Below are 52,659 nucleotides of genomic sequence, written 5' to 3'. Positions count from 1 at the left end.
TCTGTCTATCTGTTGCAGATTGGCGCACTGGAATTGCAGCGGGGTAACTGGGATAAGGCTCGCCGCTATTTCGAACGTGCGGATGCAGTTTTTCCGGGCTATTGGCTGGCGCAGGCCCATGTGGCCCAGATGGACGCGGCGAAAGGCGATCTGGCGGCGGCGGAAAAATCCTATCTTCGCATCATCGAACGAACCGACAATCCCGATGTGATGGCGGCTTTGGTCACACTATATAAGCATCAGGGCCGCATTCGCGAAGCGGCGGCATGGGCGAAGCGAGCCGGGACAATCTGGGACAAGCGCGTCAGCTTGCTTCCAGAAACCTATTATGACCATGCCTTCGATCATGCAATGGATGCTGGCGATGTAAAGCGAGCATTGGCGCTGGCGCAACAGAACTACTCAACTCGCCCTTATGGCGACGCCGCGATCGGATTGGCGCGAGCACTGGTCGCAAATGGCAAACCGGGATTGGCTGTAAGCTTGCTCGAAAAGCAGGAAAAGGCGGGCTGGCGTTCGGTAGAACTATTTGCTGCGATGATGAGCGCTTATGAGGCTGCCGGTCGAGCCCTGAAGGTGAGCGAGGCCAAGGAAAAGGCACTGGAGATTAGCCCGAAAGCATTTGTAGAGGCAGCCAGCTTGCTGGCGTTCGGCAATCATTAGGTGTCCGTTGTCAGAGCACTTGGTATTGAAAGCTGTTTATATAACAGAGCAGCAGTTGGGTCTGGTTGGTTGATATTAGGCGTCAAGCATGCGGCGGCTCTTCTGGATGGCGTGGGGCTTTGAAAAACCATTTACATAGGCAGCATCCTGGTCGGTGCGCTTCGAGGCAGCTAAGACTTCTGCGATTGCGCTGCTGATTTAGCTTACCGTTTCAAGACATCGCTGAAATGGATTACCGGAAAAGGATTACCGTTTCAGCGCAAGGCTTCTGATGTCAGCTTTCGGCTGCCGCCGGGAAGTTATATCCAAGCAGGCTCTGCGGCCTTTTACAGCTATATATGCAAAGTCAGCCGTGGCTTTCATCAGAGCCCGTGGCGGTCATCGATTAATTCCCAGAAGCGATTGAGCTCTGCTTTAATTTCATTGGGCGACATTTCGGCGAATGCTGTTGGTTTGCGGTGCACCGGTTCGTTTAGCTGGCGATCATTTGCGGACTGGGAATGTGTTTCGTGACCTAAGCCGCTAACGGGATAGGCTGTGGTTTTATGATGGAGGCTGCTATTGTTATTCATGGCTCTCTCCTTTGAAAGTGGAGCAACGGCAAATTTGGTTGGCTGGGGCATATTGCCGGTGCGCAAGGCTGCTAGAGTATCGTGGAGCCAGCTTGAGTTTTTCTGAGATTACCGCTGGATTGTTGGAACTCCAGAAGTTTTCAAGGTCGCGCTGCCGCTGCGACGGAAGTGTTAATACTGGCTGATTCCTCTCAGACTTGAAGTCAGCCCGTGAACGTTGTTTCCAGCGTAATGTCGCAGTTAAGCAATTTGGAGATCGGACAGTTCGCCTTGGCTTCCTTCGCCAACTCGGTAAATTTCGCCTCGTCGATGTCCTGGACCGTCCCGGTAAGGGTTAAATTGGAACGGGTGACAGTAAAGCCGTCTCCGTCCTTTTCTAAAGTAACCTTGGCTGTGGTGTTGAGCGTGCCTTGCTGATGCCCTGCCTCGGCCAGCGCAAAGCTGAGCGCCATCGTAAAACAGCTGGCATGGGCAGCGGCGACCAGCTCTTCGGGATTGGTACCTTTCGCATCCTCGAACCGAGTCTGGAAACCATAAGGCTGATTTTCGAGTGCGCCCGACTGAGTGGAGATATGACCTTTGCCATCCTTGCCAAGACCTTCATATTTCGCAGAAGCGGTGTTGGATGTCATATCCTGTTCCTTAAAATTGTGGTTCAAGAGAATTACGCAAGATGAAGACGATCGTTCCGCTACACTATGAATAAATTGCTCAGGTCCACGCGCGAAATTGGGTGTCTTAGAGTCCGAATGATGATTACTTTTTACTAATATCATAGCTTGGCGATGCGGCGCGTCTGGAGTTGACCTATGACTTCTCCGATTGCGCTGCTTTTTGAGTATACCGTTTCAAGACATGACTGAAATGGATTACCTGAACTGGATTACCAGCAAAAGATTGCCGTTTCAGAACAAGGTTTCTCATGTCTCCTTTCGACTGCCGGTTTCAGCACGCTGTGGGGGCTTTCAAATCTATATACGCAAAGTCAGCCGTGGCTAATTATGAGATCAGGGAGTAGCATCTCGGGCGAAAGCGTCAGCGAAATGGCATCGGGTTCCCCTGAAATTGGTGCGCCGCCCCGTTCATGAATGATGAGGTGGGTCATGGCACAAATCGCTCGTTTATGTGAGTATGTTGAAGTTGATTAATCATTCCGGAACGGAAGTGATGAAGGTGGAGCTTAACGGATGAGTGGTAGTTCATATAACGGTTATAGCTGGCGGCAGAGGAACAAGATTCTGACGGCCTATCATCGCGGTGAGGCTGGTCCTGACTTTACGCTGGCAGGGAAACCCTGCGGTTTATGCGGCGATCCTAACAGAGCGCCCGGTGAATGGCCTTCGGAAGATTATTCTGAGCCATTCTCGTTTCAGCCGCCAGAAAGCTATCCTATGTGCAGATCCTGTCACAGCCGGATACATAAAAGGTTCAATGCGCCAGATGAAGAATGGGAACTTTTCCGCCTTCATCTCGAGGCAGGTGGATACGGTAATGAGTTTGTACCGTTATACCCCAAGACAACAAGACGCTCCATGACCGAACAAATACGTAATGGCTCCATACCAAAAGTTGACCCTATCCGGCCTTTGGATGATCGTTTGCAATGGTGGCGCACTTAACCCCGAATCTTTGGAAGCGCCCTGGGCAAGGCCAAGGCCACTAAGAGCTCGCCCCAGCTTCGTCGAGTATGAAAAAGGCATGCTCGAAATTTCTCTGAGCTCTAAAGAACGTCGGATTCTGTCTCTCCATGCTAATTCGGCTTTCCGCTCAATCACCATGAGCAAGATCGCAGTCGAAGTGCTGGATAATAAAAACCCGTCAGCAGCTAACCTTGTATACGGAAAGCTTGCACATAAAATCGCAGATGAACTCAATTGGGTAGCCGCTCTTCGGAGACAAATATCACGGCCTCCTGATTTTTAGCAGCAGCTCCTTCAATGAAATCTACGATGAGTTGAAAATTAGTTAAAATCTGGTTGATATCTACCCTACCATATACTTCGGAATAAAACTTTAATTAATGATTTAAAGAATTGATATAATGTCATATTTATTCAATTCTGATCTTGATATTATAGATGCTTTACAATCGTAAAGCTGCTGACAAGGAGTCAAGGCAAACATTTATTATCGCCAACATGTTGTCGTTGAGTTGGTTTGAGATCATCGTCAAAATCACGTTTATTCAATGTGCACGTCAGGTTGGATATACGTCGTGCGCAGCACAAAAAGCGGATGTTTCAAAACAACCGATCTTCCCATTTACGGTTGATTGCGAGAACCATCTTTGAAGCTATAGTTTATGTTTAATTTACATAAGCTTAGACTAGCTTAACCATATCGAAACAGCCTAACGTTATGGTCGTTGCCATAGAGGGGGTGTAACGGAATGCCATTAGCTGTCCAATCAAAGCCAAATTCAGCGGACAGGACGATCCCGTTAATATTATTGTTCTAATCGAGGAAATCGTTGTGATTGATGGTTTAAGCAGATCGCTTTTACCCCAAATAGTCGCAAATAATTTTATCGCTGGGATTTTTTGGGATGAAAACCAAAGCCTTGCGCTACTGCTCAACATCGCGCTAATGTTGTTCATTTGGCGGGTAGTTTAAATGCTCTCCCGACAGACTAAAGTGGCGGATGATGGACAGATCAAAGTCGATATTTTCTCGGTCAACGATTATGCCACCAGCGCCTCTAATCATTACGGCATTAATAGAAAAATTGACCAAAAATTGCGTGCCGGTAGAAATACGCCTCAAGTGAAACAGCAGATCGTGAAGTGGCCTGCGCGATCTTTCATCTATTTAGCGCGCCGCCTTATAATTTTAGCAGCTTTGGTCAATACCAGTCTTGCCTTCGCGCAAGAGCGGGTTCCGGCGCGGGAGGACAATGGGGTATCCGAGAGAGAGATAGTCGTTATTGGCCAGAGAACCGGCGAAGTGTTTTTCGACGTTCGCCCTATCGACGAAATTGATGAGAGTGAGATCGGGGCCTTTGCCTCTGGAACTATTGCTGAGCTGCTGGGAGCCTTATCGCCTCAGACAAGAGGAAGCTCGAGAGCCGGCCCCGTTGTTCTCGTAAACGGAAAGCGAATAGGAAGCGTTTCTGAAGTTAGCAGTCTACCTCCTGAAGCGCTTGTGAAAATCCAGATATTTCCCGAACAGCTGGCTCAATCCCTCGGAGCATCTGCCGACCAAAGAGTCGTGAACCTCGTGCTCAAGAAAGATTTTCGGGCGATAACAAATCAGATTTTGGCAAAGCTTCCTACTGCAGGTGCGGGAAACGAATATCAGGGTAGTTTCGACCTCGCTCGCATCGAGGGCAGCAGGCGGTGGAATGTTAGTGCTAGATATTCACGCCGCGAGGCTATTTTTGAAAGTGATCGAACCGTCATTGGCGGGAGGGGGGATCGACAGACACTGCTCCCAAAAAGTGACCGGATAAAATTTTCTGGTGCGTGGTCTGATTATGTGTCTGATGATGTCCAGCTTGACGTAAACGCATCAGTAGACGCTGGTCAAAGTACCGGTAGAGTCGCAAACCGATCAAAACAAGCGCTTGGCGATCCGCCTTTTCACCTAACCCGGCGCAAAAGTCGTGGGGCAAGCTTCGCTGTCTCTGGAAACGGTCAATTGGGTAGCTGGGACTGGTTTACTAGCGGATCAATGGACTGGTCATATTCCGCAAATCGCATTGACCGCCGAACCGCCCTAGCGGCCAATCAGTTTTCCCGGACCGAAGGGCGAACTACAAATTTTCGCGGCAACGCGCTGTTAAATGGAACGGTCGCAAATGTGCCTGCTGGTCCAATATCTGCCAGCGTGGAGCTGAGCATTCTCAAAGAGATCACCAGCGGAAATAGCAATCTTGACGGAATGGTTACCCATTCAAAGATAGCACGCACGAGCAGCGGTACCAAAGCAACGCTAGCCATTCCATTAACCAGTTCGAGTTTTTTCGGCAGCATCGGCCGTCTAACGGCCAATTTTGAAGGCGGCGTGGAGACAGTGTCTAACATTTCTTCCCTTACCGACTATGGTTTTGGGCTGCGCTGGGCTCCACATCCTTCAGTACAAATGAGCGCTTTTTGGTCCCGCAACGAGGACGCACCAAGCGCCAGCGATTTAAGTGATCCTCAAACGTTGACACCTGACGTGACTATATTCGACTTCGTACGCGGCGAAAGCACCGTGGTTGATTTTCTCGAGGGCGGTAATCCTAACTTAAATCCTGAAACCTCCAAGTCGTTTCGTCTTTCCCTGTCTATTCGTCCTGAAGATTGGTCCGACTTTTCATTTAATGCATCATTCGTTCGCCGTCGCCTTGATAACGCGGTAACTTCCATCTCGGTTATATCGCCCGAATTGGCTGACGCCTTCCCCGACCGTTTCATCAGAGGCAAGGATGGCCGGCTGGAACGGTTCGATGTGCGGCCGTTGAATATCGGCCGCTCCAGGCGCGAGAGCGCGAACTGGACAATATCCTGGTCCAAGCAACTCAAGGACCAAAAGGTTTCTGAAGCAGCGGCGCTTGAGAAAGAGAGTGAAAAAAATCAGAAACTGAGCAGCGGCGTGCTCATCTTTTCGCTCGACCACCGGGTGCGGTTACGGGACCAACAAGAGCTACTGCTGAATAGTCAGCCAGTCGATTTGTTGAAGGGTGCGACCGGAGGTTCTTCCAAGCATAATCTCGAATTTAGTGCTCGCGCAATTTATCGCGGCTTGGGAATGAACCTCAATGCAAACTGGGCCAGCGGCTACAAAGCCCGATTTGGCTCACAAGCGCTGAATTACTCAACTCTAGCCCGGTTTGACATTAAATTGTTCGCAAATATCAATGAAGTGATCAGGCAAAATGAGCGGACTCGCTGGACGAAAGGTTTGCGAGCGGAGTTAGCCGTAGAGAACCTGTTTAATAGTCGGAGGAGAATCGTCGATCAGAACGGTGATACGCCGCTGGCATTCCAGCCTAGCTATCTTGATCCGCTTGGCCGTACCATTCAATTTTCGATCCGCAAATTATTCTAAAAATGAAGGAAGGGAGGCTCACGGTAAATTTACGCGAGCCTCCTTTTTTATTGATTAGCAATCAACGAATTTCTACCCGCCAAAATGGTCCAGGTTCCCAAAAACGACACTCGAAACGATCGAGCATATCGCGTTGAAAGTCGGACGCCTTTTGGTCCTGCCGCGAAGCAACGCGTGCGTCGGGATCCTTCCGCTGTCTGTTGATTTCATGTGACAGCGCCGACTGGCATTGGCCCTTGTTCCCAAAACCGCCGGGGTTTGCATTGTTTACGGTGCCACCAGGACCTGCGCCCTCGGGATGGGCTGCCATAGCGGCTCCGGGGACAACAAGTGCCGCGGCAACTAATAGGCTTGTATACTTGATATTCATAAGGTTCCTCCTATTTTCATGTGAACCCCAATAAGGGGCTGACAACAGGCCTTATCCAGAAGCCAGATGTCGAAGCGACCCAGCTTCAGACTTTAATCCAGAGCTGTTCTACCAGAATAGTCGACTCGGGAAATCTGACGGATGCAGTTTTTGTAACACATATTTCAATATTTTGTCTAGTCCATGGGATATTCGGTAGTGTCTCAATTTCAAACTGAGACACTACCGATTTTTTGCGTAACAAATAATGGCCTGCGGGTTTCGAAAAAAAATATAAGGTTATTTAAGTTATTGATAGGAAAGAAACCTGTTGGACATGTCGACCGAGTCACAAGTGCGAGAAGATAGATTATGCACAAAATTGGCTTACGAACATTTCTGGTAAGAGGCGCGTATAGTTCTAGCGACGGCCGGGCTCGCAAAAAGCACTCTCGACTTTTGCCCACCAGCCCCCACGCCTTCCTCCAGTCACGATTTGAGCCTCTTATTAAGACGTCTGTTTTTGGGTCGGGAGCGGAACGTCTGCTTAGCCCGCCCCAATTCCCCGAAGCGGACGGAATGCTGACGGCCCAGAAGCGGATATAGTTCCGCCTCTAACAAAAGCAAAATTTCAAGCTGGCGACGACCGCTCAGTTCCATAGAAAAAGGCGGGCCTCTTTTCGAGGTCCCGCCAGATTTTTTCTAGAACAAAGAGCGAAAAAAATGGAGAGCGATACTCTGCTCCCCGGATGTTTGTCTAGTTGACGGCGTCTTTCAAACCCTTGCCGGCTTTGAATTTTGCTTGTGTCGACGCAGGAATCTGCATCGGTTCGCCAGTGCGCGGGTTGCGACCGGTCGAAGCTTTGCGCTTGGAAGTCGAGAATGTACCGAAGCCTACGAGACGAACTTCGCCTCCGCCGGAAAGTGCCTTGGTGATCGAGTCAAATACGGCATCAACCGCTTTACCGGCATCGCTCTTGCTTAGGCCGCTATGATCCGCAACGTTACTGATAAGATCCTGTTTATTCATTATGGGAATCCCCCCTTCTCTAATGGCAATTCGATTGAATCGCATCTTTGTCTGGCGGCAGTAATGCGAAATAATCCCAGTGAGTCAAAGAAAAACCGCCGTTTTCTGCGCCAGACCCCCATTTTTTGCGTCAAACGACAGGAAATGGGACGAACGGTTGCGGAGCCGTGTCGGTTTCAATTATTATCCGGCAGCATTTCACGATTGTTTCAAAAGTGCGACTCGATCATGAAAGTCTATCAATGCCGCGCGGCGGAACCCGTATCATCGGTAACCGGAGCGGTGGCATGGCTGGCCAGTTCGTCGGCATCGCTCCACTCGATCGGCTCCACTTTTTCGGTGAGGGCTTCGGCCAGCACTTCATCGACATGTTTTAGCGGAATGATCTTGAGTTGCGAGGTGATATTGCCCGGGATCTCGACGAGATCCTTTTCATTGTCGGCCGGAATCAGCACCGTGGTTATGCCGCCGCGCAGCGCCGCCAGCAATTTTTCCTTCAGTCCGCCAATTGGCAATATCCGACCACGCAATGTCACTTCGCCGGTCATCGCAACATCGCGCCGCACCGGAATCCCGGTCAGGGTCGAAACGATCGCGGTCACGATCCCGACACCCGCCGACGGGCCATCTTTCGGTACCGCACCCTCGGGCAAATGGATATGGATATCCTTGCGACTGAAGAAACTCGGTTTGATGCCGTAGGAAGGCGCCCGCGCTTTCACGAAGGAGAGCGCCGTCTGAATCGACTCGTTCATCACATCACCAAGCTTGCCGGTGGTCTTGATCTGTCCCTTGCCGGACACGGTCACGGATTCGATCGTCAGCAGTTCGCCGCCCACTTCGGTCCAGGCCAGACCGGTGACAGCACCGACCTGATTTTCTTCCTCACCGACCCCATGACGGTATTTTTGCACCCCGGCATATTCCGAGAGATTGTCGGGGGTGATCTCCACAGTCTTATACTCGCCTTCGAGTATCCGGCGCAGCGCCTTGCGGGCCAGCTTGGCAATCTCGCGTTCCAGCGTCCGCACACCGGCTTCGCGGGTATAATAGCGGATCAGATTGCGTAGCGCGTCCTCGCGCAGGACAAACTCCTCCTTTTTCAGGCCATGGGCATCAATCTGCTTTTCGATCAGATGGCGTTTGGCTATTTCGACTTTCTCGTCTTCGGTATAGCCCTCCAGCCGGATGATCTCCATCCGGTCGAGCAATGGCTGCGGCAGATTGAGCGAGTTGGCAGTGGTCACGAACATCACATCCGACAGATCGATATCGATCTCGAGATAATGATCCTGAAACTTGTCATTCTGCTCCGGGTCCAGCACTTCGAGCAAAGCCGATGCCGGATCGCCTCGGAAATCCTGGCCCAGCTTGTCGATTTCGTCGAGCAGGAACAACGGATTGGAAGTGCCCGCCTTCTTCAGATTGGAGACAATCTTGCCCGGCAGTGATCCGATATAGGTCCGGCGATGCCCGCGGATTTCCGCTTCATCGCGGACGCCGCCAAGCGACTGACGGACGAATTCGCGTCCGGTGGCGCGGGCGATCGAGCGGCCCAGCGAGGTCTTGCCGACGCCGGGGGGGCCGACCAGGCATAATATCGGGCCTTTCAGCTTGTTCGTTCGCGTCTGCACAGCCAGATATTCCAGGATCCGTTCCTTGACTTTTTCGAGCGCGAAATGGTCGTCATCCAGCACCTTTTCGGCCTGTTTGAGGTCTTTCTTGAGCCGCGACTTCTTGCCCCAGGGCAGTCCGAGCAGCACATCAAGATAGTTGCGTGTCACCGTTGCCTCTGCCGACATCGGCTGCATGCCCTTGAGCTTTTTGAGCTCTGCGGTCGCCTTGGCTTTCGCTTCCTTGGAAAGTTTCAGCTCCTTGATCTTCTTGCCCAGTTCGGCGAGCTCGTCGCCCTCGCCGTCTTCGCCGTCGCCCAGTTCCTTCTGGATCGCCTTCATCTGTTCGTTCAGATAATATTCGCGCTGGGTCTTCTCCATCTGGCGCTTGACGCGGCCGCGGATTTTCTTCTCGACCTGCAAAACACCAAGTTCGCCTTCCATGAAGGCAAAGACCATTTCCAGGCGTTTGGTGGGATCGCTCTCCATCAGCAGGCTCTGCTTGTCGGAGACTTTCACATTGATGTTCGCGGCGACCGCATCGGCGAGTCGCGAGGCATCCTCGATCTCGCCCAATTGCACGACCGTTTCCGCAGGCATCTTCTTGTTGAGCTTCGAATAATTTTCAAACTGGTCGACCACGGAGCGCATCAGCGCCGAGGTCTGGGCATCATCGTTCAACTGCTCATCGAGCAGTTCGACCGCCGCCAGGACATAGCCGTCCGACTGGTCTTCGAGTGAAAGATGCGTGGCGCGCTGCTTGCCTTCGACCAGCACCCGAACAGTGCCATCGGGCAATTTGAGCAATTGCAACACAGTCGCAACCACCCCGAGATCATAAAGCTGATCGCGCGCCGGATCGTCTTCCGCCGGATCGAGCTGGGCAACGAGGAAGATTTCCTTGTCTGAATCCATCGCCTTTTCAAGCGCAACCACAGATTTGTCGCGACCGACAAACAGCGGCACGATCATATTCGGAAAAACCACGATGTCGCGCAAAGGCAACAATGGCAGCGCCTTGGATTCAGGGGCAGGATTGGCTTCGAATTCGGACATTTTTACTCCAGCATGTTGCGCTGCAACAGCGCTTCTGTCCACTATATGGTGCCTGTTGGAGACACTTCAAGCGGAATGCGTCCGATCCGCGGACCGGCCTAAAAGGGCAGTTTAAAACCTGGGGGTAACTGCATGCCGCTGGTCATCTTGCCCATTTCCTCGCTGCTCACTGAATCAGCTCGGTTCCGGGCGTCGTTGAAAGCTGCTGCAACCAGATCCTCCAGCATCTGCTTTTCGTCGGCCCGCATCAGACTATCATCGATTGTCACCGCCAGCACCCGGCCTTTTGCGGTCGCCTTGACCTTGACCAGTCCGCCGCCAGCTTGCCCCTCGACTTCGATGCTATCCAGCTTTTTCTGCGCTTCTTCCATCTGCGACTGGACCTGCTGTGCTGCCTCCTGGGCGGCCTTCATCATTTCTTCCATTGATTTCATTGTCATGCGCTCCTTGATTCTTTGGGGCGAGGATCCTCGTCCTCAAGCAATATGGCATCGGGAAAGGCTTCAAAGGCCGCTCTCACCAACGGAGCATCGAGGATCGCCTGACGCTCTGCATCCCTGGCCTGCTGCTGTTGTTCGACAAGGCTCGGCTGCGCCTCGCCCTGCCCTTCAGTGATCGTCCAGTCGCAACCCGTCTCCTGCTTCAACGCATCAGCGATTTTTCGGATATCGGAATCGGCGATCGGCCGGGCCGGTTGATAGACGATGGCGGGGGCTTGAAAGGATATCACCCGCATGTCGGCAATCAATATGCTTTCCAGAACTGCCGAGACCCGCCCGACGGTTTTCACCGCATCGGTAAATTGCTCTGGTAGCCCGCCAGCTCGTGGGGCTTCTGCAGGCGCAGGATTGGCTTGCGCGACAGGCTCCGCCAGCGGCACTGTGGTCTGTTGGCTTTGCGGTTCACCAATGGTCGCGGGAACGCTTTTCTCCAGCATTATGGACAGTTTTCCGGGATCCGGTAACTCAGCGGCACAAAGCACCCGGAGCAAGGACATTTCGCAGGCTTCGCGGGGCAGATGGGCCTGCTGGACTTCCTGATAACCCTTGAGCAGCAATTGCCACAGCCGGTGCAGAACCGGATAAGAAAGCTGGTCGGACCAATCGGAAAATTTCTGCCTCGCCTCCTCCGACAAGGTTGGATCACTGGCGCGGCCGACCTTTAACAGGGTAACCTGATGCGACAGCGACAGCAGCCCGTTCATCAGCGCCAGGGGCTCCACACCAATCCTATATTGTTCCGCGATCGCATCCAGCAAGGCGGCGGAATCACCTTCCAGCAATCTGGCGAACAGCCGCCGGACCGCGCTGCGGTCCGAAAGGCCAAGCATATCCCGAATCTGGGCGGCCTTCACCTGTCCGTCGCCATCCATATCGGCATGGGCAATCGACTGATCGAGGATCGAAAGACCGTCGCGGACAGACCCTTCCGCCGCCTGCGCGATCAGATCAAGCGCTTCCTGCTCCGCGGTCACCCCTTCCTTGCCAACGATCATCCCGAAATGATCAGACAGTTGTTCGGCACTGATCCGTTTCAGATCGAAGCGCTGACAACGGGACAGGACGGTGATCGGAACCTTGTTCACCTCGGTCGTTGCGAAGATGAATTTCACATGCGGTGGCGGCTCTTCGAGCGTCTTCAACAGCGCGTTGAACGCATTTTTCGACAGCATGTGGACTTCATCGATAATGTAGATTTTATAGCGCGCCGAAACGCTGGAATAACGCACCGCTTCAATGATCTCGCGGACATCATCGACGCCAGTATGGCTGGCCGCGTCCATCTCGATGACATCGATAAAGCTACCCGTTGCGATACTCCGGCATGGTTCGCAATGGCCGCACGGATCGATTGTCGGCCCGCCCTGCCCGTCTTCGCCAATACAGTTGAGTGCCTTGGCGATCAGCCTGGCGGTGGAGGTTTTTCCGACCCCGCGCACACCGGTCATCAGGAAGGCATGGGCAAGCCGATCGCGCTTGATCGCGTTGCCCAGCGTCTGGACCATCGCATCCTGTCCGATCAGTTCGGAAAATCTGGACGGCCGATATTTGCGCGCTAGCACCCGATAAGGTTGCGCCGCGCCCGGCGCTGGCTGGTCCGGCGCTTCGACGCCGGTGGCGGCAAATATATCTTGTGAATCGGACATGAAGTTTCAGTTTAGGCGAGACAGGCGATCTTGTCGAAGGCTTATCAGTGCCCGACGAGCATTGTGTCAAAATTAACTGCGAGTAGGAGCCGGGCGACCCGCAGAAAAATCGTTGCGGCTGCTTCCTTCCGGACCTGACCGGGTTGGCGACAACTACGTCCACCCGACTCCCGCCGCGCATATGGTGGGACTGTGGCCAAAATGCAAGCCGTTAGATTGCCGGGGATTGCGTTAGCCAATCTGCATATTGTGGCTTTCGATTGGCAAGTGAACGGTCAGGCCATCCAGTTCGGCGGTCAGCGTGATCTGACACGCCAGTCGGCTGGTCCGTCGCGCACCAGCGGCCAAATCGAGCATATCCTCTTCCATTTCGCTCGCGTCGGGCAATTTGTCGAAATCTGCCGTTTCGACAATCACATGACAGGTCGAGCAGGCCATTTGGCCCTCGCAGGTGCCTTCCAGCGGCTGGTCATGAATCTGCGCGACGGTGAGCAGATTATCGCCTTCCGATGCCTCGGCAGAAAGCGTTTGTTCGCCGTCGGAACTGACAAAATGGACCGTGATCTTGGTCATGATAACTGGTTCTCCGCTGCTTGATTGATCAGCTGTGCTGCCTGTTCCACCTCTTCGATGCTGTTATAGCGCCCGAATCCCAGACGGATCGATGATTTTATCTGTGCCGGCTCCAGTCCCAGCGCTGCGAGCACGTGGCTGGGCCGTCCAGAACCGCTGGCGCAGGCCGATCCGGCAGAAAATGCCACGCCCCGGACATCGGACATCAAGCGGGCAATATCAAGACCGTCGCGGCGGATATTCAGATTGCCGGCGTAGCGCTGATGAAGCGACCCGTTCACTGTCCAGTCGCCGAACAGGCTCTGAGCCCTCGTTGCCAGACCAGCGATATGGGTCTTATCCTGCTGATGCCGCTCGGCGCATATTTGTGCCGCAACCCCCAATCCGGCGCAGAGCGCTGGAGAAAGGGTCCCGGACCTGATCCCCTGCTCCTGCCCCCCTCCATGGATCAGCGGTGGCAGATCGATCCCGTCGCGCACCCACAGCGCGCCAATGCCCTTGGGACCGTAGATCTTGTGCCCGGACAGCGCGATCAGATCCGCGTGCTGAGGAATATCGACCCGGCCAAAACCCTGCACCGCATCGCAGAGCATCAGCGCGCCGGCCCGGTGCGCCATGTCCGTGATCTGCTCGACCGGCTGGATTACTCCAATCTCGTTATTGACCAGCATCGCGCCAACCAGCGCCGTTTTCGATCCGAGACAGGATGCCAGTTCTTCCAGATCGACCAACCCGTCCCGGCCGACCGGCAGCAAACGGCTATCAAATCCCTGGGTCCCATACCAGAGAGCGGTGTCGCGCACCGCGGCATGTTCGGTGTCGATAACGGCAATCTGATCGCGCCCCTGGCCAGCCATGGTGCGCGCGGACCCAAACGCCAGATTGATCGCTTCGGTCGCGCTACCAGTGAATATCACTCGCCCGTTCTTCGGCAGGAGACCCGCCACCTGGTCCCGCGCGACTTCAACGGCAGCAGCGGCCCGTCGGCCGATCACATGCGGACTGTGCGGATTGCCGAAATTGTCTTTCAGCCAGGGCAGCATCGCATCGAACACCTCCGGTGCGAGCGGCGTGGTCGCCTGATTATCCAGATAGATGGGTTTCATCATCCGGCCTCAGCTGTGCCTGGATTCTGCAAAAATCGACTGCCACTTGTCGATGAAGGCGTAAATATGCGTCCGGCTGGTGTCGCGGCCGATACTGACCCGGATCACTTCGCGCGCCACTTGCGGGTCGGTACCCATCGCTTCCAGCACATGGCTGGTCTTCAGCGTTCCGGATGAACAGGCACTGCCGGCGGACACTGAAAATCCGGCCATGTCGAATTTGATCAGCTGGGTATTCGCGGCCACGCCGGGCATATGGTAGCTGGCAATCGTGGCAATGCGCGGCGCTGTCTGGGCGATCACCGCACCCCCTTCCTTCCGGATCGCATCATCGAGATGCTGGCGCAGTTCCGCCGCGCGCCCCGCCCAATTGGCGGGCGCTTCCAGCGCCGCGGTCATGCCCATGATATAGGGGAGATTCTGGGTGCCGGACCGGTAGCCCTGTTCCTGCCCGCCATCGGCATGGAGCAGCCGCAGATCCTTGACCAGCAGGGCACCGACACCGGGAGGGCCACCGAATTTATGTCCGGCAACAATGATCAGATCGGCATCTGGCAAGGGCAGTTTCCCGACCGATTGGGAACAATCAGCCAGCAGATAGCTGCCCCGGTCACGCACGACTTTGGCCAGCGTATCCAGATCCTGCATCACCCCGGTTTCATTATTGACCGACTGGATCGCCACCAGCGCCGGCCCCTCGGCACTTTTCAGCAGATGGTTCAGGTTCATCGGCACGACCATGCCGTTCATATCGACCGGAACGGGTTTCGCATCACGCGCAAAACGCAGCACCACATCATGTTCGACCGGCGTGACATATTGAAGCGCGGGCTTTGACTTCGTCAATGCGATCTGGATCGCTTCGCTTGCCCCGCTGGTGAAAATCACATCGCCTTGCCAGCCCAAGGCGTCCTTGAATCGCCGCCGCGCATTTTCCAGCATCGCCTGGGCCGCTCGCCCGTCGCCATGCGGCGAGGACGGGTTGGCCCAATGCTCGAAACCCTCTGCACAGGCCTTTTTCGCGGCATCGAGCATCGGCGCAGTGGCGGCATGATCGAGATAGATGCGTTGGGGGTCGGTCACGATAGGGGCAAAAACTCTCTGGCTAGCGGGATTGAGTTGCGGATTTGTTGACTCTTCCTATATAGGCGCTGCATCCAGCGCAAAAGCTATTCTAAATTCTCGCGCGCTGGATCGTTTAATTTTGATCGAAGAATTGAAAATCCATGCCAGATGTAATTTTTACCGGGCCAGAAGGCCGCCTCGAAGGCCGATTCAGCCCTGGTCCGCGTGACCGGGCACCGGTTGCCATGATCCTTCATCCCCACCCGCAAGCGGGCGGCACGATGAACGACCGGATCACCCAGGCGATGTACAAAACCTTCGTGAAACGCGGCTTTGCTACCTTGCGATTCAATTTTCGCGGCGTGGGCCGTTCCCAGGGCGTGTTCGACAACGGTATCGGCGAATTGTCCGATGCGGCGGCAGCACTCGACTGGGTGCAGAGCTTTCATCCCGAGGCCCAGACCACTTGGATCGCCGGCTACAGCTTTGGCGCATGGATCGGCATGCAGCTGCTAATGCGCCGTCCGGAAATCCGCGGCTTCATCTCCGTCTCTCCGCCAGCCAATATGTATGACTTCAACTTCCTCGCTCCCTGCCCGTCCTCGGGTATCATCGTGCAGGGCGTCAATGATGAAGTCGTCACTCCGAGCGCGGTCCAGAAACTGGTCGACAAGCTGCGGACCCAGAAACATATCACCATCCATCATGACGAGATTCCCCGCGCCAATCATTTCTACGAGAATGAGATGGAATTGTTGATGGGGTCGATCGACAATTATCTCGACATGCGGCTCGCGCCGGATTCACCGATCAAATAAATTCAGTCGCCAGACTGAGGTGAAACCGGCTGATTGCTCTCGGGCACAGGGATTGACCCAATTCCGACATTGGCGAACATCACGGCGGCAGCGACAAGCATCAGCCAGCCCTGCTTTCTGTTGATGCCCTTGCGCAACACGTAGATTCCGCCCGCCAGCAGCGCAGCTCCCGCCAGCATGAGCACGGATAAAATCAGGTTCGACATGAAACGATCGTTATCGGCTGAGCGACAAGCTGACAATCAATTGTTTCCGTGGTTGTCCGGCTTGCTTCTCTCTGGATCCAGTTGGGCATAACCTTGCCGACAGCGGTTCAAGAAGCAGATTGCTCTTGGGGCGGATTTTTGCTAGAACAAATATAGAACATATCGAGCAGAAACGGATTTGTCGGCTTGGAATCGGAACCACCTCTGTTGATCATTGATCCCACGGCGGAAGCCTGTGATCTGGCGCGACTGCCATTTTGCGAGGCCGCGAAGGGCAGAATATCGGTCAACCAGGCAAAATTCACGGATCTGGAGAACGTCGAAGTCATTGTCGATGCCATGCCCTTCCTGCTCTCCCGCCTGACCGCTGCAGAAACCATCCAGCGATTGGCTGCCAGAAAGGACGAACCACATTTGTCTGACGTCCTGTTGCCGATGAATTCTGCCATTGGCGTCGCGCCGAGAGACAATCTGACCAGCGCCAGACATCTGTCGGAGGTTAATCAGCATCTGCTGCTGCTCGGCAGTTGGATCGGCGAAAGCGTGGATGCCACCGCTGCCGCTTGGTTACCCGCTCGCACAATATTGCCATTCGCCGAATTCGATCAGCTGGCCAGGCACTATCTGGAGAATGGCCTGTTCCCGACATCATTCCAGACGTCATTCTCCAAGACAGGCGACGGCTGTTTCGCGACCCTCGGCCTGGATTATTTTGCCGGGCAGGAAATCCGCATGACCGCACCGCCGGACTATAGCCCGTCCGACCTCCGCCAATGCCTGGCCCCCATCATCGATACGATCGCAACGCGTGGCAAGATCAACCGGCCCGCCCGATCAACCGGCTTGAACGAAGGCGAGACACTGATCTGCACGCCTAACGACGACCTGCAATTTGTCGACATCATCATCCAGCGCGGTGCATTGGACAGCATCCCGCCAAACCGATAACGCCAGTCAGGCCGCGGTCGGCGCCGCTTCCCGCACATTCTGGTCGACATGCTCGGCAAATTGCTCGAAATTGTTGATGAACAATTTGACCAGCTTTTGCGCGGTTTCGTCATAGGCGCTGGGGTCGGACCAGGTCGAACGCGGATTGAGAATCTGGCTATCCACGCCGGTTACCGATACCGGCACTTCAAAGCCGAAATTATCATCAACCCGGAATTCACCGTCGTTCAGGCTGCCATCCAGAGCGGCATTGAGCAGGGCCCGGGTTGCCTTGATCGGCATCCGGTTGCCTTCGCCATATTTGCCGCCGGTCCAGCCGGTATTCACCAGCCAGCAACGCACCCCGCCCTTGGCAATCCGTTCCTTCAGCAAATTGCCGTAAACCGACGGATGACGTGGCATGAACGGTGCACCGAAGCAGGTCGAGAAAGTCGCTTCCGGCTCGGTCACGCCGATTTCGGTGCCCGCCACCTTGGCGGTGTAGCCGGAGAGGAAATGATACATCGCCTGCTCGGGCGTCAGGCGCGAGATGGGAGGCAATACGCCGAACGCATCGGCGGTCAGCATGATGATATTCTTTGGCACCGGACCCATATTGTCGGCCGAAGCATTGGGGATGAATTCGATCGGATAGGCGCCGCGGGTATTTTCCGCCTTGCTATTGTCATCCAGATCCAGTTCCCGGCTGTCCATGTCCATCACGACATTTTCCAGCACGGTCCCGAAGCGGCGCGTGGTCGCATAGATTTCCGGCTCGGCTTCTTCCGACAGCCGGATCATCTTGGCATAGCAACCGCCTTCGAAATTGAACACGGCGGTATCCGACCAGCCATGCTCGTCATCACCGATCAGCACGCGGCTGGCATCCGCCGACAATGTGGTCTTGCCGGTCCCTGACAGACCAAAGAAAATCGCGGTATCGCCCTCTGGTCCGATATTCGCCGAGCAATGCATCGGCATAACCGAATCGAGCGGGAGCAGATAGTTGAGCAGCCCGAAAACGGATTTCTTCATCTCGCCAGCATAAGCGGTTCCGCCGATCAGGATCAGTTTTTCGGTCAGATTGACCGCGATGACCGTTTCGCTACGAGTGCCGTGGCGCGCCGGATCGGACTTGAAACTCGGCAGATCGATGATCGTATATTCCGGCTCGAACGCTGCAAGCTCGTCGGTGCCGGGCCGGACCAGCATCGTACGAATGAACAGATTGTGCCAGGCCAGTTCGTTGATGATGCGGACATTGACCCGATGCTCCGGCTGCGAGCCGCCAAACAGATCCTGAACGAACAATGTTTGCTTTTCTGACAGGGCTGCGAGGAAATCCTCTTTCAGTGCCGCAAAATGTTCCGGTGTCATACCGACATTGGTTTTGCCCCACCATACGCTGTCTTCGGTTTCGGCATCTCGCACGATGAACTTGTCATTGGCGGAACGGCCAGTGTGCTTGCCGGTTTCCACAACCAGCGGGCCGTCTTTGGCCAAATGCCCTTCGCCCCGGGAAACAGCTGCCTCGACCAGAGCGGGAGCACCGAGATTCCAGTGCTGCTCGGCCGAATTGGCAAAACCTTGATCATTTAATGAAACCGGCGAAATTTTTGACACTGATAATCCCCTATGGCTTGAAACAGGTTGAGGTCCCGCCGATGAGGCGAATTTGAAACGGCGCTTACTGAACCCTGTCGAGTCGGTCAAATTTCTTCCCCACGACCTGGCAAAAATTTCATATTTCCCGCCAGATCGCGAATCCCGGTGACGAAATTGCTACCGACAAGCTGTCTTGTAACCTATTATCCCATCCACTAGGTCACTTCCAGCGCGAGCAGCAAAGGAATGCAACAAAAAATATGTCAGCCAATATTGCTCTTGTCGACGATGACCGCAACATATTGACCTCTGTGTCGATTGCCTTGCAGGCCGAGGGCTTCATTACCCGAGTCTATTCGGACAGCGAAGCAGCGCTGCATGCCATATTGGAAAACCCGCCGGATCTGGCGGTGTTTGATATCAAAATGCCGAAGATGGACGGGCTTGAACTGCTCCGGAGGGTCCGCGAAAAATCAAATGTCCCGGTCATCTTCCTGACCTCCAAGGACGAAGAACTGGACGAGGCACTCGGCCTCGCCATGGGAGCCGATGATTACATTAAAAAGCCGTTCTCGCAGCGGCTGTTGATCGCTCGTGTTCGATCAATCTTGCGGCGCACTGAATTCATCAATTCGTTGGACGAAGGCGCGGAAGACGAAGCCACCGAACCATTGGTACGCGGCAATCTGGAAATGGATCCTGCACGTCATCTGGTCCGCTGGAAAGACGTCAATGTGACCCTGACGGTCACCGAATTCATGATCCTGGAGACGCTGGCGCACCGACCGGGCGTTGTCAAAAGCCGCAACCAGCTGATGGACGCGGCCTATCAGGACGATGTCTATGTCGACGATCGCACGATCGACAGCCATATCAAGCGACTGCGCCGAAAATTTCGGGAAGTCGATCCCGAATTTGATGCCATAGACACGCTATATGGAGCCGGCTATCGCTATACGGAATAACGATCGGCAAGAGCGAGATAGCGGCCTGACGCTCGGTTGGTCAGCCCGGCTCTCGCTCACCACCCGTATCTTGGTCGTCAATGTCCTAGCGATTGCCTTGCTGGCCGGAGGCCTGTTCTATCTCAACAATTATCGCGACCGGCTAACCGAAGAACGACTGGCGCAGGCGAGACTGCAACTGACGATCGTCGCCGATGCTTTATCCGCCGCGGATGCACCGGATGTAAACCCGCTCATTCGTCAGTTTTCCGATGATCTCGACGCCCGGCTCCGGATTTATGCACCAGATGGCACCAAGGTCATCGACAGTTTTGCGCTGGCCCAGCCAACCTATCGGTTCATTGACCCGGAGGCCGAACCCTGGCGCAAGGATGCCGCCCGCATATTGGACCGGACCATTGAAAATTTCGTGTTCAGCAAACCAATTCCGGATTTCAGCGAACCAGCCAGTGATGCGATGGAACAATGGCCCGAGCTTGTCGCTACCCAAGGCAGCACGCGCGCAGTCAGTTCGGTGAGTTTGGCGCCGGACCGCACACCGGTCATTGTGGCAGGAAAATCGCTTCCCGACGATACCGGCTCCATCCTTTTGACCGCCAACGCTCGCGATATCACGCGGATCGTCAGAGCCGAACGATCCAGCGTGCTGCTGGTGATACTGGTTGCGGCAACGGTGTCGATCCTGCTTTCGCTGTTCCTCGCCAGAACCATTGTCCAGCCGATCAGAAAACTGGCCCGCGCAGCGTTGCGCGTCCGGATGGGCCGATCCGACGAAATCGCAATTCCCCGAATGCCGGACCGGCGCGACGAGATCGGCCAGCTCAGCCGCGCCCTGTCCGACATGAGCGCGGCGCTGCGCCACCGGATCAACGCCACCGAGGCTTTCGCCGCCGATGTCAGCCATGAAATCAAGAACCCCCTTGCCTCGCTCCGGTCCGCGCTGGAGGGACTGGAACGGGTCGATGATCCGGAATTGCAGAAACAGCTTCTCGACGTGGCCAAGGATGATGTGCGCCGGATCGACCGGCTGATCAACGACATCTCCGATGCTTCCCGGGTCGATGCCGAGCTGGCCCGGGCCAAATTTGAACCGATCGATATCGGCAATATGCTGGAGCAACTGCTGGCAGCGCGCGAACAGCGTGCCTCCAATCTGGGCGTGCATATCGCTTTCGCGCGACCGGCGAAGGATGTCGCCAAAGTGATGGGAGATGGCGGCCGTCTGGAGCGTGTGTTCAGCAATCTATTGGACAATGCTGTTTCCTTTTCGCCCGATGGCGGTCTGGTGGAGATATTGGCCACCCCGGATGGTGATGAAATTGTCATCCATGTCGCGGATCAGGGTCCGGGTGTTCGTCCGGAGCAGCGCGAACAGGTGTTCCAGCGGTTCCATTCGGCCAGACCCGATGGCGAAATGTTCGGCAAGCATAGCGGGCTGGGGCTGGCAATCGCCAGGACGATCGTCGAGGGTCATCAGGGCAGGATCAGCATATTGGACCGAGACGGCGGCCAATCGGGTGCCTGTTTCGAGATTCGTCTGCCAAAGGCACCCGGATGACAAGCACAGCGGAGGAGGATGATCAGGTGACCGTGCACGCCACGGCCGTAGCCATTTCGGGTGCGGGCTTACTGATCCGCGGAAAATCAGGGTCGGGCAAGTCCGATCTCGCCTTGCGCCTGATCGACCGTGGGGCGACCTTGATCAGTGACGACTATGTCGTCGTCAGCCGCGAGAAGGACCAACTCTTGCTCGGTCCTCCCCCTAATCTAGCTGGCAAACTCGAAATCCGCTCGCTGGGGATATTCGAATGCGAATATCTTGCCGGCATAGCGCTCAAGCTGGTCGTCGACTTGAAGGACTGTCCCGACCGGTTTCCCCTGGACAGGCAGATCAGGATTTTGCTGGGAATAGCGGTGCCATCCTGTACATTGGACGCTATGGAATCGAGCGCAGATATCAAGGCGGAATGGGCCTTGCAACGCATAGGGCGGGGCACCACAGAATCATGAATGGAAAAACGGCAAAACCAGTCCTGCTGGTTACCGGCCTTTCCGGCGCTGGCAAAACCACAGCATTGAAAACGCTGGAAGATATTGGTTGGGAGACCGTCGACAATTTTCCGTTCCGTTTGATCGAACGCTTGCTGGAAACACCGCCTTCTATGTCCCGCGGCGACAGCGATCCGCCGCTGGCACTGGGATTCGATAGCCGGACCCGGGGATTCGAACCCAACAAGCTGATCAAACGGGTCAAGCGTCTGCAGAAAAAACAGGATTATCTGATCTCGACGCTCTATCTGGATTGCGCCGGAGGCGAACTGGAACGGCGTTATGGCGAGACCCGTCGGCGGCACCCGCTGGCCCTGGACCGACCGGCTAAAGAAGGCATCGCGTTGGAACGGACCCTGCTCGATCCGTTTCGCCGCTGGGCAGACCATGTCATCGATACCACCGACCTGACCGCTAACGATTTGCAGCGCGAAATCCGGCAATTGTTCACGCTCGACAAGGATACGGTCACGACGATCACCCTCACCAGCTTCGGCTTTTCCCGGGGAATTCCCAATAATATCGACCTGTTGTTCGATGTGCGCTTTCTGTCCAACCCGTTCTGGGAACCGAACCTCAAGCTGATGACTGGACTAGATGCAGAGGTTGCAGAATATATCGGCCAGGATCCCGCCTATGCCGAAGCGATGGAAAAGATTCTCGACCTGCTCAAATTCCTGCTTCCCCGCTATCAGGACGCCGGCAAAGCCTATGTCAATATCGGTATCGGCTGTACCGGCGGACGGCACCGATCGGTACATGTTGCCGAACGACTGAGCAAAGACTTGCGCGCCAGCGGCTTTTCCCCCAATGTCCTGCATCGCAACTTGGCGTCTAGGCCAATGGAAGCGCTGGAATCTATGCAGAAACTGGACGGGAACAGGGGCATTTAATCGGTATGATTGGATTGGTTCTCGTGACACACGGGCAGCTGGCAACGGAATTTGTCATTGCCATGGAGCATGTGGTTGGCCCGCAAAAGGCAATCGCCGCGATTGGTATCGGTGCGCGTGACGATATGGAAGAACGCCGCAAGGAAATTGCTGATTGCATTACCAAAGTGGATTCCGGCCAAGGGGTCATCATTCTCACCGACCTGTTTGGCGGCACGCCATCCAATCTTGCTATTTCCCTGATGGAAAAGGGCAAGGTTGAAGTCATCGCCGGCGTCAATCTGCCGATGCTGATTCGACTCGACGGCGCTAGAAAATCTATGGATATCGTCTCCGCCATCGCCGCTGCCAAGGAAGCCGGCAAAAAATATATCAGCGTGGCATCGGAAATATTGGGAAGCGACGCATGAGCGAAGTTCGCAAGATCGTCGCCATCACCAACAGCCGCGGCCTGCACGCCCGGGCGAGCGCGAAATTCGTGACCTATGTCAGCAAATTGCCCGTCGCTCTCGACGTCAGGGTGGCGAAAGACGGCACCGAGGTGACCGGCACCTCGATCATGGGCCTGATGATGCTGGGTGCCGCCAAGGGCGACAGTATCGAGATCATCGTTGCCGGCCCGCAGGCAGAGAGCGCGCTCGAGAAGCTGACGGGGCTGGTCGTCGACGGATTCGGTGAAGACTGAACCGATGCGCCACCAGATTAGCGGCTTTTCCAATCCGACGATAAAGCGGCTGAGGAGCCTGCGGGAAAAAAAGCATCGCAAACGCGAAGGCCTCTTCCTCGCTGAAGGACTGCGCATTCTGACCGAGGCGCTGGACAGCGGCAGGACACCCAGAATATTGGTGGTTGTCGAAGATACCGAACTGCACCCGCTGGCGCAAAAGATCGAGGCCGCCACACTTGCCGCAGGCGGGGATGTCATCGAAACCAGCGAAGCGATCATCGCCAAGCTGTCCGGAAAATCCAACCCGCAGTCTATCATCGGCATCTACCCCGATCATCCGGTCCCGCTGGATGAACTGGATCGATCCGAGTCCGATATCTGGCTGGTCGCCCAGTCGCTGCGCGACCCCGGAAATCTCGGCACGATATTGCGTACCGGCGATGCGGTTGGCGCAGGCGGCCTGATCCTGATCGACGAATGCGTCGACCCCTTTTCGGTCGAGTCGGTGCGCGCCAGCATGGGTGCCATTTTTACCCAGCGGGTCGCCCAGACCCGCTGGCCGGAATTTTTATCCTGGCTGCGCAGCGGTCCCGGCGCGCTGGTCGGCACCAGTCTCAACACCGAAAATGACTATCAGTCGGTCCGCTACAAACCCCCGACCTTCCTGCTGATCGGCAATGAAGCGCAGGGTTTGCCGGAGGAATATGAGGCCGCTTGCGACACGCTGGTAAAAATGCCGATGATGGGCAGAGCCGACAGTCTGAACGCCGCCGTCGCCGCCGCCGTCATGGCATATGAAGTCCTGAACCAAAGCCGCAAGAGATAATTGGAATTCCGTCACCCCCTATGTTAGCTTGAACGCGGAGGGGAAAAAAATGAAAAAATCTATATTGCTGATGCCGCTTGCTGCTCTGACGCTGTCAGCCTGCGAGGAACCTGCGGCGACACCGGTCGTGGAAGAATCGATCGGTGACTATTCCGCGATCGGCACCCAGCCGGGATGGACCGTCGAGATAAAGGACGAGCAAATCGCCTTCACGTCGCAGAACGGAAAAGATTTCAAACTTGCTGTCCAACGGGCGAAGAAAACCGACAGCGGATGGGAAGTCAGAGGCTTTTCCGATCTTCACAATATCAACATCAACATCACCAGCGGAGCCGAATGCAGCGATGGCATGAGCGACCGCACCTATGCCGATACGGTGAAGGTAGAAGCCAGCGATAGCGGGATGCTGAACGGTTGTGGTGGTGCCTTCACCGAAGGACCGGACGGTCCGCCCTAGGGCCTATTCGGCGGCTTCGTCGCCGATCACCCGGTCATCTTCGATCAGCCTGTCGCTCACCGTATCGCTATAGCGGGGCAGCGCCTCGATTTCCGGCACGGGTTCAAGATCTTTCTTGCCGGTCTCAATCTGCAGCTCCGCGAACTTGCGCCCGGTCGCCATGATATTGCGCTCGAAGCTACCGACAAATTTGTTATAATTGCCGACCGCGCTGCCAAGCCCTGATCCCATGCGTTTCAGATGTTCGCCCGCGACCGCTAGCCGGTCGTACATCTCCTTGCCGAGCTGACCGATCTGCTTGGCTTCCGCAGCCATTTTTTCCTGCCGCCAGACACCCGCCACCGTACGCGCGATTGCGACGAGATTGGTCGGTGTCGCCAGCAGCACCTTCTTCTCGAATGCATGGTCCCACAAGGTCGGTTCATGCTCGAGCGCGGCGGCGAGAAAATGCTCGCCCGGTACGAACATGATCACATAATCCGGCGCGTCCTCGAACTGGTCCCAATAGGCCTTTTTCGACAGGCCATCGATATGCGCCTTCATTGAATTGCAATGGCGCGCCATGGCAAAGCTGCGCGCCGCATCGTCATCCGCCTCGAATGCATCCTGATAGTCGTTGAGCGAAACCTTGGCATCAATCACCAGCTTGCGTCCGCCCGGCACGTTGATCACCGCATCAGGGCGCAGCCGCCCTTCATCGGTGTCGATGCTCTGCTCGGTGACAAAATCGGTATGTTCGGAAAGCCCGCAGGTTTCGAGCACATTCTTGAGTTGCTGCTCCCCCCAGCGGCCGCGCGATTTCGGTGCATTGCGCAGCGAGTTGACCAGTCGCGCCGCTTCCTGCTGCACCCGGTCCTGCCCCTGGCGGACCTGTTCGATGGTGGCGCTGATCCCGGCATAGGATTCAGTCCGCTCCTTCTCGATCTTGGTAATCGACGCTTCGTAAGTCGCCAGCCGCTCGTGCACCGGCTGCAGCAATTTGGCGATTTTCTCGCCGCCTTTTTCATTGGCCTGATCGAAGCGCTGATCGGCCCGCTCGAGAAACTGCCGCTGGGCGGTTTCCAGCATTTTGGCGCCGATCTCGGAAAATTGCGCCGACAGGGCCTCTTTCGCTTCGAGCAATTGCTGCATCTGCTTTTCATGATTGCGGGCGTCGGCCTGCAGCGCAGCCAGTTCGGTTCGCGCCGCGTCCCGCTCATCGCGGACACCGTCTAGCGTGATCCGCAGCGCATCGGTTGCCTGGGCGGCCTCTTTTGCGGCTTGCGCTGCGTCCTTGGTCGGCTTCCCGCCAACGAACCAGCCCAGCGCCAGACCGCCCAGAAGAGCGATGACGATGGCGACAATGGCGATGATCGGGTCCAAATTAACTCACTTTCCGACAAGAACGAAAAGAGAACCTAGAATTGTTTTTCTGAATAGGCAATAGACGACCTGACCGCCATATTCGTCATAATCGCATACTCGGCACAATCGCCATACTCGTCATCCTGAAACGAGTTCAGCATGACGAATTAACTGGGTCACGTGGGAGGCTGCTTGGAATCCTAAGCGGCGATGCCATGTTCCTTGCGCAATTTCGCAAGCTTCTTCAGCACCATCTGCCGTTTCAGCCGCGACAGATGGTCGATGAACAATATGCCTTCGAGATGGTCCATCTCGTGCTGTAAACAGGTCGCCAGCAGGCCTTCGATCTGCTCTTCATATTGCTTGCCGTCCGTGTCCTGCCAGCGAGCGGTAATCACCGCCGGGCGCTCGACTTCGGCATATTGGTCGGGCACCGACAGACAGCCTTCGCTATAGATGCTCAGGTCTTCCGACGGATCGAGTATCTCGGGATTGATGAAGACCCGCGGGTCGTTGATCACGCCATGGTCATGGTCGCAATGCTCGCCATGATCATGCTCGTGCGGTGCCGGTTCCTGCAGATCGATCACCAGCACGCGCTTGGGCACGCCGACCTGAATCGCCGCCAGTCCAATGCCCGGTGCGTCATACATTGTCTCGAACATGTCGCTGACCAGCTTCTTCAGCTCGTCATCAAAGGTGGTGACCGGTTCGGACACGGTTTTCAGGCGCGGATCAGGCACCTCTAGGATCGGTAATATAGCCATGATGCAAATTTAGGGATTCCGGCGGGATTCGTCAAGCTGCCACAATCCATACCCGGGCAAAGGAAAAGGCGTGCGATCCCGTTGGAACCGCACGCCTTCATATGGTCAGTAGTTGTGCCTTATTCTAGAAACGTCCGCGCAACGTTATGCCATAGGTTCTTGGTTCGGCAAGAAAGGCCGAATAGGTCTGCTGCGACGCAACGAACGGCGTGTTGAATGCAACCTGCGAATAATCGACATCGAACAGATTCTGAGCCCAGCCTTCGATGGCCCACATATCGTCAGGTCCACGGACACCGATACGGGCATTGACCAATGTAAAGCCGTCCTGTTCCTTGCCATAAAGCAGATCAGAACCGGTGTTATAATCGCTGGTCGTGCGCGCATTCACATAGAACAAGCCGGTTAGACCTGTATTGCCCAACGGCGGCGTATAGGACAGGGATGCCGTAGCGGTGATTTCCGGAGCGTTGGAAAGATTGTCACCAGGCAGCAGACGCAAGGCCGGGTCCAGCGCGACACCATTGTCGCGGCCAACCAGATCATTCTCATAGCTGGTGTCGGCATAGGTCAGGCCCATCGTGACATTCACATATCGAACAGGATTGATCGACGCTTCCAGTTCGACGCCCTGTGCGACAACCCCATATTTTACGTTGTCGGGGTTGCAATTGCCGGTTGCGGCGCTCGCATCGCCATCCGCACCGCCGAGATCATCGCTACAGGCGTTGACGTTCTGAACCAGGAACACCGAACCGTTGAACGTGTTCAGCTGGAAATTGCTGAACTGCTGACGGAAGGCCGCAACGCTTAGCGAAAATTCCCGGCTCGAATATTTTGCGCCGATTTCGAAGGCGTCCACCGTTTCCTGGTCAAACTGGAGATTGGCGGTATCGCCGGTCAATGCAGGATTGCCAAGGGTGGAACTGGTCAATGCCGACCGGTCAAGGTTGAAACCGCCCGCTTTGTAACCGCGCGAAAAGCTACCATAAAGCAGCAGATCGTCGGTTGCTTTGAACGACAGGATGGCAGTGCCGGTAAATTCATTCTCGCTCCGGCTGTCGGCCAAGGTGACACCATCCAGTTCGGCGGTTGAATTGCCCTGACAGGACAGTCCGATTATGCCGCCAGCCAATCCGGCAAGAGGCCCACCGAGCAAGGGGGTGAACAAGCCGCGCTGCACCGGACACATGGTGTTGTTATTGGTGAAGGCAGCATTGAAATCCTTGGTTTCATTCGTATAGCGCAGCCCCAGAGTCAGATCGAGCCGATCGGTAATGTGGAAGATATTATGGGTGAAAAACGCAAAATTTTCGCTTTTCTGATTGTAGACATCAAGCACCGTACCGCGATCATTGATCGTGGCGAGATTGTCCAGACCCGCAAAAATCAGCGGTGTGGCCGCACCAAAAGCACCCGCTCCGCCATTCGCACCCTGCAAGACCGCCCGGCCGCCAGCGCTCAGACAGCCCGTGCTGGTCGGTGAGGCAAGCGCAGGATTGACAGCGTTGACGATGCGGCATGGCGCAAACGCGCCATATTGTGTGCCGAAGCGCAGATTATCCCGTGTTTCCAGCTTTTCATTGGCGTAAAAACCGCCGATCAACCAGTCCAGCTTGTCATTGAATGCCGAGCCCTGCAGACGCAGTTCCTGGGTGAACGTCTTGAACTCGCGAGCGCCGGCATTTTCATTCGGAGCCCGATAGAGAATATCCACCTGCGTATAATCGGTGTCGGAAGCCTGGAAGTTGGAATATTCCCGATAGCCGGTGATCGAGGTGAAGTTCATTTCACCCAGTTCGGCATTGAGCTCAACCGAAGCGCCGAAATCCTCTGTTTCGCCAGCATAGCTACGACCTGGAGTGACATAAATATCCCGGTTGAATGTGCTCTGGTTGAGAGCATTCGGGTTTTGACCCAAAGCCAAAAGTACGGGAATAATCGGGTTCTGCGTGCTGGTCAGGGCCGGCGCACCGGGTTGCGGAAGCGCGAAGGGATCAAGGCCGGGGCTCACCCGTGCACGCTGTGCAAATTCCGGCTGGACGAATGTCGCCGCACAGCAGGATTCGTCTTTCTTCGAATAATCACCGATCACCCGGACGGTCAAACCGTCATTTGGCTCAAACAACAGCTGACCGCGCACCAGATAGCGGTCCTTGTTATTGACGTCGGTGCCGTTCACCACATCATTGTAGAAGCCATCGCGTTTCAGATAAACGCCATCGATCCGCGCTGCGATCGTTTCGCTCAGTGGGCCGGTAATGCCCCCTTCCAGACGAATCTGGTCATAATTGCCATAAGAGGCGGCGGCATGGCCGGAAAACTGGAATTCCGGTGCGGCGGTGGTGATGCTGATCATGCCGGCAGACGAGTTCCGTCCACCCAATGTGCCTTGCGGACCGCGGAGAACTTCGACCCGTTCAATCGGACCCAGTTCGCTGAGCGCGTTGCCGCTTCGCGAACGATACACACCATCGATAAACACCGCCACGGAACTTTCCAGTCCCGGGTTATCGCCAACTGTACCGATACCGCGAATACGGGCCGAGCCATTGGCTTCATTACCGGTCGATGATACAAGCAAGGAAGGCGCGAGCTGATTGAGTTCACGAATATCGCTGGTTCCGCTTTGCTGCAATTGTTCCGCGCCAATGGCAGAAACAGCGATAGGCACATCGGACAAGGCCTGGGACCGGCCCTGGGCGGTCACCACGATTACATTGTCATCGAAAGTACCCTCGTCCTGTTCGGTCATGTTGGTCTGGGCATAGACGGGGGCGGTGGCCAGTGCGGCAATTGCGATGGCGCACGCGGACAGATTCAAGGCTAATTTCATAACATGCTCTCCTGAAAATTCTTATTTTTTACCCGGTGATGATAGTCCAGCCTATTATATTTGACAGCCAAATCGCAGACCTAAGTGACAGTTTTCCGTGAACTGTGGCTTTTTTGTCAGCCTTTGATGCGCGCTTGTCGCAAGAAACGAGCGGATGATTTGGCTTGACCATTGGAGCGGGACATCCACCCGGAAGTTGAAAACGAATGGCAAGGGCAGGATGACGTAGCGTCATAGCTGGCATGGTTTATTATCCGCACAATCTGGAAAGTTTACAGGCAAGTTTCTGGCCGTTCTGAACGCCCCTTCGATCGAAACCAGTTCAATCTTTATTTATCGGTCTTCGCGAGCGCAAAGCCTGCGCCAATGTGCCTTCATCCAGATAGTCCAGCTCCCCGCCCACCGGAATCCCATGCGACAATTGACTGAGTCGGACCGGATAATTTTCAAGACGTTCGGCGATATAATGGGCCGTGGTCTGTCCTTCCAGCGTCGCGTTCATCGCCAGCACCACCTCGTCGATACCGCCCGCCTCGACCCGGCGGATCAGCGTATCGATTCCGATATCCTCCGGACGGACACCATCCAGCGCCGATAATTTGCCGCCCAGCACATGAAACTTGCCCGGAAACAGGCGCGATTTGTCGAGTGCCCAGAGATCGGAAACCTCCTCGACCACGCACAGCGCCTTGGCATCGCGGCGGGGATCGCTGCATATCTGGCAGGGATTCCGGGTATCGACATTGCCGCAAATATTGCAGGTTACCAGTTTCTGGTCGACCCGTTCCATCGCTGCCAGGATCGGCTTCATCGCCGTTTCCGGACGCTTCAGCAAATAGAGCACGGCCCGCCGCGCCGAGCGCGGACCCAGGCCGGGCAGTTTGGCGAGGGCCTGAACCAGATTTTCGATGTCTTGCGATGCCATGGCATAGTCATTAGGAGCAGCCGCACAAGCCTGCCAAGCACAAAATGCCTGTCCTACATGCAGCGGATTCGATATTGTCCCGGTCATGCCCCTGTCGGATCAAATATTTGAAGGAAAAAGCAGAATCATCTGACTCGGCACCCCTCTATCCGGATAAGTTTTTTCCCGTTTGGGGGGGGTGTGACCCTGTTTGACCCTGTGAAAGATAAATTATGACGCCCGCCTCGAAACCCTTTCGCATCGCCTTCATGGGAACGCCCGATTTTGCGGTTCCTGCGCTGCAGGCTCTGCACGATGCAGGCCATGAGATTGTGGCGGTCTATTCCCAGCCACCCCGGCCCGCCGGTCGCGGCAAGAAACTGTCCCCCTCGCCCGTCCAGCGCCTTGCTGAAACGCTCGGAATCGCGGTGCGCTCGCCGGTTTCGCTGAAAGATGAAACCGAACAGGCCGCGTTTGCCGCGCTCGATCTCGACGCGGCGGTTGTCGCTGCCTATGGCCTGATCCTGCCACAAGCGATCCTGGACGCCCCGAAAATGGGCTGCCTGAATATCCACGGCTCTTTGCTCCCGCGCTGGCGCGGAGCGGCCCCGGTGCAGCGCGCGATACTGGCGGGAGACACCGAAACCGGAATCACCATCATGCAGATGGAGGCCGGACTGGACACCGGCCCGATGCTGCTCAAGGCGGCGACACCCATCGACGACAAAGCCGCGGGCGAGTTGACCGACGAACTGGCAATGGCGGGTGCGGAACTGATGGTGCAATATCTCGCCTCGCCCAATGATTTTCGGGCGGAACCCCAGAATGATGCGCTGGCCACCTACGCCAAAAAGATCGACAAGCAGGAAGCGCGCCTGGACTTCAACCCCTCCGCCGAACAGGTCGAACGGCAGATCAGAGCCTTCAATCCCCTACCGGGCGCCTTTTTCGAATTTCAGGGAAACCGATACCGGATTCTGGAAGCGAAGATCATCGACACGGCAGGAACGCCCGGCACGATACTGGACGAGCATTTGCTCATCGGTTGCGGGAGCGGGGCAATCCAGCCGCAAGTCATCCAGAAGGCCGGCAAACCTGCGATGGAGCTCAAATCCTTCCTCAACGGCACCACGATACCGAAGGGGACATTGTTGCAATGACCCGCTTTGCGATCACCCTGGAATATGATGGCCGTCCGTTCATGGGCTGGCAGCATCAGGATCACGGACCGAGCGTCCAGCAGGCAGTGGAACAGGCGATCCACAAGATCACCGGCCAGACCATCCGGGTGTTCGCCGCAGGCCGGACCGACGCAGGCGTCCATGCGCTGGCGATGCGCGCCCATTTCGATCTGGAAACGAAGCTTACTCCCTTCCGCCTGAGCGAAGGGATCAATGCCGGCCTTCGCCCGCACCCGGTGGCGGTACTCGCCTGCGACATTGTCGACGACGAATGGCACGCCCGCTTCGCCTGCGAGGGACGTCGCTATCTCTACAAGATCACCAACCGACGCGCGCCGCTGACCTTCGACCGAGGCCTAAGCTGGCAGATTGCCCCCGGCCTTGATGCCGAAGCGATGCACAATGCAGCGCAGGCGCTGACCGGCCAGCATGATTTCACCACCTTTCGCTCTGCCCATTGCCAGGCGCAAAGCCCGGTCAAAACGCTCGACAGCATATCGGTCAGTCGCTTTGGCGAGGAAATCGAGGTGGAAGTATCCGCCCGCTCGTTCCTCCACCACCAGGTCCGCTCGATCGTCGGTTGTCTGAAACTGGTCGGCACCGGAAAATGGTCGAAAGTTGATCTGAAACACGCGCTGGCGGCAAGAGATCGCAACGCCTTGGGCTTCAACGCGCCACCCGATGGCCTCTATTTTGTCGAGGCAATATATCCGGACTAGCTGTTCCCTGGCGAAGGCCGGGGCCGAGAATATTGGTGCCCGATCGGCTGGACCCCGGCCTCCGCCGAAGAACTACATACCAAACAAGCGCGGCAGGCTCTTGTCGAGCATCAGCAGCTGCCACAGCAAGCGGCTGTTGTCGGATCGGCCGGAGATATGATCCTCCGCCACCTTGCGCAGTGAGTTGCTGTCAAACCAGCCGGTCCGCGCCAGATTGCCACCGCTGGCGATATCCCGGGCGGTGTCGGCCAGTGGCCCGCGGAACCATTGCGCGATCGGAGTCACAAAGCCCATTTTCGGACGGTAGAGGATGTCGTCGGGCAGATATTGCTCCATCGATTTCTTGAGGAGATATTTGCCCTGCCCTCGGTGCACCCGCAAATTGGTCGGCAGTTTCGCCGCAAATTCGAGCAGGCGATAGTCGAGCAGCGGCTCGCGCGCTTCAAGTCCGACGGCCATGCTGGTGCGGTCGACCTTGGTCAATATATCACCGGGCAGCCACAGCTTCATGTCGGCATATTGCGCCTGATCGAGACCGTTGCGGGCCGGAGCATTGTCCATCAGGTCAATCATCCGCTGTTCCGCCCGATAATCGCCGAGATCGCTGCGCATGCGGTCCGAATAGATATGCCGTCGCCGCGATGGCGTTGTCACCCCGACCGCTTCCGCATAGCCTTCGGGTCCGGTCCGGGCGAGCGACAGCAGGGTGGACTTGGCACGAAACGGACGCGGCGCCCAGTCGGCCTTGGGATAGATCGACCCCAGCCAGCCAAAGGCTGGTCCACGAAACGATTGCGGCAGCAGCCCTCTGACCCGCTCTTCGGCATGGTGAAAGACATGGCGGCGATAACCCGCCATCGCCTCGTCGGCACCATCTCCCGACAGCGCCACGGTGACGGTTTCGCGGGCCAGTTCGCACACCCGATAAGTCGGCAGGGCAGACGCATCGGCAAAGGGTTCGTCGAAATGATCGGCCAATGTGTCGATCAGCCCGAAATCATCTGCCGCCACGGTCCGCTCGCGATGATCGGTCCGGAACCGTTCTGCGACCTGCCGCGCATAGCTGGTTTCGTCCAGCGCCTGCTGGTCGAACCCGATCGAACAGGTCTTGACCGGCCGGCGGCTTTGTTCCGCCATCAATGCCACCACGGCGCTGCTGTCGACACCGCCAGAGAGAAACGCACCCAGTGGGACATCCGCGATCATCCGCGAACCCACGGCCTGTTTGAGCAGTCCCACCAACTCTTCTTCCAGCGCGCCCGCCGACGCCTTGTGACGCTGGCTGAAGTCGATATCCCAATATTCGACGGCCGCGGGCTCCGGCTTGCCCTGCTCGAGCAGCAGATAATGACCGGCAGGCAGCTTCTTCATGCCTTTCAGCAGCGATGTCTGATCCGGCACATAGCCCAAGGCAAGATAGTCATCGACGGCCCGCAGACTGGGTTCGCGGCGCAACAGGGGATTGGCCAGCAGCGCCTTCAGTTCCGAACCAAACAGGATGCTGCCGTCCGATACCGGTGCGTAGAACAGCGGCTTGACGCCCAACCGGTCGCGGGCAAGAAACAATTGCCTTGTGCGCTGATCATAAAGCGCAAAGACGAACATGCCGTTCAGGCGCTTCAGGCAATCGACGCCCCACTGCCGCCAGGCATAGAGAATGACTTCGCTGTCGCTGCTGGTCAGAAACTGGTGGCCAAGACCTTCGAGTTCCGCCCGCACTTCAAGAAAATTGTAGATTTCACCATTGAAGCTGAGCACCTGCGCTTCGTCGGGAGTCAGCATCGGCTGCGCCCCGCCTTCCAGATCGATGATCGAGAGACGGCGATGTCCCAGACCGATCCCTGGCGCAGTCCAGATGCCGGATCCGTCCGGTCCCCGGTGGCTCAGGCTGTCAGTCATCTTGCGCAGGCGATCGGGATCGACCGGCTTCGCCGTCTCCAGATGAAATATTCCTGCTATGCCGCACATAGGTGCGCCCTAGCGCAGCCCGGCCATCGCGTCAGCCAATTTGTCGACTGGGCCGAGATCGGCGATAAATGCATCGATAGGCATGCGCGGTGATGTCTTGCGATTCGTCTCCGAGGAAACCAGTATCGCCACCGCCTGCTGCGGCCCGCCGAAAATATTGCTCTTCAGCGTCTCGAGCTTCACCACTGTGGCACTGCCGGTCAGCTTGCCGCCGATCCGGTAAAAGGAAACAACATCGCGCACCACCGGTCCTGGTGCGATCAATTCCACGGCAGCCGCGCTATCTGGCGCACGCAGGGCCCGATTGCGGGACCATCCGGAGTCCGGGACAAGCGCGCCCTGCCCATAGCCGACGATTTCCCGTCCTTCCGCCTGGCGGTCGAATACGGCGATCGCCAGATCAACCTGCACGCCACTTTCCTGATTGCGATAGCGACCAAGAAGCTGATGACTGGCGCCATCAAATCGCGGTGTCCAGGGATAGAGGGGCTGGTAATCCACTCTCTCCCAACCGGCGACTTCCGGCAGGGAAATATTGTCCGGCACCGGCGATTGCTGCGCAGCCAGTACCGAAGTCCAAAGCATCGGAACCAGAATGATCGCCGCCATGCTTGCCATTATCATCAGGGGCTTTTGCGCCGCGCGTGGCGCAGACTGATGCTGGCGCAAAGCGTCGCCATCGATCATCGGGTCATCGATCCTGCGATCAAAAAAGGGCCAGCCAATCCCCATGACGAGGATCAGGACAAAGGCAAAAAAGAACCAGCCATAAAAAATATGATCAAAGCCTACGGCAAAATCGAGGGTCGTGTGATGGGCGATGTACATGGTGCCAAAGGCACGGATGCCATTGGCAAGAATCGGGACGATCACCGCGGCCACCATGAATAATATCCGTCGGTTCCAGCTCTGGAAGCAGACATTGCTGACAAGCGTGCCATAGGCAATCATCGCGATCAGGAACTCGATACCGGAACAGGCCTCGGCAACCTCAAAATAGCCGGTTGGGGTCGAGATGAAAATCCCGTCAATAAAGGCCGGGATATCGGTCCAGCCCAGAAAGATCATCGACAATTTCGCGGTCACCATTTGCAGGAACGGTACAAATTCCTCGCCGAACGGCACCAGAAAGAAACTGAACGCGAGCGGAAAGACCAGCCCGCGCGCCACAGTCGGCCCGAGCAGCGTTACCACCGCGCCTTGCAGCATCATCAGCAGCCCCAGCTGGCGCGCAAAGGCAACGCCTGCAGCTTCGCCTAGCAACCAGGCCAGAGACGCAGTCGCGGTCAGCGCCAGACCCGGCATCCATATTTGCGGTGCCAGCTTCGCCAACTCTTCCTGCCGTTGCTGCACCAGCCAATAAAGGATCGGGATAATCACTAGGCAGTGATTATAGGTAGAAATATTCCACCAGGTCCGCACCATATCCGCGCCATCGCGCCAGAAGAGTGCCAATATTGCGGCGCTGGCAAGTGCCAGCCATTGCAGATGTGTCGACCAGAGCGAAGCAGCCAGCGCAGGCTGCGGCTGGCTGCCTATCTGATCGGCCGTCGTGCTCGTCATTCCGCAGCCTCCGCCATGTGCGGTTCGGCAATGCCGCACAAGGCCGGGAGGCCCGCCAGCTGCTTTTCCCATGAATATTGGGAATGGATCAACATTTGGGCCTGCGCACCCAACCGCTTGGCTTTCCTGAGGTCTGCCAGCAGATCGCAAACCAGAGATGCTTCGCGGTCGACAGAATCAGCGACCAGAAAATGGTCGCCACTGATCGCCTGAATCCCCTCGGCAGCGCAGGCCGATGCGACCACGGGCCTGGCCATCGCCATTGCCTCCAACACCTTGTTCTGGATTCCCCGCGCGATCCGCAGCGGCGCGACAACGACATCGGCAGCCTTGATCCAGCACCGAATATCATCAACTGCTCCGATCACGACCGTGCCGTTTTTGCCCGCAAGTTGCAGCACCTTTGCCGCCGGTGCCCGGCCGACGATCGCAAAACGAGCTTCGGGAAAACGCGAGAGAATGTCGGGCATGACCCGATTGCTGAAACTTTGTACCGCCTGAATATTGGGCTGATAGTCCATCTGGCCGGTAAACAGGATCAGCGGGCCACTGTTCTCAATGTCCGCCCCCTGCACTTCCGTGGAACCATAAAATTCCAGATCAATTCCATTGCCTACCGCCTTCACGCGGTCACCAGACAAGCCCGAACGCTGACGGAACAGCGTCGCTTCGGCTTCGCTGACAAACAGGCTATGGTCGGCTCGTTTGGCAACTTCGCTCTCAAACTCCCGCAGCAGCCGCCCTTCCCGGCGGTTGATCCAGGCCATTGGCCCTGCGCCCTTGCCGGCATAGCTTTCGAATTTCGCGCTATCGACATCGGCAAAGTCCATCACCACCCGACCGGTAAAATCCGCTGGGATGAACTGCGCCATCTGCCCGGAAAATACGAAGATACAGTCGACGGTTCGCTTGGCGATCACATCAGCGACATAATCCCTGATACGGGAGCTTTCGAACGACGCAAGCGAGACTGGTTGTCCGGCGACGAGAGCTTCGACGCCTGCCCGCCATTTCGGTTTGCTCCGCACAACGATTTCGCAGGATAGCAATTCCGCTTTGCGCGCCCAGCCGATCTGCTTTTCCGCCTCGTCATCGGCAAAACAGGCAACATGCACCGGTGCGCAATCCATCAGTCTCTGCAAGAAATGATGCGAACGAATCTTGTCGCCACGGTTCGGCGGCCATGGAACCCGATGCGCCAGAAACAGGATGTCACCCATCAGCCCAGACCTCTGGCGATCATAGGTCCGATCCGGTTTGCAAACGACAAGGGCAGTCGCTGCCACAAGGCAACCTGCATCCGGTATTTCGGACTCAGCGGATTGACGTCCCGGCCTTGCTCGCCATCGGCCGTGCGCATGAAATAGGACAATGGCTGCGGTTCGAACCCCCAGTTTTTCTTGAATGAAAAGGCGCCAGTGCCAAATTTGGACCGGCCAAAATCAAACGACTTGCATCCCCGCTCCCGGGCATGATTCATCAGGGCATAATACATGACATCATTGGCTCTGAAACGGCGCGCATCCCATGTGCCACCACCCCAATAAGGCATGACGGTTTGCTGATGATAAAGACTAAGCACGCTGGCCACCGGCTTGCCCTCGTGCAGCACCGTCAGAATATCCGCATCATCGCCAAATCCGTCCAGCACCTCATCGAACAGCGCCTTGGGAAAAACGGGTGTCCCGAGATTACGGACGCTTTCCGAATAGACCGCATAATGATCGGCCCGATCCTGCGCACCGGTGCCAATGCGCACGGTCAGGCCATTGGCAAGCCCTTTGCGAACCTCGGCCCGCTGTTTGCGCGGAATCGCGAGCAACTGGCTTTCCGGATCATCCGCCAGCGGACTGACAAAGCCGGCATAGACGCCTTTCTTGTTCTGCCATTGGTCGCCGAGTACGGACCCGCCGCGCAATTCGACGGTTGGGAAGCTCTGCCGCTCGGCAAATCTCCACGCTTCGTCTGCGAGCAATCGGATCGCTTGATCATTGTCCGAGAGAATCCCTCCGCCGACGGCAAAACCCGAAGACACCAACGCCCGGCCAAATAAGGCAGAATGAATCAGATGCAGCGGCAATATGCCCTGCAAAACGCCGTCACCATCTTCGGCCAGCAGATAGCGCCATTCATGACTGCAAGCCTTGCTGACCGCCAGTACCCATGCCGGCCGATGGAAAGCCGAGCCTGCCGGAGCAGCGGCGACAAAGGCTTCAATCCGGGCCAGTTCGTCCGTCTCCGGTCGATCCAACGCGCGAACCGACACTGTTCTCGGCTTGAATGCCATGTTCATTGCATGAACCCAGCTTCCAGCGCGGCCAGTTCGTCCACTCTGCCCCATTTGAATTCCCGGCCAGCCCTCAGCAGTTTGCCGCGCATGGCTTTCAGATTTGTATAGTGCCGGACCTTTGAGCGGATCGGCGCATTGCCGACGCGCGGTTGGTCGGGATCGATTTCCCAGGGATGGAAATAGAAGATCGCTCCGTGCCCGTCATCGCTCTGCATTTTCCGCAGGGAGAGCTTGTATAATGCATAAGGCAACAACCGGAAGAACCCGCCTCCCCCAGCGGCAAAAACATGCTTGCCCAGCTTGACGGTCGTCACCGGTAATTCAATGAAGTCGGATTGCTCCACGGGCTTCCAGGCAAAGCGCGGAGACCCGGCCCAGCCATAATGGTCGTGGCGAATCGGGGCAACGCTGGACGAGTAGGTATAGCCCTGTTCAGCCAGTATTTCGTGCGCCCAGGGCGTCCGCTGATCGATCGAAAAACTGGGAGCCCGATAACCGATCACCTTTTGACCGGACGTATCTTCCAGTATTTTGCGGCTGCGGTCGAGATCTGAGCGGAACTGATCCGGTGACAGGGTGAATACGCGGGCATGATCATAGCCATGGTTGGCGATTTCATGTCCGGCCGCAACAATCTGCCGCATCAATGCCGGATAGCGTTCGGCTACCCAGCCCAGAATGAAAAATGTCGACTTGATCCCAGCGTCGTCGAACAGCGCAAGCACGGCATTGGTGTTGCGTTCTACCCGATGCTCAAGCTGGTCCCAGTCGGCACGGTCAATGACAGTCTCAAAGGCGCCCACCTGAAACCAGTCCTCGATATCGACGGACATGGCATTGAGCAAAGCACCTGCTTTTCCTGCCGTGGTGAAAGATTCAGGCCGCGCGTCCCGCATTGACATAGCTTTCCTTGCTCTGGACGTCGCTCTCGACCCATTCCACCAGCATGGTCAAGATGCGGTGCATATTTTCCTCCTGCCCATTCATCCGGGTTTCCATCTGCGACAGTTGCTGGGACAACGTTTCGATTCGCTGGGCCATCGCTGTGTCAGGGGCGGAGCGATGCTCGTTATTTCGCACCGTCTCGCTATGGGCTTCCGGCGGGGCACTGGTCAACCTCTCGACCGTCTGCGCTGGCGCTTCCGGCATCCGCAGATTGACGACTTCATGTTCCGGCACCGATGCCGATTCTCGATACGGCTCGGTCGATGGAGGGGGAGCTTCGATCGCTGCTTCAGCGATCGGTTCCTGTGCCTTTTTGGGCTTTTCCCACAACGGATTTTTTACTTCGGTCGATGGGGTTGGCGGTGCAGCGATCTCCACATCTTCCCCCTTGAGATCGGCAAGCACCCGCTCGACCATGGACTGGTCGATCATCTCAGCATGTTCGATCGAACCCATCAGCAATATCCGGCTCATCAGGGCGTTGATCTTGCGGGGGACGCCACTGGTTTCTGCATAAAGCGTGCGGAATACATTGGATGTGATCTTGGGGCGCCCCGACCAGCCGCTTTTGGACAGCCGATGCGTGATATAGGGCTCGATCTCGTCTGCGCTCATCGGTTCGAGGTGATGATGCGCAATGACCCGCTGTCGCAATTGCTCCAGCTGGTTGGAACTTTGCAACATGTCTCGAAACTCCGGCTGACCGAGCAGGAATATCTGCAGCAACGCCTGACCGCCAAGCTGGAAATTGGACAGCATCCGCAATTCTTCCAGCGCGCCTGCTGGCAGATTTTGCGATTCATCAACGATCAGCAAACACCGCCGACCGGCGCGCGCTTCGGCGTGCAGAAATTCTTCAAAGGCGCTGAGCAACTGCGCCTTGTCCATATCGTCCGTATCGATATCGAAATGATTGGCGGCGACGCGCACGATATCTTCGCTGTCGAGCTTGGTGGTGACGATATTGGCAGCGGTCAGGCGGGCCTTGTCGATCGTTGCCATAAGATGGCTGACCAACGTGGTCTTGCCCGCGCCCACATCACCGGTGATGACAATGAAACCCTCGCCCTGAGCCAGGCCATATCCGAGATAAGACAATGCCTTGCGGTGCGTCAGGCTCTCGAAATAATAATGCGGATCCGGGGTCAGCTGAAACGGCAGGCCATTCAGTCCATAAAAGGTATCATACATGCGTATATCTCCGATCACCAACGGTGATGATGCTCTTAAAAATCATATCTGAGTCCAAGCAATGCCGAAGCCGTCAACTCGCTGTCGAAACCGTCCTGCTGATAGCTGTCGAGCCCCACCGCTGCGGTGCCCTGAAGTCTTGGCAATATCTGGCGATAATAAGCCGCATTGGCACCGACGCCAAAAACATTGGGTGCATTCGCAAAACCGCTATCCAGCAGATTGGCGTAAACATTTGCGTTAAAGCCAGAATAGATATCGAGTTCCCGGCCGATCGAGAGGTTCGCATAATAATTTTCGTCGACCAGTCCGTCGACGGCGGAAACCGCCCCCAGTTGCGAAGCAAAGAAGCGACGGCGGGCATATCCCACTCCCAGTCCGGTGTTCCATCCGCCGGTGTTGTAGGTGAGCTGCCCGTTAACGCCGCGTGCACGGAAAGAAGAAGATGCGGCCGATTGCAGCACATCGTTCAAGCACAGGCTGCTCGTTGCGCCAAAGGCGCAGCCGTTCAGCTCACCGCTCAACGGATTGCGCGTGCTGGAAAAACTGGTCCCGAGATTGGCCAGATTGTCATTGAGCAAATTACCGAAACCGGAAACCGTATCATAGACAGAAATATTCAAAGCCGTATTCTGATTGGGCTGATAGCCAAAGCTGCCGTAATAGGTTTCACTGCCATAGCGTTGACCGACCCGCGCCTCAAGCGAGGTACGACGACTGGGGCGCCAGAGGACACCCGCATCCCAGATGATCCCGTCCTGATCATAAGACAGCAATCGGGGCGATGTTTCGTCGGTAACGAGACGGCCATCATCACCGATGATCGGAACGCCATTGCCATCGCGGACCGCGTCGCGCTCGGAAATCTCGATATCTTCGTAACCGACACCGCCAACCAGCGCCAGGCTTGACGAGACCGGTACGGTCACATCGGCGCGTACATATTTTCCTTCATAGCGCTGATCGAGCTGCCCACCATCTTCGCGTTCCCAGCCGGCACCAACAGCCCAGCCGAAGGGAAGATCGCCCGGTTGCTGGCCGACACTGGCGCTGGCGGAGTGGCTGACACTATCATCGAAGACATCAATTGGTAGCTGACCCGGAGGCAAGGCTCCGGTCGTTTCACTCTCGACCTTGGTATAGCCCACCCGGTAATTGGCATTGACGTCCAGGCCGCCAACCTGGGTCGACAGATTTGGACCGGCATAGACAGAATAGACCTGTGTGACATTGTCAATATTGCCGACCGTGTTGGATGGCGCTTCACCGCGCAAATCAACTCGGCTTCGCGTTGCAATGCCACCCGCTTCCAATGACAGGACATTGGGAACAATCTGCACCCCGCCGCGGGCGATACCCGTGATAATATCATCATCCCCGAGATTGTCCTGATAGAAGAACCGGCGCTCGTAGCGCAGATTCACTTGCGCTTCGGCATTGCGAGTCTGGATGGAGCTGTCGATCCCGGCGGCGACCGATGTATAGGTCAGCACATCGCTGCCGTCCTTCAGGTCGGCAACTAGCACTTGCTGGATCTCGATATAGGGTGCCACATCGGCTTTGCGTTCGCGGGCTTCAGCAACAGGCGCGACCAGTCCCAGGAGCGGCAGCATGGCCGCTCCACATTTCAGGACATTTGCGGTCAAGTTCGAGGTCATGGCTTACTCTCCATATCCGTAATAGGATCCAAATCGCCGCCCGGTTGGCGAGAATTTCGTACCGTTCAGGAGAAGCTGGATATGCTCGCATCCGCCCATCAAGCTCAGAGCATCTCGCAGGGCGGATTCGGTGGTTTCATTTGCTTTCACCACCATCACGACCTGACCCACATGGGTAGCCAGAACCGATGCCGGGGACGCCGACAGAGCCGGCGGCGAATCAAAAATCACGATGCGGTGCGGATTGTTCTGGGTCAGACGGTTCAGCACCTGTTCGGTCCGCGACGACGCCAGATATTCCGTATCGGCGTTGGTCTGGTCCCCGGCGGGCAAGATAGCCAGACCAGCAATATCGGTATGAATGATGCAGTTCTCGACCGGCAATTGCGGATCCGCAAGCGCGTCCATCAGGCCTTTGCTTCCTTCCAGACCGAGGCTGGACAGGATGCTGGGCTTGGCAAAATCGGCATCGACCAGCAGCACCTCATTGTCCTTCTCCGCCGCGATAGAAAGGGCGAGGTTCAGCGCGCAGAATGTCTTGCCTTCATCGGGATGCGCTGAACAGATCAATATCCGTTCCCCACGGGGTAGCGGATTTCTTTTCTGGCTGCCTTTTGCGGCCAGCAACAATTGACGCTTAATGATCCGGAATTCTTCCGAGATGCCCGTCACCGGCCCGTCGGGCACGATGAATCCGGCTTCCCGCAACTTTTCCCGATCGACCATGACGCGCGCTCCGTCATGGACCGTCATTGGTCGCTGCGTGACCGGAGTGACTTGCCGGCTGGGCGGTTCGTTCGGCATCTGCTTTGCAGTGCTGCCGTCACTTTCCACGGTCCGGACCACGGGGATATAGTCATAGATTTCCCCTGCCCTTTCGAGCAACGATGCGGGTTTTCTGGGAGGGTTATATTGGTTCATATCTGCTCCGTCAGGCGACCATGCCGCGCTGGATGAATTCGACGACCATCAGCATGCCAAACACACCGACAAGTGCACCACTGGTCGCGTAGAACAGGCGCAATTTTTTGTGGGTTATTGCGCGTTGCGCGCTGGTCAGAATCTGTGAGACAGAACCAATGACCGGCAGACCACTGGCCTTTTCCAGCTTTTCGGCCGTCGGATAGCTGGTTTGCAAATGACCCATGGCAAAAGCTGTGCCGACACCGCCTCCGATTCCGGCGATTAACACCATTACCAGCAACAGCGGCCGGTTCGGCGCGGCCGGGGATCGCGGACTGGACGGCGGGTCGATAACCTGAAACTTGACAGAGTCGGTTTCGGATTCCACCTGCCCGCGCAATTTGATCTGCTCCCGATCCGTCAGCAACTTGTCATACTGACTTTTCAGGACTTCATGATCGCGATTGATCCGCGACATTTCTGCTGCAACCCCGGGTTCGAGTGTCTGTTTCGATGCCAATTGTGCCATATCGGCCTGCAGTGCATTTTTCCGCGCCTGTAATGCCGCAATACTGGACTGACGTTCAGCACGCATGCTCTGCAGCGAACTATAGGCCGGATTGGGCGTGCCATAGCCACCGCCGCCTGCCGGTTCCCTGGCTGCCTGCTGGCGCAAGGCGGCAATTTCATTCTTCATCGCAATCACGTCCGGATGGCTGTCGGTCCAGCCGCGCGCACGTGCCGAAGCCAGAGTCGCCTGCGCTTGAGCGAGCTGACCACGGGCACCGCCACCACCAGATCCCGGTGTCGCAATAGACGAAGGTGTACCGGATAGCTGGCCATTCAAGGCAGCGAGCGATGCGGAAGCCTGGCTCAGCTGGGAATCAATCTGCCCCAGTTCCGCCCGGGCCGCCTCCATGCGTTGACCGACGGAACCGATCCCCGGCAGCAAACCAAGATTTTCTGTCTCGAATTGAACCCGCTTCTGCTCAACCTCCTGCAGCTCTTTCTCTCGCTGGGCGAGTTGAGCGTCGAGAAACTTGATCGTCTGACTGGTTTCATCGCGATCACCAGCCAGATTCTCTTCAACAAATATATCAATCAGTTTTTGCACGATATCGCGGGCCAGAACGGCATTTTGCGCGTCGGAAAAATTGCTGGCCGAAGATTTGGCGATAATCTCGAACAGATTGTCCTTCTCCGATTTTATTTCGATGCTCTTGCGCAGCATCTCGACCTTGCCAGCCAGCTCACGATCGGTGGAAACCGACTGGTTCAGTGCGGTTCCACGGACAACTTTTTCCAGATTGATGGTTGAAGCCAGCGTTTCCTGAACCCGCTCCATATTTTTCTTGCGCTCGCGGGGGTCGACGCCGACCTTGTCGGACAGGATCGTTTGCGTCTCGACGGAAATACGGGCCTTCGATTCATAGCTGTTCGGAATCAGCGCAACCACCAGCCATCCAAGAAGGCATAGCCCCCAGGCGACAGACAGCGCCAGCCAGCGGCGGTTCCAGACGCTATACAGCGCAATTTTAAATTCGTCGTAAAGACCGTTCATGTGCCTATTCAATTCCTGTCAAGGGTAGCCAAAAGGAGATCAAAACATGCTTTCCGGAATGATGATCACATCACCGGGACGGAGCATGACATTGGCTCGGGTTTGACCCTTCTTCATCAGATCGTCGATGCGCAGGGCGAATTCCTGTTGCTTGCCAGTGCCTCGGTCGAAACGGATGAGCCGGGCGCTATTGCCAGCGGCAAATTCAGACATGCCCCCGACCGCGATCATCGCGTCTAGCAAGGTCATATTGGCTCGATAGGGAATCGACGCCGGTTTGTCCGTGGCTCCGACAACGCGGATCTGCTGGGAAAATGTACCAGAAAAACTGTTGACGATAACGGAAACAAGCGGCTCGTTGATATATTGCGAAAGTTGTAGCGTCAGATCTTGTGCCAGCATGGAAGGCGTCTTGCCAACGGCAGGCATATCGGTGATCAGGGGTGTGGTAATCCGACCGTCCGGACGAACCTGAACCTTTGCACCCAGTTCGGGATTGCGCCAGACAAATATCGTCAGCTCGTCCAGCGGACCGATGACATATTCTTCACCCGGCCCTTCCTGCATGGACACGAAGGATGCTGGCGGCAGTTGCGGGCCACTGGATTTGCCAGCGCAGCCCGCGACGGCGAGTGACGCCATTCCTGCACCGACCATCAACTTCGCCAAGTGGCTGTTTTTTATAGCAGAACGCATTTTTTCACCTCGTTTACACTCTCTGGCAAATGGCTCGTTTCCAGCAGAAAACGGGCAATCCACGCAAAGTCACAAGGTGGCTATGCTAGAAAATAGTGAATATAGCGTTAGGATTAGCTGAATTTGCGATGAACGAGACCAGCCATTGGACACGCATCAGACAGGGAAAATTTATTCCACCAGTATTTCTCGAGCTGCTCCCTGACCCAGAAAATTGGCGGGGCTTGCCGTGGCACCATAGGCGCCCGCGCAAAAGATTGCGACGATGTCACCGACACTGGCTGTGGGCATGGCGGCATTGTCGCTCAACCGGTCCAGCGGCGTGCACAGACAACCGACGATCGAAACCGTTTCTGCCGGTTCCTCGTCAAATCTGCTGGCGATTGCGGCCGGATAATTGCGCCGCACCACCGTCCCGAAATTGCCGCTGGCAGCAAGCTGATGATGCAAACCGCCATCGGTGACCAGAAAAACCTGGCCCTGACTTTCCTTGCGATCGACGATCCGGGTAAGATAAACACCCGCCTCGCCGACCAGATAGCGGCCCAGTTCAATGGCAAATTGTGTGGACGAGAGAATGTCCGGCACCTGATTGAGCTGTTCCGACAAGGCTTTTCCGACCTTGACTATGTCAACCGGTTCATCACCCGGGAAATAGGGAATGCCGAAACCGCCGCCGATATTGATATGATCGGGACAGTGGCCGATCGTGGTTGCCAGCCGCGCGGCGAGTTCCAGCGTCCGGGCCTGGGTCTCGATGATTGCATCCGCGCTGAGCGCTTGCGAACCCGCGAAAATATGAAAGCCGCGCCAATGCGCACCGGCGTCCCGCAGCCGCCTTATCGTGGGGGCGACCAGCTCGATATCCATGCCGAATGGCTTTGCGCCGCCGCCCATTTTCATCCCCGATCCCTTGAGATCGAAATCCGGATTCACGCGAACTGCAAGTCGCGGCTGCTGGCCAGCCGTCTCTCCGATGCGCAGAGCCCGGTCGCATTCGCCAGGCGATTCGATATTGATGGTGACGCCGGCCTGGATGGCCTGCGCCAGTTCCTCATCCCTTTTGCCTGGCCCCGCAAAGCTGATCTTTTCCGGATCCGCTCCCGCATCCAGCGCCATCCGCAATTCGCCGCCGGACGCAATATCGATACCGTCGGTCAAACCCACCATATGGCGGAGCAGCGGCGGGAAGGGATTGGCTTTCATCGCATAATGCAGATCCAGCGCATCGGGCATCGCTCTACGCAATTGTGCTATCCGCGAATCGAGCCTGCCGGTCGAATAGACGAACAGCGGCGAGCCATTTTCGGCCACCAGCGCACTGGCTTTATGTCCGCCAATCGCAAGTTCACCATCAATGGCTTCATATCCGGGCGGGATCGGTCCTGTCGGTTTGGTCTTGATCATTCAACATCCATGCTGGCCAGTAAGCTCCGGTCCAGTTTTCCATTCGGGTTCTTGGGAAATTCGGAAAGCGGGATGATATCGCGGGGATGCATAAAATTCGGTAAATTCAGCTTCAGATATTTTCCCAGCTGCTCCGCAACATCGTCGGTAGCCGAACCTGCCGGCCTGACATATAAACGAATCGCCTGACCGAGGCGTTCATCCGGAACGCCGAGAGCGACCGCTTCGGCGACAATCCCCGACTCAATCGCGACTTCCTCGATCTCCGTCGGGCTGATCCGGTTCCCGGAGCTCTTGATCATCGCATCGTCCCGGCTGACGAAATAGAGCAAACCGTCGCTACCGCGCTTCACCGTATCGCCGGAGAAAACGGCCGTGCCGCCATAGGTGGATGCTTCCGGTGCCCCTTTGAATCTCCGCGCCGTCCGTTCGGAATCATTCCAGTAACCCTGCGCTACCAAAGGTCCACAATGGACCAGCTCGCCCGCCTGATCCGGCCCGGCAAGCGCGCCCGCTTGATCTACTACCAGAATTTCCGCAAAGGGAATCGCACGACCCATGCTGGTCGGATTCTGATCGATCAGGGCGGGATCGAGATAGGTGGATCGAAAAGCCTCGGTGAGACCGTACATCGCATAGATATCGGTCGTGGGCCCGAATAACGCCCGCAATTGCTTGACCAGTGTCGGGGTGAGTGCACCGCCGCTATTGGTCAGCCGCCGCATCGAAGTGACCGCTTCCTCCGGCCATTGCTGCTCGACCAGTTGAACCCAAAGCGGCGGCACCGCTGCCAGGGTGGTGATCCGTTCCCGCGCGCATGCCTTCATGACGTCACGCGGTGTCAGATAGTCCAGCGGCACCGCACAGCCGCCCGCAGCCCAGGTCGAAAACAGCTGGTTTTGACCATAATCAAAGCTGAGCGGCAAAACGCATATTGTTCGATCATCGGCTTCAAGCTTGAGATATTCGGCCACGCTGAGCGCGCCCAGCGTCATATTGGCATGACTCAGCATGACGCCCTTGGGGCGGCCCGTGGAGCCGCTGGTATAAAGAATAGCTGCCAGATCATCGAGGTCGGCCTGCTTCACGCTCGGCGGGATTGATGTGGTTATCGATTCCCACGCGCTCGCAACAATCCTGTCGTCAAACAAGTTGCATTCGCCATCCATTTCGCTGTCCGCGAGCGTTTTCAGGCGACCCTCATTACTGATGAGCAGCCTCGCACCGCTATCAGCCAATATATGCACCACTTGGGCCTGTTTGAGCAATGGATTGACCGGCACATGGACCAGACCCGCCCGAGCCGCTGCCAGCGGCATGATGCAGGCCAGTTCGGTCTTGGACAGCCATGTGGCCACCCGGTCCCCCTTGATTACGCCCTGCTCCTGCAACCATGCCGCCAATGTACCGACACGATGATTTAACATCTTGTAGCTAAGAGTGCCCGAACGCGTGACGAGGGCGTTCGCATTCGGATCCTTGCCTATTGCCAGATGGTCCAGCGGAAATGCGGCGGTTTGGTGATCGATATTCAATGTTTGACCTATGGGAAAAAGAGCAGAATTGTGACAGATACAACCTTAGCCATGACCAGCGAATATCATAGCAATTTTCAGTCGGTGCAAGCCATAGCCGGTGAAAAACTCGGTCGAACGGGCCAGAAGTCGCTATTCGACCGGATCGATTGGCTGAAGCCCCTGCATGAACTCTGCTTGCCGGACAAGACCCCGTTGATTGTTCATAGCTGCGAAAGTGGCGCGGAAGCATGGATGTTTCTGATCAAGACCGGCCTCGGCCGCCATGCCGCTCTGGCCAACTGGTACAATTTCACTTTTCGTCCGATCTTCATGGGAGAATATGACGAAGTCACCAAATTGGCGTTGCTAACAAAGCTGGCCAAGGAACTGAAGTCGAGCTCTCATCATATTGAAATTACGCCGGTACCGGATGAAGACTCGGCTGCGAGCCTCACCCAGCGGGCGTTTGAGCAGGCCGGCTGGATTGTGTTCCGGTCCAAGGCCGATGACAATCATATCCTGAACGTCAAGGGTCGCACGTTCGATCAATATTGGGACGATCGCCCCGGCCAGCTGCGCAACACGGTGCGGCGCAAGGAAAAGAAAAAACTCGTGTCGGTCCGGATCGAGAAGCAATTTTCCGACGAGGACTGGAATGATTATGAGTCGGTTTACCAACGCAGCTGGAAACCCGCAGAGGGTAACCCCGATTTTCTGAGAAAACTGGCCGAGCACGAAGCCGCGGCGGGCTGCATGCGCCTGGGCCTGGCCTATATTGACGGAGAACCGGTGGCCGCCCAATTCTGGACCGTCGAAAATGGCGAAGCGCTGATCCACAAGCTGGCCCATGTCGAAGATGCAACGAAATCTTCGCCCGGCACATTGCTATCCGTTGCCATGTTCCAGCATGCGATCGACATTGACCATGTCGATCTGATCGATTTTGGCACCGGCAATGATGGGTATAAGCGCGAGTGGATGGAAGATGTCCGGGATCGCTACCGGCTGGAGTTCTACTGGCCCAACAACCCATTGTCCTGGCTACCGATTTTGCGGCACTATGTCTCCGGCCTTGCCGGACAGCGTGCTTCCCTTTAGGGAAGCGCCGATATCCGGATTCGGGGGTTTTTGATGCAGAATAAGGTTGAGTTAACGCCGGAAGCCGCCGTGCGTGCAGTGATGCGGGATATTTTGGGCCTGAGCGAAGCACAGGTCGCGGAATTCACGGCAGAAACCGAGCTTTTCGGCGCTCTCCCCGAACTCGACAGCATGGCGGTCGCGGGGCTGCTCACCGAACTGGAAGATCGTCTCGATATCATGATCGAAGATGATGAAGTCGATGGCGAATTGTTTGAAACCTTTGGCAATCTGGTCGCCTTTGCCGAGATGAAAGTCACAGGGTGAGCCAGCCTCCCGCATTCGTCTCCTACGAATTTGCGGGCCGCAAAGAGCTTTGTTTGTGCAACTCCGTTCAGTCCGGTCAACAGGTAATGCTTGTTCCGCCGCTGTTCGACGAAATGAACCGTATGCGGAAAATGCTGGTTGACGTCATGCGATCTCTTCAATCAGTTGAAGTGTCCAGTTTTCTGCCTGATCTGCCAGGCACCAATGAAAGCCTGATCGCTCTTGAACAGGTTACGTTGACAGACTGGCAAAAGGCCATTGAGGCCTGCGCGCAGCAGCATGACATATCCCATGTCGCGTCCTTCCGAGGAGGCGCCTTGACGGTCACGGCGATGGAAAATGCCCGTCACTGGATTTTCAGTCCGGTAAAAGGCGCGACACTCTTGCGGACGATGATGCGCACAAAGGTGGCGGCTGACCGGGAATCGGGGCTGAATACCGGTCTCGCCGACCTGACTAGGCAGGCCGAGGCCGGACCGCTCGAACTGGCTGGCAATGTCATCGGCTCAGACCTGTTCGCGCAGCTCAATGCCGCAGATATTCCGCATCTGCAAAATCAGCGGATCGTGCGGCTGGAATCTGATAACAAACCCGCTGACATGCAAATTCCCGGCTCAGCTTTGTGGCTTCGCGCGGAACCGGACGACGATTCCGCGCTGTCCTCGGCCATCGCTCAGGATATCGCCGAGTGGATCAAGCCATGACGCGACATTTTCATCAGATCAGATGTGGCAGCGACATGCTCGCAGCAACCGTCGATTCCGCAACAAACCCCACCGCTCTGCTGATCGTCAGCGGCGGCAATGAAATCCGGTCGGGAGCCCATGCCGGCATGGGGCAACTGGCCTTGCGCGTTGCGGAGCAAGGCTTCCCCGTCCTGCGCTACGACCGCCGCGGAATTGGCGAAAGCACGGGGCAGAACAACGGCTTTCTGGACAGCGCGGAAGAAATTGCAGCGGCCGCCCGGTTCCTGAGACAGGAACAACAGGTGCAGAATATCATCGCCTTCGGCAATTGCGATGCCGCCACCGCCCTCGCCCTGTTCGGACCGGACGCGGAGATAGATGGCTATATATTGGCCAATCCCTGGGTGATTGAAACAAGCGTCAGCGCGGATACAGACGAACCGACAATCTCGTCTGCCGCTATCCGGTCGCGCTATTGGGACCGCATCAGAAATCCCAGGACGATCCTTGATCTGCTTTCGGGAAAAATCGATCTCAAGAAACTGTTCAAAGGTCTGAAACGAGTTGCGGCTTCAGAGGAGAAAAGCGCGCTTTCCTTGCAGTTGCGCGATGCGCTTTCCGGCATGAACAGCAACAGTCTGATCCTGCTGGCGAAGCGCGATACCACGGCACGCGCATTTCTCGCTGCCTGGAATAGTGCAGATTTCAAGCCACTACGGACAAAGACCGGTATCGCCGTCGAATCTCTCGACAGCGCATCGCATAGCTTTGCGGATATCGAAGCCAAAAACTGGCTCACCGAGAAATTACTGGATGTGCTGCGCTCCGCCTGACTATTCGGCCGCCATCAGTTCAAATTCCTGTTCCGCCAGAAAGCGTTCGGCATCCAGCGCCGCCATACAGCCAGTTCCGGCTGCGGTTACCGCCTGTCGATAGATATGGTCCATGACGTCACCGCAGGCAAACAAGCCGGGAATTTTGGTCTTTGGCGTACCCGGTACGACCTGGATATAACCGCCGTCGATCAGATCGAGATGATCCTTGAATATCTCCGTTGCCGGCGCATGACCGATTGCAACAAAGGCACCGTCGACGGACAGGTGGCTCTTGTCACCGGTCCGCGTGTCGACAAGGTCCAGTCCGACCAGCCCCAGCGGTTCGCCGCCGCCGACAAACCGTTCGACATTCTTGTTCCACAATACGGAGATTTTGGGATTGGCAAACAGCCGGTCCTGCAGAATTTTTTCCGCCCGCAAGCTGTCACGACGGTGGATCAGGGTGACGTCGTCGCTATGATTGGTCATGTAGAGCGCTTCCTCGACGGCGGTATTGCCGCCACCGATCACCGCCACCTTCCTGCCGCGATAGAAAAACCCGTCGCAGGTTGCACAGGCGGACACACCCTTCCCGCCCAGTTCCTCTTCACCCGGCAGACCCAGCCATTTGGCCTGGGCGCCGGTTGCGATCACTAGCGTATCGCCTTCATAGATGTCGCCGCCGTCACCAGTCAGACGAAACGGACGCTGGGAAAAATCGACGTCGACAATCGTGTCGAAAATGAAACGCGTACCGACTTTTTCGGCTTGCGCCTGCATTTCGTCCATCAGCCACGGTCCCTGGATGACATCGCGAAACCCCGGGTAATTTTCGACATCGGTGGTAATGGTCAATTGACCGCCGGGTTGCAGACCCTGCACCACGATCGGCTCCAGTCCCGCCCGAGCGCCATAAATTGCGGCCGACAGACCAGCAGGTCCGGAGCCCAGGATGAGCATTTTCGTGCGATGCGTTTCAGCCATAATCCGTTCCTGAAGATGATTCTGTCATCTGCAAATAGGGATGCCCCATGCTGCTAGGCAAGGCCTATCACCACCAATGCGATCGAAGAATTAATTTGACCGGTGGTAGCGGGTTTTGCCCTGCTCTTTGAAACCCTGCTCTTTCGTGCCAGACATAAGGGCTGCGCGATGGTCGCTTGCTGCCAATAGGAACATAAAGCACCATAGCCAATGCCGGTGGAAATGGGACAAGCGCTATTCATCCAAATATTCCAGCCCGGGTGATGCGCATAAATAGTGCCAATTCATCGATTACTAGTCTTCCATTTTCAGTCGCTAGGTTCGCTGCTGGAACGACGGTATATCCGCTTCCCTTTCTTTCTCACCGCACGATCGGTGAGCCCGGGATCGCTTCAGAAAGCGCGTCACGAGCACCGCTGGAAAAGCGAATGAAACAACTCACGCCATTATCATATATTGAGATTGGCCGGCACCACGGCACATTTTCTTCGCGACGCGGGTCTCCTCGCCATCGATAATCGCAACATCGGTAATGTTCAAACAGGTGCGGCCATTGGGTTCTGTGTTCAGCGCGGTAATGGTCGAGGAACCCGATACATCTCCTCTGGTAGGACTTTGCCAATTGGCAACCGCTCCCACTTTTTCCTGCTCGACCACGGCGAACGTGGCCTCAGCGGCCTTTTCCTGCTCCTCTTGACTCAAT

Annotated in this window: 47 protein-coding genes, 1 other RNA gene and 1 pseudogene; 18 read left to right on the top strand and 31 right to left on the bottom strand. The window is 56.3% G+C overall.

What is annotated here, in order from left to right; genetic code table 11:
* Positions 1-663 (top strand): tetratricopeptide repeat protein (locus ACEW8J_RS12065; RefSeq protein ID WP_373491888.1); only part of this gene is annotated, 663 nt, incomplete at its 5' end.
* 362 nt (positions 664-1,025) lie between these two features.
* Here the strand turns inward: ACEW8J_RS12065 and ACEW8J_RS12060 are convergent.
* Positions 1,026-1,235 carry a hypothetical protein gene (locus ACEW8J_RS12060; RefSeq protein WP_373491887.1) on the bottom strand — a complete coding sequence of 70 codons (210 nt, stop codon included), beginning with the start codon at positions 1,233-1,235 and terminating at the stop codon, positions 1,026-1,028.
* A gap of 203 nt (positions 1,236-1,438) precedes the next feature.
* Positions 1,439-1,867, bottom strand: a complete 429-nt coding sequence (locus tag ACEW8J_RS12055) for an OsmC family protein (RefSeq protein WP_373491886.1) — start codon at positions 1,865-1,867, stop codon at positions 1,439-1,441.
* Positions 1,868-3,848: 1,981 nt separating this feature from the next.
* On the opposite strand from ACEW8J_RS12055, the gene ACEW8J_RS12050 reads away from it, so the two are divergent.
* The gene (locus tag ACEW8J_RS12050) at positions 3,849-6,266 is read left to right on the top strand and encodes a TonB-dependent receptor plug domain-containing protein (protein ID WP_373491885.1); all 2,418 of its coding nucleotides are present in this window, start codon (positions 3,849-3,851) and stop codon (positions 6,264-6,266) included.
* 61 nt (positions 6,267-6,327) lie between these two features.
* Here ACEW8J_RS12050 and ACEW8J_RS12045 read toward each other — a convergent pair whose 3' ends face one another.
* The 9 genes from ACEW8J_RS12045 to ACEW8J_RS12005 form a co-directional block, all read right to left on the bottom strand.
* On the bottom strand, positions 6,328-6,636 hold the full coding sequence (locus ACEW8J_RS12045) for a hypothetical protein (RefSeq protein WP_373491884.1): 309 nt from the start codon (positions 6,634-6,636) through the stop codon (positions 6,328-6,330).
* Between the two features lie 736 nt (positions 6,637-7,372).
* Positions 7,373-7,645 (bottom strand): HU family DNA-binding protein, encoded by a 273-nt coding sequence (locus ACEW8J_RS12040; protein ID WP_373491883.1) that lies wholly within the window; start codon positions 7,643-7,645, stop codon positions 7,373-7,375.
* Positions 7,646-7,884: 239 nt separating this feature from the next.
* Positions 7,885-10,314, bottom strand: coding sequence for an endopeptidase La (gene lon, locus ACEW8J_RS12035; protein WP_373491882.1), 2,430 nt, complete (start codon positions 10,312-10,314; stop codon positions 7,885-7,887).
* Between the two features lie 98 nt (positions 10,315-10,412).
* The gene (locus ACEW8J_RS12030) at positions 10,413-10,748 is read right to left on the bottom strand and encodes a YbaB/EbfC family nucleoid-associated protein (protein WP_373491892.1); all 336 of its coding nucleotides are present in this window, start codon (positions 10,746-10,748) and stop codon (positions 10,413-10,415) included.
* Positions 10,749-10,750: 2 nt separating this feature from the next.
* Positions 10,751-12,460, bottom strand: coding sequence for a DNA polymerase III subunit gamma/tau (locus tag ACEW8J_RS12025; RefSeq protein ID WP_373491881.1), 1,710 nt, complete (start codon positions 12,458-12,460; stop codon positions 10,751-10,753).
* Positions 12,461-12,539: 79 nt separating this feature from the next.
* Positions 12,540-12,634: signal recognition particle sRNA small type (gene ffs, locus ACEW8J_RS12020), an RNA gene on the bottom strand.
* A gap of 57 nt (positions 12,635-12,691) precedes the next feature.
* Entirely contained in the window at positions 12,692-13,033 is a 342-nt protein-coding gene (locus ACEW8J_RS12015; RefSeq protein WP_373491880.1) for a 2Fe-2S iron-sulfur cluster-binding protein, read from the bottom strand.
* The gene (locus ACEW8J_RS12010; RefSeq protein WP_373491879.1) at positions 13,030-14,142 is read right to left on the bottom strand and encodes a cysteine desulfurase family protein; all 1,113 of its coding nucleotides are present in this window, start codon (positions 14,140-14,142) and stop codon (positions 13,030-13,032) included. The genes ACEW8J_RS12015 and ACEW8J_RS12010 overlap by 4 nt, the downstream gene beginning before the upstream one ends.
* Positions 14,143-14,148: 6 nt before the next feature.
* Positions 14,149-15,222 carry a cysteine desulfurase family protein gene (locus tag ACEW8J_RS12005; protein WP_373491878.1) on the bottom strand — a complete coding sequence of 358 codons (1,074 nt, stop codon included), beginning with the start codon at positions 15,220-15,222 and terminating at the stop codon, positions 14,149-14,151.
* 143 nt (positions 15,223-15,365) lie between these two features.
* On the opposite strand from ACEW8J_RS12005, the gene ACEW8J_RS12000 reads away from it, so the two are divergent.
* Entirely contained in the window at positions 15,366-16,022 is a 657-nt protein-coding gene (locus ACEW8J_RS12000) for an alpha/beta hydrolase (protein WP_067199204.1), read from the top strand.
* A 2-nt stretch (positions 16,023-16,024) separates the two neighbouring features.
* On the opposite strand, the gene ACEW8J_RS11995 is transcribed toward ACEW8J_RS12000, so the two are convergent.
* Positions 16,025-16,228 (bottom strand): hypothetical protein, encoded by a 204-nt coding sequence (locus tag ACEW8J_RS11995; protein ID WP_373491877.1) that lies wholly within the window; start codon positions 16,226-16,228, stop codon positions 16,025-16,027.
* A 207-nt stretch (positions 16,229-16,435) separates the two neighbouring features.
* Here ACEW8J_RS11995 and ACEW8J_RS11990 point away from each other — a divergent pair, with 207 nt between their 5' ends.
* Positions 16,436-17,176: a hypothetical protein gene (locus tag ACEW8J_RS11990; protein WP_373491876.1), complete on the top strand. Its 741-nt coding sequence runs from the start codon at positions 16,436-16,438 to the stop codon at positions 17,174-17,176.
* A gap of 6 nt (positions 17,177-17,182) precedes the next feature.
* Here ACEW8J_RS11990 and ACEW8J_RS11985 read toward each other — a convergent pair whose 3' ends face one another.
* Positions 17,183-18,778, bottom strand: coding sequence for a phosphoenolpyruvate carboxykinase (locus ACEW8J_RS11985; protein WP_373491875.1), 1,596 nt, complete (start codon positions 18,776-18,778; stop codon positions 17,183-17,185).
* A 242-nt stretch (positions 18,779-19,020) separates the two neighbouring features.
* On the opposite strand from ACEW8J_RS11985, the gene ACEW8J_RS11980 reads away from it, so the two are divergent.
* Genes ACEW8J_RS11980 through ACEW8J_RS11945 form a run of 8 tightly spaced genes read left to right on the top strand, consistent with a single transcriptional unit; the run spans position 19,021 to position 24,617 of the window.
* Positions 19,021-19,725, top strand: a complete 705-nt coding sequence (locus tag ACEW8J_RS11980; protein WP_373491874.1) for a response regulator — start codon at positions 19,021-19,023, stop codon at positions 19,723-19,725.
* The gene (locus ACEW8J_RS11975) at positions 19,697-21,283 is read left to right on the top strand and encodes an ATP-binding protein (protein WP_373491873.1); all 1,587 of its coding nucleotides are present in this window, start codon (positions 19,697-19,699) and stop codon (positions 21,281-21,283) included. The genes ACEW8J_RS11980 and ACEW8J_RS11975 overlap by 29 nt, the downstream gene beginning before the upstream one ends.
* Positions 21,280-21,735 (top strand): HPr kinase/phosphorylase, encoded by a 456-nt coding sequence (locus ACEW8J_RS11970; protein ID WP_373491872.1) that lies wholly within the window; start codon positions 21,280-21,282, stop codon positions 21,733-21,735. Before ACEW8J_RS11975 ends, ACEW8J_RS11970 begins: the two co-directional genes overlap by 4 nt.
* A complete protein-coding gene (rapZ, locus tag ACEW8J_RS11965) occupies positions 21,732-22,667 on the top strand; it encodes an RNase adapter RapZ (protein ID WP_373491871.1) in 936 nt (311 codons plus the stop codon). Before ACEW8J_RS11970 ends, rapZ begins: the two co-directional genes overlap by 4 nt.
* A 5-nt stretch (positions 22,668-22,672) precedes the next feature.
* The gene (locus ACEW8J_RS11960; protein WP_373491870.1) at positions 22,673-23,077 is read left to right on the top strand and encodes a PTS sugar transporter subunit IIA; all 405 of its coding nucleotides are present in this window, start codon (positions 22,673-22,675) and stop codon (positions 23,075-23,077) included.
* Positions 23,074-23,352, top strand: a complete 279-nt coding sequence (locus tag ACEW8J_RS11955; protein WP_373491869.1) for an HPr family phosphocarrier protein — start codon at positions 23,074-23,076, stop codon at positions 23,350-23,352. The genes ACEW8J_RS11960 and ACEW8J_RS11955 overlap by 4 nt, the downstream gene beginning before the upstream one ends.
* Positions 23,353-23,356: 4 nt before the next feature.
* Entirely contained in the window at positions 23,357-24,160 is an 804-nt protein-coding gene (locus tag ACEW8J_RS11950) for a TrmH family RNA methyltransferase (RefSeq protein WP_373491891.1), read from the top strand.
* Between the two features lie 49 nt (positions 24,161-24,209).
* Entirely contained in the window at positions 24,210-24,617 is a 408-nt protein-coding gene (locus ACEW8J_RS11945) for a hypothetical protein (RefSeq protein WP_373491868.1), read from the top strand.
* A 3-nt stretch (positions 24,618-24,620) separates the two neighbouring features.
* On the opposite strand, the gene ACEW8J_RS11940 is transcribed toward ACEW8J_RS11945, so the two are convergent.
* The 4 genes from ACEW8J_RS11940 to recR form a co-directional block, all read right to left on the bottom strand.
* Positions 24,621-25,979: a DNA recombination protein RmuC gene (locus ACEW8J_RS11940; RefSeq protein ID WP_373491867.1), complete on the bottom strand. Its 1,359-nt coding sequence runs from the start codon at positions 25,977-25,979 to the stop codon at positions 24,621-24,623.
* A 182-nt stretch (positions 25,980-26,161) separates the two neighbouring features.
* Positions 26,162-26,728 carry a peptide deformylase gene (gene def, locus ACEW8J_RS11935; protein ID WP_373491866.1) on the bottom strand — a complete coding sequence of 189 codons (567 nt, stop codon included), beginning with the start codon at positions 26,726-26,728 and terminating at the stop codon, positions 26,162-26,164.
* A gap of 124 nt (positions 26,729-26,852) precedes the next feature.
* A complete protein-coding gene (locus tag ACEW8J_RS11930) occupies positions 26,853-29,564 on the bottom strand; it encodes a TonB-dependent receptor (RefSeq protein WP_373491865.1) in 2,712 nt (903 codons plus the stop codon).
* A 322-nt stretch (positions 29,565-29,886) separates the two neighbouring features.
* Entirely contained in the window at positions 29,887-30,489 is a 603-nt protein-coding gene (recR, locus tag ACEW8J_RS11925) for a recombination mediator RecR (protein ID WP_373491864.1), read from the bottom strand.
* 212 nt (positions 30,490-30,701) lie between these two features.
* Between recR and fmt the strand changes: the two genes are divergently transcribed.
* Positions 30,702-31,628 carry a methionyl-tRNA formyltransferase gene (gene fmt / locus ACEW8J_RS11920; RefSeq protein WP_373491863.1) on the top strand — a complete coding sequence of 309 codons (927 nt, stop codon included), beginning with the start codon at positions 30,702-30,704 and terminating at the stop codon, positions 31,626-31,628.
* Positions 31,625-32,368, top strand: coding sequence for a tRNA pseudouridine(38-40) synthase TruA (gene truA, locus ACEW8J_RS11915; RefSeq protein ID WP_373491862.1), 744 nt, complete (start codon positions 31,625-31,627; stop codon positions 32,366-32,368). Before fmt ends, truA begins: the two co-directional genes overlap by 4 nt.
* A gap of 72 nt (positions 32,369-32,440) precedes the next feature.
* Here the strand turns inward: truA and ACEW8J_RS11910 are convergent, their stop codons facing one another.
* From ACEW8J_RS11910 to ACEW8J_RS11855, 12 genes are all read right to left on the bottom strand, one after another.
* Positions 32,441-34,336 carry an XrtA/PEP-CTERM system amidotransferase gene (locus ACEW8J_RS11910; protein WP_373491861.1) on the bottom strand — a complete coding sequence of 632 codons (1,896 nt, stop codon included), beginning with the start codon at positions 34,334-34,336 and terminating at the stop codon, positions 32,441-32,443.
* 9 nt (positions 34,337-34,345) lie between these two features.
* Entirely contained in the window at positions 34,346-35,899 is a 1,554-nt protein-coding gene (gene xrtA, locus ACEW8J_RS11905) for an exosortase A (protein ID WP_373491860.1), read from the bottom strand.
* Complete coding sequence (locus tag ACEW8J_RS11900) at positions 35,896-37,122, bottom strand: TIGR03087 family PEP-CTERM/XrtA system glycosyltransferase (protein ID WP_373491890.1); 1,227 nt, start codon at positions 37,120-37,122, stop codon at positions 35,896-35,898. The genes xrtA and ACEW8J_RS11900 overlap by 4 nt, the downstream gene beginning before the upstream one ends.
* Positions 37,119-38,192, bottom strand: coding sequence for a FemAB family XrtA/PEP-CTERM system-associated protein (locus tag ACEW8J_RS11895; protein ID WP_373491859.1), 1,074 nt, complete (start codon positions 38,190-38,192; stop codon positions 37,119-37,121). The genes ACEW8J_RS11900 and ACEW8J_RS11895 overlap by 4 nt, the downstream gene beginning before the upstream one ends.
* Positions 38,189-39,085, bottom strand: coding sequence for an XrtA system polysaccharide deacetylase (locus tag ACEW8J_RS11890; protein WP_373491889.1), 897 nt, complete (start codon positions 39,083-39,085; stop codon positions 38,189-38,191). The genes ACEW8J_RS11895 and ACEW8J_RS11890 overlap by 4 nt, the downstream gene beginning before the upstream one ends.
* Positions 39,066-40,325: an XrtA/PEP-CTERM system-associated ATPase gene (locus ACEW8J_RS11885; RefSeq protein ID WP_373491858.1), complete on the bottom strand. Its 1,260-nt coding sequence runs from the start codon at positions 40,323-40,325 to the stop codon at positions 39,066-39,068. Before ACEW8J_RS11885 ends, ACEW8J_RS11890 begins: the two co-directional genes overlap by 20 nt.
* A 35-nt stretch (positions 40,326-40,360) precedes the next feature.
* A complete protein-coding gene (locus ACEW8J_RS11880) occupies positions 40,361-41,983 on the bottom strand; it encodes a hypothetical protein (RefSeq protein WP_373491857.1) in 1,623 nt (540 codons plus the stop codon).
* 3 nt (positions 41,984-41,986) lie between these two features.
* The gene (locus tag ACEW8J_RS11875) at positions 41,987-42,904 is read right to left on the bottom strand and encodes an AAA family ATPase (RefSeq protein ID WP_373491856.1); all 918 of its coding nucleotides are present in this window, start codon (positions 42,902-42,904) and stop codon (positions 41,987-41,989) included.
* Positions 42,905-42,914: 10 nt separating this feature from the next.
* Positions 42,915-44,447, bottom strand: a complete 1,533-nt coding sequence (locus ACEW8J_RS11870; RefSeq protein WP_373491855.1) for an XrtA system polysaccharide chain length determinant — start codon at positions 44,445-44,447, stop codon at positions 42,915-42,917.
* Between the two features lie 39 nt (positions 44,448-44,486).
* Positions 44,487-45,104: an XrtA/PEP-CTERM system exopolysaccharide export protein gene (locus tag ACEW8J_RS11865; protein WP_373491854.1), complete on the bottom strand. Its 618-nt coding sequence runs from the start codon at positions 45,102-45,104 to the stop codon at positions 44,487-44,489.
* A 210-nt stretch (positions 45,105-45,314) separates the two neighbouring features.
* A complete protein-coding gene (locus ACEW8J_RS11860) occupies positions 45,315-46,550 on the bottom strand; it encodes a pyridoxal-dependent decarboxylase, exosortase A system-associated (protein ID WP_373491853.1) in 1,236 nt (411 codons plus the stop codon).
* Positions 46,547-48,085, bottom strand: coding sequence for an acyl-CoA ligase (AMP-forming), exosortase A system-associated (locus ACEW8J_RS11855; protein ID WP_373491852.1), 1,539 nt, complete (start codon positions 48,083-48,085; stop codon positions 46,547-46,549). The genes ACEW8J_RS11860 and ACEW8J_RS11855 overlap by 4 nt, the downstream gene beginning before the upstream one ends.
* Before the next feature lie 30 nt (positions 48,086-48,115).
* Between ACEW8J_RS11855 and ACEW8J_RS11850 the strand changes: the two genes are divergently transcribed.
* The 4 genes from ACEW8J_RS11850 (at position 48,116) to ACEW8J_RS11835 (ending at position 50,990) form a co-directional block, all read left to right on the top strand.
* Complete coding sequence (locus ACEW8J_RS11850; protein ID WP_373491851.1) at positions 48,116-49,165, top strand: GNAT family N-acetyltransferase; 1,050 nt, start codon at positions 48,116-48,118, stop codon at positions 49,163-49,165.
* A gap of 33 nt (positions 49,166-49,198) precedes the next feature.
* On the top strand, positions 49,199-49,471 hold the full coding sequence (locus ACEW8J_RS11845; protein WP_373491850.1) for an acyl carrier protein: 273 nt from the start codon (positions 49,199-49,201) through the stop codon (positions 49,469-49,471).
* Positions 49,472-49,557: 86 nt separating this feature from the next.
* On the top strand, positions 49,558-50,175 hold the full coding sequence (locus ACEW8J_RS11840; protein WP_373491849.1) for a hypothetical protein: 618 nt from the start codon (positions 49,558-49,560) through the stop codon (positions 50,173-50,175).
* On the top strand, positions 50,172-50,990 hold the full coding sequence (locus ACEW8J_RS11835) for a hydrolase 1, exosortase A system-associated (RefSeq protein WP_373491848.1): 819 nt from the start codon (positions 50,172-50,174) through the stop codon (positions 50,988-50,990). The genes ACEW8J_RS11840 and ACEW8J_RS11835 overlap by 4 nt, the downstream gene beginning before the upstream one ends.
* Here the strand turns inward: ACEW8J_RS11835 and trxB are convergent, their stop codons facing one another.
* A complete protein-coding gene (gene trxB / locus ACEW8J_RS11830; RefSeq protein ID WP_373491847.1) occupies positions 50,991-51,956 on the bottom strand; it encodes a thioredoxin-disulfide reductase in 966 nt (321 codons plus the stop codon).
* 438 nt (positions 51,957-52,394) lie between these two features.
* Positions 52,395-52,659 (bottom strand): annotated as a pseudogene (locus ACEW8J_RS11825) (hypothetical protein); the annotation flags it as partial.

It is taken from the genome of Parasphingorhabdus sp., assembly GCF_041748495.1.
Lineage (GTDB): Bacteria > Pseudomonadota > Alphaproteobacteria > Sphingomonadales > Sphingomonadaceae > Parasphingorhabdus.
This window is presented reverse-complemented; position numbering and strand designations above follow the sequence as displayed.

Bases quoted from the DNA above. Each gene is read 5' to 3' on its own strand.
- ACEW8J_RS11950 (WP_373491891.1), top strand. From the start codon at position 23,357: ATGCGCCACCAGATTAGCGGCTTTTCCAATCCGACGATAAAGCGGCTG.
- ACEW8J_RS12060 (WP_373491887.1), bottom strand. From the start codon at position 1,235: ATGAATAACAATAGCAGCCTCCATCATAAAACCACAGCCTATCCCGTT.
- trxB (WP_373491847.1), bottom strand. From the start codon at position 51,956: ATGGCTGAAACGCATCGCACGAAAATGCTCATCCTGGGCTCCGGACCT.
- ACEW8J_RS12050 (WP_373491885.1), top strand. From the start codon at position 3,849: ATGCTCTCCCGACAGACTAAAGTGGCGGATGATGGACAGATCAAAGTC.
- ACEW8J_RS11910 (WP_373491861.1), bottom strand. From the start codon at position 34,336: ATGTGCGGCATAGCAGGAATATTTCATCTGGAGACGGCGAAGCCGGTC.
- ACEW8J_RS11945 (WP_373491868.1), top strand. From the start codon at position 24,210: ATGAAAAAATCTATATTGCTGATGCCGCTTGCTGCTCTGACGCTGTCA.
- ACEW8J_RS11840 (WP_373491849.1), top strand. From the start codon at position 49,558: ATGCTTGTTCCGCCGCTGTTCGACGAAATGAACCGTATGCGGAAAATG.
- ACEW8J_RS11995 (WP_373491877.1), bottom strand. From the start codon at position 16,228: ATGTCGAACCTGATTTTATCCGTGCTCATGCTGGCGGGAGCTGCGCTG.
- ACEW8J_RS12055 (WP_373491886.1), bottom strand. From the start codon at position 1,867: ATGACATCCAACACCGCTTCTGCGAAATATGAAGGTCTTGGCAAGGAT.
- def (WP_373491866.1), bottom strand. From the start codon at position 26,728: ATGGCTATATTACCGATCCTAGAGGTGCCTGATCCGCGCCTGAAAACC.
- ACEW8J_RS11870 (WP_373491855.1), bottom strand. From the start codon at position 44,447: ATGAACGGTCTTTACGACGAATTTAAAATTGCGCTGTATAGCGTCTGG.
- ACEW8J_RS12030 (WP_373491892.1), bottom strand. From the start codon at position 10,748: ATGAAATCAATGGAAGAAATGATGAAGGCCGCCCAGGAGGCAGCACAG.
- ACEW8J_RS12045 (WP_373491884.1), bottom strand. From the start codon at position 6,636: ATGAATATCAAGTATACAAGCCTATTAGTTGCCGCGGCACTTGTTGTC.
- rapZ (WP_373491871.1), top strand. From the start codon at position 21,732: ATGAATGGAAAAACGGCAAAACCAGTCCTGCTGGTTACCGGCCTTTCC.
- ACEW8J_RS11845 (WP_373491850.1), top strand. From the start codon at position 49,199: ATGCAGAATAAGGTTGAGTTAACGCCGGAAGCCGCCGTGCGTGCAGTG.
- truA (WP_373491862.1), top strand. From the start codon at position 31,625: ATGACCCGCTTTGCGATCACCCTGGAATATGATGGCCGTCCGTTCATG.
- ACEW8J_RS11835 (WP_373491848.1), top strand. From the start codon at position 50,172: ATGACGCGACATTTTCATCAGATCAGATGTGGCAGCGACATGCTCGCA.
- ACEW8J_RS11880 (WP_373491857.1), bottom strand. From the start codon at position 41,983: ATGACCTCGAACTTGACCGCAAATGTCCTGAAATGTGGAGCGGCCATG.
- lon (WP_373491882.1), bottom strand. From the start codon at position 10,314: ATGTCCGAATTCGAAGCCAATCCTGCCCCTGAATCCAAGGCGCTGCCA.
- ACEW8J_RS11970 (WP_373491872.1), top strand. From the start codon at position 21,280: ATGACAAGCACAGCGGAGGAGGATGATCAGGTGACCGTGCACGCCACG.
- ACEW8J_RS12015 (WP_373491880.1), bottom strand. From the start codon at position 13,033: ATGACCAAGATCACGGTCCATTTTGTCAGTTCCGACGGCGAACAAACG.
- ACEW8J_RS11885 (WP_373491858.1), bottom strand. From the start codon at position 40,325: ATGTATGATACCTTTTATGGACTGAATGGCCTGCCGTTTCAGCTGACC.
- ACEW8J_RS11865 (WP_373491854.1), bottom strand. From the start codon at position 45,104: ATGGTCGGTGCAGGAATGGCGTCACTCGCCGTCGCGGGCTGCGCTGGC.
- ACEW8J_RS11930 (WP_373491865.1), bottom strand. From the start codon at position 29,564: ATGAAATTAGCCTTGAATCTGTCCGCGTGCGCCATCGCAATTGCCGCA.
- ACEW8J_RS12025 (WP_373491881.1), bottom strand. From the start codon at position 12,460: ATGTCCGATTCACAAGATATATTTGCCGCCACCGGCGTCGAAGCGCCG.
- fmt (WP_373491863.1), top strand. From the start codon at position 30,702: ATGACGCCCGCCTCGAAACCCTTTCGCATCGCCTTCATGGGAACGCCC.
- ACEW8J_RS11955 (WP_373491869.1), top strand. From the start codon at position 23,074: ATGAGCGAAGTTCGCAAGATCGTCGCCATCACCAACAGCCGCGGCCTG.
- ACEW8J_RS11875 (WP_373491856.1), bottom strand. From the start codon at position 42,904: ATGAACCAATATAACCCTCCCAGAAAACCCGCATCGTTGCTCGAAAGG.
- xrtA (WP_373491860.1), bottom strand. From the start codon at position 35,899: ATGACGAGCACGACGGCCGATCAGATAGGCAGCCAGCCGCAGCCTGCG.
- ACEW8J_RS11890 (WP_373491889.1), bottom strand. From the start codon at position 39,085: ATGCGGGACGCGCGGCCTGAATCTTTCACCACGGCAGGAAAAGCAGGT.
- ACEW8J_RS11980 (WP_373491874.1), top strand. From the start codon at position 19,021: ATGTCAGCCAATATTGCTCTTGTCGACGATGACCGCAACATATTGACC.
- recR (WP_373491864.1), bottom strand. From the start codon at position 30,489: ATGGCATCGCAAGACATCGAAAATCTGGTTCAGGCCCTCGCCAAACTG.
- ACEW8J_RS11960 (WP_373491870.1), top strand. From the start codon at position 22,673: ATGATTGGATTGGTTCTCGTGACACACGGGCAGCTGGCAACGGAATTT.
- ACEW8J_RS11975 (WP_373491873.1), top strand. From the start codon at position 19,697: ATGGAGCCGGCTATCGCTATACGGAATAACGATCGGCAAGAGCGAGAT.
- ACEW8J_RS12040 (WP_373491883.1), bottom strand. From the start codon at position 7,645: ATGAATAAACAGGATCTTATCAGTAACGTTGCGGATCATAGCGGCCTA.
- ACEW8J_RS11895 (WP_373491859.1), bottom strand. From the start codon at position 38,192: ATGAACATGGCATTCAAGCCGAGAACAGTGTCGGTTCGCGCGTTGGAT.
- ACEW8J_RS12000 (WP_067199204.1), top strand. From the start codon at position 15,366: ATGCCAGATGTAATTTTTACCGGGCCAGAAGGCCGCCTCGAAGGCCGA.
- ACEW8J_RS12010 (WP_373491879.1), bottom strand. From the start codon at position 14,142: ATGATGAAACCCATCTATCTGGATAATCAGGCGACCACGCCGCTCGCA.
- ACEW8J_RS11860 (WP_373491853.1), bottom strand. From the start codon at position 46,550: ATGATCAAGACCAAACCGACAGGACCGATCCCGCCCGGATATGAAGCC.